The 57,671-nt window shown below is 70.9% G+C and carries 44 protein-coding genes (1 of these 44 running past the window's edge); 26 read left to right on the top strand and 18 right to left on the bottom strand.

The genetic code is table 11. From position 1 onward, the window contains the following. From VK923_03170 to VK923_03160, 3 genes are all read right to left on the bottom strand, one after another. Window positions 1-614: the 5' end (the start) of a DEDD exonuclease domain-containing protein gene (locus VK923_03170; GenBank protein ID HSJ43668.1), read on the bottom strand. Its footprint begins 1,180 nt before the window's first position; the window shows 614 of its 1,794 coding nt (coding positions 1-614); the start codon lies at window positions 612-614; its stop codon lies beyond the left edge, outside the window. 49 nt (window positions 615-663) lie between these two features. After that, window positions 664-2,406 (bottom strand): cation:proton antiporter, encoded by a 1,743-nt coding sequence (locus VK923_03165; GenBank protein HSJ43667.1) that lies wholly within the window; start codon window positions 2,404-2,406, stop codon window positions 664-666. 304 nt (window positions 2,407-2,710) lie between these two features. Continuing rightward, the gene (locus VK923_03160) at window positions 2,711-3,223 is read right to left on the bottom strand and encodes an FAD-binding domain-containing protein (protein ID HSJ43666.1); all 513 of its coding nucleotides are present in this window, start codon (window positions 3,221-3,223) and stop codon (window positions 2,711-2,713) included. A gap of 91 nt (window positions 3,224-3,314) precedes the next feature. On the opposite strand from VK923_03160, the gene VK923_03155 reads away from it, so the two are divergent. Further along, window positions 3,315-3,515, top strand: a complete 201-nt coding sequence (locus VK923_03155; GenBank protein HSJ43665.1) for a hypothetical protein — start codon at window positions 3,315-3,317, stop codon at window positions 3,513-3,515. Window positions 3,516-3,598: 83 nt separating this feature from the next. Further along, window positions 3,599-4,912: a M48 family metalloprotease gene (locus VK923_03150; protein HSJ43664.1), complete on the top strand. Its 1,314-nt coding sequence runs from the start codon at window positions 3,599-3,601 to the stop codon at window positions 4,910-4,912. A gap of 136 nt (window positions 4,913-5,048) precedes the next feature. Here VK923_03150 and VK923_03145 read toward each other — a convergent pair whose 3' ends face one another. Then, window positions 5,049-6,164 (bottom strand): glycosyltransferase family 4 protein, encoded by a 1,116-nt coding sequence (locus VK923_03145; GenBank protein HSJ43663.1) that lies wholly within the window; start codon window positions 6,162-6,164, stop codon window positions 5,049-5,051. A 147-nt stretch (window positions 6,165-6,311) separates the two neighbouring features. On the opposite strand from VK923_03145, the gene VK923_03140 reads away from it, so the two are divergent. After that, complete coding sequence (locus VK923_03140; protein HSJ43662.1) at window positions 6,312-7,274, top strand: acryloyl-CoA reductase; 963 nt, start codon at window positions 6,312-6,314, stop codon at window positions 7,272-7,274. Between the two features lie 40 nt (window positions 7,275-7,314). Here the strand turns inward: VK923_03140 and VK923_03135 are convergent, their stop codons facing one another. After that, complete coding sequence (locus VK923_03135) at window positions 7,315-8,619, bottom strand: MFS transporter (protein ID HSJ43661.1); 1,305 nt, start codon at window positions 8,617-8,619, stop codon at window positions 7,315-7,317. Between the two features lie 182 nt (window positions 8,620-8,801). Here VK923_03135 and glgX point away from each other — a divergent pair, with 182 nt between their 5' ends. From glgX to VK923_03120, 3 genes are all read left to right on the top strand, one after another. Next, the gene (glgX, locus tag VK923_03130; GenBank protein HSJ43660.1) at window positions 8,802-10,940 is read left to right on the top strand and encodes a glycogen debranching protein GlgX; all 2,139 of its coding nucleotides are present in this window, start codon (window positions 8,802-8,804) and stop codon (window positions 10,938-10,940) included. Continuing rightward, window positions 10,930-13,593, top strand: coding sequence for a malto-oligosyltrehalose synthase (gene treY / locus VK923_03125; protein HSJ43659.1), 2,664 nt, complete (start codon window positions 10,930-10,932; stop codon window positions 13,591-13,593). Before glgX ends, treY begins: the two co-directional genes overlap by 11 nt. Window positions 13,594-13,971: 378 nt before the next feature. Next, the gene (locus VK923_03120) at window positions 13,972-14,136 is read left to right on the top strand and encodes a hypothetical protein (GenBank protein ID HSJ43658.1); all 165 of its coding nucleotides are present in this window, start codon (window positions 13,972-13,974) and stop codon (window positions 14,134-14,136) included. A gap of 37 nt (window positions 14,137-14,173) precedes the next feature. Here VK923_03120 and VK923_03115 read toward each other — a convergent pair whose 3' ends face one another. The 3 genes from VK923_03115 to VK923_03105 are packed head-to-tail and all read right to left on the bottom strand — an operon-like array spanning window position 14,174 to window position 17,935. Further along, window positions 14,174-14,527, bottom strand: a complete 354-nt coding sequence (locus VK923_03115) for a metallopeptidase family protein (protein HSJ43657.1) — start codon at window positions 14,525-14,527, stop codon at window positions 14,174-14,176. Window positions 14,528-14,554: 27 nt separating this feature from the next. Beyond that, complete coding sequence (treZ, locus tag VK923_03110) at window positions 14,555-16,411, bottom strand: malto-oligosyltrehalose trehalohydrolase (GenBank protein ID HSJ43656.1); 1,857 nt, start codon at window positions 16,409-16,411, stop codon at window positions 14,555-14,557. 21 nt (window positions 16,412-16,432) lie between these two features. After that, window positions 16,433-17,935, bottom strand: coding sequence for an NADH-quinone oxidoreductase subunit M (locus VK923_03105; GenBank protein ID HSJ43655.1), 1,503 nt, complete (start codon window positions 17,933-17,935; stop codon window positions 16,433-16,435). Between the two features lie 135 nt (window positions 17,936-18,070). Here VK923_03105 and VK923_03100 point away from each other — a divergent pair, with 135 nt between their 5' ends. Beyond that, window positions 18,071-19,177 (top strand): geranylgeranyl reductase family protein, encoded by a 1,107-nt coding sequence (locus VK923_03100; GenBank protein ID HSJ43654.1) that lies wholly within the window; start codon window positions 18,071-18,073, stop codon window positions 19,175-19,177. Window positions 19,178-19,225: 48 nt separating this feature from the next. On the opposite strand, the gene glgB is transcribed toward VK923_03100, so the two are convergent. Genes glgB through VK923_03085 form a run of 3 tightly spaced genes read right to left on the bottom strand, consistent with a single transcriptional unit; the run spans window position 19,226 to window position 26,523 of the window. Next, the gene (gene glgB / locus VK923_03095) at window positions 19,226-22,870 is read right to left on the bottom strand and encodes a 1,4-alpha-glucan branching protein GlgB (GenBank protein ID HSJ43653.1); all 3,645 of its coding nucleotides are present in this window, start codon (window positions 22,868-22,870) and stop codon (window positions 19,226-19,228) included. After that, entirely contained in the window at window positions 22,867-24,531 is a 1,665-nt protein-coding gene (gene treS / locus VK923_03090) for a maltose alpha-D-glucosyltransferase (protein HSJ43652.1), read from the bottom strand. Before treS ends, glgB begins: the two co-directional genes overlap by 4 nt. 42 nt (window positions 24,532-24,573) lie before the next feature. After that, window positions 24,574-26,523 carry an alpha-1,4-glucan--maltose-1-phosphate maltosyltransferase gene (locus VK923_03085; GenBank protein HSJ43651.1) on the bottom strand — a complete coding sequence of 650 codons (1,950 nt, stop codon included), beginning with the start codon at window positions 26,521-26,523 and terminating at the stop codon, window positions 24,574-24,576. A gap of 877 nt (window positions 26,524-27,400) precedes the next feature. On the opposite strand from VK923_03085, the gene glgP (VK923_03080) reads away from it, so the two are divergent. The 4 genes from glgP (VK923_03080) (at window position 27,401) to VK923_03065 (ending at window position 31,570) form a co-directional block, all read left to right on the top strand. Continuing rightward, on the top strand, window positions 27,401-28,462 hold the full coding sequence (gene glgP / locus VK923_03080; protein HSJ43650.1) for an alpha-glucan family phosphorylase: 1,062 nt from the start codon (window positions 27,401-27,403) through the stop codon (window positions 28,460-28,462). Continuing rightward, complete coding sequence (gene glgP / locus VK923_03075; GenBank protein ID HSJ43649.1) at window positions 28,459-28,941, top strand: alpha-glucan family phosphorylase; 483 nt, start codon at window positions 28,459-28,461, stop codon at window positions 28,939-28,941. The genes glgP (VK923_03080) and glgP (VK923_03075) overlap by 4 nt, the downstream gene beginning before the upstream one ends. Next, window positions 28,833-29,555, top strand: a complete 723-nt coding sequence (locus tag VK923_03070; protein ID HSJ43648.1) for a hypothetical protein — start codon at window positions 28,833-28,835, stop codon at window positions 29,553-29,555. The genes glgP (VK923_03075) and VK923_03070 overlap by 109 nt, the downstream gene beginning before the upstream one ends. Window positions 29,556-30,016: 461 nt before the next feature. Continuing rightward, window positions 30,017-31,570, top strand: coding sequence for an aldehyde dehydrogenase family protein (locus VK923_03065; GenBank protein HSJ43647.1), 1,554 nt, complete (start codon window positions 30,017-30,019; stop codon window positions 31,568-31,570). A gap of 56 nt (window positions 31,571-31,626) precedes the next feature. Here VK923_03065 and VK923_03060 read toward each other — a convergent pair whose 3' ends face one another. Both VK923_03060 and VK923_03055 read right to left on the bottom strand, forming a co-directional pair. Next, window positions 31,627-33,795: an HDIG domain-containing protein gene (locus VK923_03060; GenBank protein HSJ43646.1), complete on the bottom strand. Its 2,169-nt coding sequence runs from the start codon at window positions 33,793-33,795 to the stop codon at window positions 31,627-31,629. 100 nt (window positions 33,796-33,895) lie between these two features. After that, window positions 33,896-34,288 (bottom strand): hypothetical protein, encoded by a 393-nt coding sequence (locus tag VK923_03055; protein HSJ43645.1) that lies wholly within the window; start codon window positions 34,286-34,288, stop codon window positions 33,896-33,898. 71 nt (window positions 34,289-34,359) lie between these two features. On the opposite strand from VK923_03055, the gene VK923_03050 reads away from it, so the two are divergent. The 5 genes from VK923_03050 (at window position 34,360) to VK923_03030 (ending at window position 44,357) form a co-directional block, all read left to right on the top strand. Continuing rightward, window positions 34,360-36,279, top strand: coding sequence for an ABC-F family ATP-binding cassette domain-containing protein (locus tag VK923_03050; protein ID HSJ43644.1), 1,920 nt, complete (start codon window positions 34,360-34,362; stop codon window positions 36,277-36,279). 342 nt (window positions 36,280-36,621) lie between these two features. Then, window positions 36,622-38,538: an ABC transporter ATP-binding protein gene (locus VK923_03045; protein HSJ43643.1), complete on the top strand. Its 1,917-nt coding sequence runs from the start codon at window positions 36,622-36,624 to the stop codon at window positions 38,536-38,538. Window positions 38,539-38,768: 230 nt separating this feature from the next. Next, window positions 38,769-43,349 (top strand): glutamate synthase-related protein, encoded by a 4,581-nt coding sequence (locus VK923_03040; protein ID HSJ43642.1) that lies wholly within the window; start codon window positions 38,769-38,771, stop codon window positions 43,347-43,349. 181 nt (window positions 43,350-43,530) lie between these two features. Beyond that, complete coding sequence (locus tag VK923_03035) at window positions 43,531-43,890, top strand: ArsC/Spx/MgsR family protein (GenBank protein HSJ43641.1); 360 nt, start codon at window positions 43,531-43,533, stop codon at window positions 43,888-43,890. A gap of 191 nt (window positions 43,891-44,081) precedes the next feature. Next, window positions 44,082-44,357 carry an HU family DNA-binding protein gene (locus VK923_03030; GenBank protein ID HSJ43640.1) on the top strand — a complete coding sequence of 92 codons (276 nt, stop codon included), beginning with the start codon at window positions 44,082-44,084 and terminating at the stop codon, window positions 44,355-44,357. Between the two features lie 187 nt (window positions 44,358-44,544). Here VK923_03030 and VK923_03025 read toward each other — a convergent pair whose 3' ends face one another. Continuing rightward, window positions 44,545-45,351, bottom strand: coding sequence for a chlorite dismutase family protein (locus tag VK923_03025; protein HSJ43639.1), 807 nt, complete (start codon window positions 45,349-45,351; stop codon window positions 44,545-44,547). Between the two features lie 155 nt (window positions 45,352-45,506). On the opposite strand from VK923_03025, the gene VK923_03020 reads away from it, so the two are divergent. After that, the gene (locus tag VK923_03020) at window positions 45,507-47,285 is read left to right on the top strand and encodes a long-chain fatty acid--CoA ligase (protein ID HSJ43638.1); all 1,779 of its coding nucleotides are present in this window, start codon (window positions 45,507-45,509) and stop codon (window positions 47,283-47,285) included. A 41-nt stretch (window positions 47,286-47,326) separates the two neighbouring features. On the opposite strand, the gene VK923_03015 is transcribed toward VK923_03020, so the two are convergent. Next, window positions 47,327-47,707: a hypothetical protein gene (locus tag VK923_03015; GenBank protein HSJ43637.1), complete on the bottom strand. Its 381-nt coding sequence runs from the start codon at window positions 47,705-47,707 to the stop codon at window positions 47,327-47,329. 247 nt (window positions 47,708-47,954) lie between these two features. On the opposite strand from VK923_03015, the gene VK923_03010 reads away from it, so the two are divergent. From VK923_03010 to VK923_02970, 9 genes are all read left to right on the top strand, one after another. Continuing rightward, a complete protein-coding gene (locus tag VK923_03010; GenBank protein ID HSJ43636.1) occupies window positions 47,955-48,584 on the top strand; it encodes a rhomboid family intramembrane serine protease in 630 nt (209 codons plus the stop codon). Window positions 48,585-48,624: 40 nt separating this feature from the next. Continuing rightward, entirely contained in the window at window positions 48,625-49,062 is a 438-nt protein-coding gene (locus VK923_03005; GenBank protein HSJ43635.1) for an SRPBCC family protein, read from the top strand. 152 nt (window positions 49,063-49,214) lie between these two features. After that, on the top strand, window positions 49,215-49,679 hold the full coding sequence (locus VK923_03000) for an ArsA-related P-loop ATPase (protein HSJ43634.1): 465 nt from the start codon (window positions 49,215-49,217) through the stop codon (window positions 49,677-49,679). A 199-nt stretch (window positions 49,680-49,878) separates the two neighbouring features. Then, window positions 49,879-50,178 carry a hypothetical protein gene (locus tag VK923_02995; protein HSJ43633.1) on the top strand — a complete coding sequence of 100 codons (300 nt, stop codon included), beginning with the start codon at window positions 49,879-49,881 and terminating at the stop codon, window positions 50,176-50,178. A gap of 91 nt (window positions 50,179-50,269) precedes the next feature. Further along, window positions 50,270-51,388, top strand: a complete 1,119-nt coding sequence (locus tag VK923_02990; protein HSJ43632.1) for a Vms1/Ankzf1 family peptidyl-tRNA hydrolase — start codon at window positions 50,270-50,272, stop codon at window positions 51,386-51,388. Between the two features lie 8 nt (window positions 51,389-51,396). Beyond that, a complete protein-coding gene (locus VK923_02985) occupies window positions 51,397-52,326 on the top strand; it encodes an ROK family protein (protein HSJ43631.1) in 930 nt (309 codons plus the stop codon). A gap of 19 nt (window positions 52,327-52,345) precedes the next feature. Continuing rightward, entirely contained in the window at window positions 52,346-53,098 is a 753-nt protein-coding gene (locus VK923_02980; protein ID HSJ43630.1) for a lysophospholipid acyltransferase family protein, read from the top strand. A gap of 85 nt (window positions 53,099-53,183) precedes the next feature. Further along, window positions 53,184-53,684, top strand: coding sequence for a hypothetical protein (locus VK923_02975; protein ID HSJ43629.1), 501 nt, complete (start codon window positions 53,184-53,186; stop codon window positions 53,682-53,684). A 55-nt stretch (window positions 53,685-53,739) separates the two neighbouring features. Next, window positions 53,740-54,282 carry a hypothetical protein gene (locus VK923_02970; GenBank protein ID HSJ43628.1) on the top strand — a complete coding sequence of 181 codons (543 nt, stop codon included), beginning with the start codon at window positions 53,740-53,742 and terminating at the stop codon, window positions 54,280-54,282. A 243-nt stretch (window positions 54,283-54,525) separates the two neighbouring features. Here VK923_02970 and dhaM read toward each other — a convergent pair whose 3' ends face one another. The 3 genes from dhaM to dhaL are packed head-to-tail and all read right to left on the bottom strand — an operon-like array spanning window position 54,526 to window position 57,493. Beyond that, window positions 54,526-55,224, bottom strand: a complete 699-nt coding sequence (gene dhaM / locus VK923_02965; protein HSJ43627.1) for a dihydroxyacetone kinase phosphoryl donor subunit DhaM — start codon at window positions 55,222-55,224, stop codon at window positions 54,526-54,528. 9 nt (window positions 55,225-55,233) lie between these two features. Then, a complete protein-coding gene (gene glpK / locus VK923_02960; GenBank protein ID HSJ43626.1) occupies window positions 55,234-56,754 on the bottom strand; it encodes a glycerol kinase GlpK in 1,521 nt (506 codons plus the stop codon). 49 nt (window positions 56,755-56,803) lie between these two features. After that, window positions 56,804-57,493: a dihydroxyacetone kinase subunit DhaL gene (gene dhaL / locus VK923_02955; GenBank protein HSJ43625.1), complete on the bottom strand. Its 690-nt coding sequence runs from the start codon at window positions 57,491-57,493 to the stop codon at window positions 56,804-56,806. Between the last annotated feature and the right edge of the window lie 178 nt (window positions 57,494-57,671).

The raw sequence follows: 57,671 nt of genomic DNA, 5'->3' as shown, positions 1-57,671 counted from the left end.
TCACGGCGCCTGCAGAGCTCGAGCAGGCCGGCGACGGTCGTCACGCCCACACCCGCCGCGCGCTCGAGCAGCGCGTGGAGGACCTCGACCGTGGCCCGCGCATCGGGAAGTGCGCGGTGGGATGGTGTGTGTCGTGTCCGGAAGTGCCGGCTCAGCGTCGCGAGCTTGCAGTTGCGGACCTCGTCGTGGACGAGCCGCCGCGCGAGCGTGGCGGTGCACACGACCGGCAGGTCGATCGGGGGGTAGCCGTGCCGCGTGAGCGCGGTGTCGAGGAACGACACGTCGAAGCGGGCGTTGTGCGCGACGAGCACCGAGCTGCGCAGCAGTTCGAGCAGCATCGGCAGGACGGCGGACATCACCGGCGCATCCGCGACGAGGTGGTCGCTGATCCCGGTCAGCGCCGTGATCGCGCGCGGAATCGCCACTCCAGGGCTGACCAGCGTCGACAGCTCGCCCTCGGGCTCGCCGCCGCGGACGCGGACCGCGCCGACTTCGGTGATCGCGCACGACGCGGGCGACCCGCCGGTCGTCTCGAGATCGACCACGGTGAACGCCACGTCCCGCAGGGGGGCCGTCTCGTCGACGGCGCCACAGTGGGGAAGTGTCGGCGGCATCGCCGTGGAGCATAGACGAACAGGCGTTCGATGCGCCAGTACCGTCGAATCACCGTGCCTCGGGAACGCCCGACCGTGTCCTGCCCCGGGGAGCCGACGTGCTCGGCCCGGACACATCGTCGCCGTCCGCGCCCAGATCGGCGGGGCGCAGGTACATGTGGGGTACCTGCTCGGGGTTGCTCGGGTCGACGGGATAGACGAGGACAGGCATCGATGCGTCGCGCACGACCCGCTGGCTGATCAGCCCCCATCTGGTCGGTTCGAGCAGTGTCGTGCGTGCCGGTTCGCCCATCACGATCAGGTCGACGGACTCGCTCTCGGCGACGTCGACGATGACGCTGGCCACAGCGTCGGACCGCCGGTGGACGGTCGTGCAGGTGATGCCACGGCTGTCAGCGACCTCGCGGAACATCGCCAGCACGTCGGGCTCGTCGCTCTCGTCGTCGATCGACGGGTAGGCGACGTGGACCACTACGACCTCGGCGCCGAGGCTGCCGACCAGGTCGAGCAGGAAGGGCATGCGCGGGACGATGACGGTGCGGTTGCCGACGGGGATCAGCACCTTCCGCAACGTCCGGGTCGCCGACAGCTCGAGCTCGGACTCCGCGCTGGCCCCCGCGTTGCCCGCGTCGCCGGCGGAGCGCAGCACGCGCCGTGCGATCAGCGGACCGGACAGCTCGAAGACCACGATCGATCCGAGGACGACCGGTGACACCTCCGACCCCAGCTCCGGTGCGAACTCGGAGACGAAGGCGGCCAGCGCGATCGCCATGCCTGCGTGGGGGAGCAGGGCCATGCCGGTGCGCATGCCCAGACGCAGCTTGTCCAGGCCCGCTGGCAGCACACCGATCGCCGAGCCGCCTACCTTGCCCACCGCGCGCGCGACGACGTACACGGTTCCGATGAGCCCGACGCTGGCGAGTTCCTCGAGGTGGATGTCGGCCCCTGCGACGATGAAGAAGATCAGGTAGATCGGCGCCTCGAGCGTGCGGATCGCGGCGAAGAAGCGGTCGGCCAGCCATGGCGTGGCGTTTGCGATGAACAGCCCCGCGACCAGGGCCGTGACGACCACCGAGCCGTCGACGGCGATCGCCGCGCCGGTCATGCCCGTGAACATGAGGACCAGAAACAGCAGCAGCTCGCCGGACGTCTCGATCGCCGCCCCGTACGTGCGCAGGATCAGTCCGGCGAGCAGGCCGATGGCGCTCGACGCGACGACGATCTGCGCGAACACCCGCAGCGTCTCGCTCATGCTGGTCGCCTCGCCGGACGCGGCGAGGATGAACGGGAAGGCGACCCCGAACAGCGCGGCAACGGCGACGTTGGTCAGCGCGACGCTCGACAGCAGCACGTCGGTCAGGCGGCCGGCGGCTCGCTCCTGCTTGATCGTGGCCGTGACGGTCAGCACGCCGGTCTCCGCGGCGATCAACCCCAGGACCGCGGCGATCTGGAGCTCGACCCCGACCGCGCGCACGCCGACGAACACCAGTAGGCCCGTCGCAACGATCTGCGCCACGTTGAGCGGCAGCAGCAGGCGCTTCATGCTACGCAGGTCGTCGATGCGCAGCCGGTCGCCCATCAGGAAGATGATCGCGGCCAGGGCGATCTCGGTGAGCAGGTCCAGAACCGGCAGGTTGCCGGCGTTGATCAGCCCGAGCGGGCCGTCGGGCCCGATCAGCACCCCGAGGGCCAGGAAGACGATGATCTCCGGCACGAAGCGTCGCACGATCTTGCTGAGGACGATCGCCAGCCCGCCGAGAGCGGCGACGATGAGCAAGCTTTGGCCCGGCACGCTCTCTCCCGCTCGAAGGGGGACCGCTCGTGGTTGTGCGGTGGACAGGGGTCGGGTGGCAGGTCGGTCTGGCCGTGCGTCGGGTCCGGCGTCCGCGGCGTCGCGGGCCGCTCACTGGGCCGGCCGGCGTCCGCCCGGTCCAGTCGTACGGCTTCGACGCGCCGTACGTCGAAGGTGCAAGCCTAACCGGTCGCCGCGCCGTCCGCGGTCACGAGCCGGTGCAGTGGGTGTCGAAATCACTCCAGCGCGCGCTGACGAGGGTCGTCGTGGACGACGATGGGGGCAGGGTAGTCCTCGCCGACCCTCATCCCGCATCCGGCCGCGACGTCCTCGGGCCTGTCCCACGGGTGGTGGATGTGCGCCTCGGGGACGTCAGCGAGCACTGGTATTGACCGGCGGCCGTACGCCCCGTCGGGATCGAAGCGCTCGCCATGTGTGACGGAGTCGAAGATGCGAAGTACGGCTCCGCATCGATGCCGGTGCCGGCCGCCCACTGCCAGCTGCCGTTGTTGCTGGCCAGGTCGCCGTCAATCAGGTCCCTGAGGAAGTGCCGCTCCCCGATGCGCCAGTCGATCAGCAGGTCCTTGCACAGGAAGCTGGCGACGATCATGCGTGCGCGGGTGTGCATGCAGCCGATGCGGCGGTTCACCCGACCTCGTTCGGCGATCGCGGGGTCCCACACGAACAGCTGCACGATCCGGGTGTCGTCGCCGGCCCCGTCGAGCGTCGCGTGCAGCGTGGGATGGTCGTCGAGCCGCAGGTCGCGGCGGAACCAGACGACGCGGGGTGTCCATGGTGTCCTCAGGTCATCGGACACGGGCCTCGTGGGGCGGGGAGAACCGTAGCCGTCGCCGCGTGGCGACGTGCTACTGTATCGAACAGATGTTCGCTCCTCGGAGGTGTGTGCCATGCGGATCGACTGTGCGGACTGCGCGATGCAGCACACCGTCGCGTGCGACGACTGCATCGTCACCGCGGTGCTCAACCGGGACGAGGACGACGCGGTCGTCCTCGACCTCGAGCAGGCTCGGGCCATCAGAGCGCTGCAGCGCGCCGGTCTGGCCCCGCGCAACCGCTTCCTGCCGCTCGATCGGTCGGTGTCCCGGTGACGGCAGACCTCTGGTCGGGATTGGTCCAGTCCGCACAACCCGCCGGCTGACACAGGTCCCACCGGCGGGCACGCTGGCGGGACATGGCCAGGAACGTGCAGTCCGCGCCCGCAGCAGACGACGCTGCGACGGTGACGCGCGACCGGTTGGCCGGCGGCATCGCGCCATGGGCCGCGGCTGTCACGTCCATCCTGGTGGCCGGCATCGTCGCGGTGATCGCCCGGCCACTCGCTCCTGACCTGGGCCCGGTGCCCGACGCACAGCTGTGGTTCGACGCCGCGCTGCTCCGGCGCATCGCGGCGTACCAGCAGCCGCTGCGCCTAGCGGGGGTGATCGGGACGGCCATCGAGCTGGTGGTGCCCGTGGTGATCGCCGTCACCCCGTGGGGTCGCGCGCTCGTGGCCCGTGTGGTCGACGTCGTCGGTTCCACGCGTGCGGCGCGTGCGGCTGCGGCCGTCGCGGTCGTGGTGGTCGTCGTCACGGCGGCGGCGGGGCTGCCGGTGGATCTGTGGGCGTACGGGCACGCCCGCGCGTTCGGCCTGTCGACCCAGTCGGTGGCCGGGTGGGCCGGCGATCGCGCCATCGAAGTGTCCGTCATGGCGCTCGGGGTCGCGCTCGTGCTCGCCGTCGGCTACGCGCTGGCCCGTCGCTGGCCGCGCCACTGGATCCTGCTCGCTGTTCCGCTCGGCGCGCTGGCGATCGCCGCCACGACGCTGGCTGCGCCGCTGGTCCTGGAGCCTCTGCGCTACGACACGACGCCGTTGCCCGATGGCCCGGTCCGCGAGGCCCTGACTGCCGTGCTCGAGGCCGACGGTGGCACGGACGCCGCGCTGTTGGTCGCCGACGCCAGCCGCAGGACGACCCGGCAGAACGCGTACGTGTCCGGACTCGCCGGGACGCGCCGGATCGTGCTGTTCGACACGCTGCTCGAGCGTCGCCCCGAAGAGATCGCGCTGATCGTCGCGCACGAGCTGGCGCACGAGCGTAACCACGACGTCCTGCGGGGCGTGCTCGCGGGTTCCGCCGGCCTGCTCGTACTGTGCCTGCTCGTCGAGCTGGTCGTGTGCCGGCGGATCCGCCTGGGGCTCCAACGTGAACGCGCCGATCCGTACGCGGCGGGCGTCGTCGTCGCCGTGCTCGTCGTTGCGTTGCTGACCTCGTCGCCGGTCATCGCGTGGACCAGCCGTCGGGCGGAGGCGGCCGCCGACCTGGGGGCGTTGCAGCTCACGGGCGCGTACCGCGACTACTGCGCCGTGCAGCGCGGGCTCGTCGAGCGCAACCTGTCGGACCCCGCCCCGCCCACCTGGGCGCGGCTGTGGTGGTGGAGCCACCCGCCTGCGGCCAGTCGTCTCGAGCTGGCGGCGCGCCTGGGCGGCGACGACGCCTGCCGCCCCTGACCACTGCATGACCCGACCCACCTCGGGGAGCGCCGTCCGTCAGGTTGACCGGGTTGACTCCTCCAAAGTGCGGGGCGGTGCCAGCTCTGTGGATCAGCCCGCCGATGTGACGTTCCGGACAGCCCGGAGCGGCGGGTCAGGCGTCGGCGGTGACCATGCGCAGGTCGTCGGCGAACCGCGCAACGATCGTGTCCCATGACCAGTCAGCCTCCACCCACGCGCGCGCCGCAGCGCCCATCCGCTTCACGGTCCCCGGCGAGCTCAGCAGCGCGATCAGCGCGTCAGCGACCTCGCCGACCTCCGTACCGTCGACCAGCAGGCCGGTCACGCCGTCGTCCAGCGCCTCGGGGCTGCCTCCGCTCCGCCCCGCCAGCACCGGCACGCCGCACGCCTGCGCCTCAAGGAACACGACCCCGAAGCCCTCCTGCTCCAGCCCGCCCCAGCGGCTGCGGTTCGGGTGGGCGAACACCGCGCCCGCGCGGTAGTGCGCCGGCAGGTCCGGCCAGCCCACCCGGCCGGCGAACGTCACCGCCCCGGGTGCATGCCGCCGGGCCAGGTGCTCCAGGCGCCGTCGGTCCCGACCCTCGCCGACGATCAGCAGGCGCACGTCACCGACGGCGTCGCGCACCTGCGGCAGGGCCTGGATCAGGCGGTCCTGGCCCTTGCGTGGCACCAGCCGGCCGACTGCGACGACGACGGGGTTCGCGCCCAGGCCGTGCCGTTCCAGCACGGCGGTCGCGTCGACGCCCGGGTGGAAGTGCGTCAGGTCCACGCCGTTGCGCACGAGGCTGACGGTCGCACCGTCGGGCCCGACAAGATCTCGCAGCACCGCGGCGGTGTATCCACTCACCGCGTGCAGCCCGTCCGCACGGCGCAGGACTGACGCGAACACCTGGCGCAGTCCCGGGACGCGCGCGGGAACCACCAGTTCGGCGCCATGGCAGCACACGACCCACGGCACGCTGGTCGACGGTCCCAGCGGGGTCAGCGGCGCCGGTGCCATGAAGATCACGACCGTCGCGCTGTGCGCGGTAACGGCTGCCTGCAGCGCCCGACGGGTCGCCGGGGTGGGCCACAGGTACCGGCGCGGACCGCGCCACACGGGATAGCCCAGTGCCGCGTCATCGGCGTCGGGGTGGGCCGGCGCGAACACGCCGACGCCGTCGAGGTGCGCCGCGATCTGCGCTACGTACTGCTGGATCCCCCCGACGTCGGGCAGGAAGTCGTTGGTGACCAGCAGCGGGCGCAGCACGGGCGTGGGACCTTCCGGATGAGGTGACAGCGCGTAAGGCTACCGCCGGTTGTCGCGCGCACCCGGCGGGCAGGGTGGTCCGTGACGCGTGGAGCGGAGCAGGGAGCAGGACGGATGTCGGGCATGCCGGAACGATTCGTGGCTTTCGTGGCCACCAGAGACGACGACGAGGTGCGTCGCGATGTGCGCCAGGTCGACAGCGCCGACCTTGCGGACGGCGACGTGGTGATCCGGGTCGCGTGGTCGAGCGTCAACTTCAAGGACGCCCTCGCGACGATCCCCAACGGTCGGGTCGCGCGCATCTCGCCATTGATCCCCGGCATCGACATGGCGGGCACGGTGGTGGAGTCGTCCACGGCCGACCACGCCGTGGGCGACACGGTGCTCGCGCACGGCTACGCACTCGGGGTGTCCCACCATGGTGGGTACGCGCAGTACGCGCGGGTACCCGCCGGGTGGATCGTGCCGCTGGAGGGTCTCTCGGCGAAGGAGGCCATGACGATCGGCACAGCTGGCTTCACCGCCGCCATGTCGGTCCAGCGCATCCAGGAGCACGGCATCACCCCGGATGACGGCCCGGTGCTGGTCACCGGCGCCAGTGGCGGCGTCGGCAGCGTGGGCGTCGATCTGCTGGCCGGCCAGGGCTACGAGGTGGTGGCCAGCACCGGTGACGCCGAGGCGCACGAATGGCTGCGCGACCGCGGTGCCGCGGAGATCATCGACCGGCTCGAGACCGACGACATCCGGCCGCTGGACAAGCAGCGCTGGGCGGCCGCGGTCGACAGCGTGGGCGGCGCAACGCTGGCGGCGATCCTGTCGCAGCTGGCGAACGGTGGGCTCGTCGCGGCCAGCGGCAACACTGCGGGCCTGAAGCTCGAGACAACCGTCGCACCCTTCATCCTGCGTGGCGTCACACTGGCGGGCATCGACTCGGCCAACCACCCGATCGAAGATCGGCGGGCGCTGTGGGCTCGGTTGGCCGACGACCTGCGTCCGCGCCAACTGGACGCCAGCCGGGAGGTCGGCCTCGACGAGCTCGAGGCCACGCTCGACGCGATCCTGCAGGGCGCCATCCGCGGACGCGTGCTCGTCCGCGTCGACCACAGCTGACGGGACCCGCCGACGCGACCGTGCCGTGTGAGCATGTCGATCAGCCGTCGACCACGGGCTGAGCGTCGTCGATCTCCGGTGCGCTCTCCTCGAGCTCGAGCCCAACGGTCTCCGGGAACCACCGGTAGCCCACCGCCGTGACCGCCCCCGTGATGCACACCATCAGCGCGGCCATGGTGAACGAACCCGTGACGTCGCTCAGCGCCCCGAACAGCAGCAGCCCGGTGACCGCCCCCAGCACCCCGGACGCCGCCACCCAGCCCTGCGTGGTCGCGCGGATGCTGGTCGGGAACACCTCCGTCGACAGCGCGCCGAACGCCGGTCCGTACGCCCCCTGGGCGAGGATCCCCGTCCAGAAACCGACGACGAGCCCCACGACCGCGCCGCTGTACGTCACGACCGCCGCGACGGCCATCAGCAGGTGGAACGTGACGCAGGCGACGCGCCTGCCCAGGCGGTCCGATGCCCAGCGGCCGACCAGCAGTCCGACCAGGCCCAGGACGCCCGAGACGATGACCACCCCGGCCATGGTCGCCGGGCTGACGCCGAGCCGCCCCTCCCCGTAGAAGAACAGGTAGGTGTTGTTCGGCCCGGTCACCATGTTGAAGGTGAACGCGAGCGCGGTCAGGAGCAGCAGGCGGCCGCGCAGCCTCGGGTTCACGGTGGACAGGGCGCGCAGCCGTGGCCGCGGGCCGGTGGCGCGCCGCTCTCTCAGCGCGACGAAGCGGTCCGGTTCGCCGAGCATCGGCGCGAGCAGGGGAAGCGTGAGCAGCAGCGGCAGCGCGCACGCGAACACGCCACGGAAGCCGACGCCGAGCAGCTCATTGAGTGGTACGCGCACGATCGACGCGACGCCCGTGCCGATGCCGTAGCCAGCGGCGGCGAGCGCCACTGCGCTGGTCCGGTGCTCGCTGCTGGTCTCCTCGCTGGCGACCACGGAGCCCACAGCGGTCGTGGCGGAGAACAGCGGGCGGCTGGCTCCGACGATGACCACGAACGTCCAGAACGATGGGCTGAGGGCGGCGGTCGCGGTGAGCAGCAGCCCGATGCCGACGCACCACAGCATGACCTGCCGCCGCCCGATCCGGTCCGCCAGGCTGGCGATCGGCAGCGCGGCCAGGCTGGCGGACCGGATGACGGCCAGACCCAGCCCGACCGTCGTCGCCGACAATCCGACCTGCTCGGCCGCGGTCCCGTTGGCTCCGAAGGTCATCGCGACGTCCGACAGCGACGCGGTCGGTGCGAACTGCGCGAACCCGGTCACGGCACCCAGCAGCGCGATGGCCACGATCGTGGGGTGGCGCCACCCGTGCAGGCGCAGGCGTGGCGCGGGCCGTGATCGCATCAGGCTGATCCGAGGGTCGCAGCGGAGCGGTGCCGTGGGTCCCCGGCGGGTACCGGTGGCACTCGATAGGTTGGACCGGTCCGATACTCTATGCATCCGCATGGAGCCAGACGTGTACGCACCGGCCGACGATCGTCAGGTGCTCCTGCCCGGATGACGCGGGCCCGCCAGGGAGCCAGGGTATGACAGGAGCGTGGCAGTCCATGAACTTCTGGCCGGGCAGGCCCTACCCGCTGGGTGCGCACTGGGACGGCACAGGCACGAACTTCGCGCTGTTCAGTGAACACGCGGAGGCGGTGCAGCTGTGCCTGTACGACCGTGACGGCCACGAGTCCTGCATCGAGCTCTCCGAGCCGACGGCGTTCATCTGGCACGGCTACCTGCCCGGCATCGGTCCCGGACAGCGCTACGGGTTCCGCGTCCATGGACCCTACGACCCCGCGAATGGCCACCGCTTCAACGCCAAGAAGCTGCTTGTCGACCCCTACGCCAAGGCGATCGAGGGACGTGTCGACTGGCATCCGTCGGTCTTCGGCTATGACATGGACGCCGATGACACGGTGCCCGACGACCGCGACTCGGCGCCGCACGTGCCCAAGGGCGTGGTGACCAACCCGTTCTTCGACTGGGGCGACGACCGGCACCCCAACACGCCGTGGTTCGAGACGATGATCTACGAGACCCACGTGCGTGGGCTCACGATGCGCCATCCCGACGTGCCGCCGGAGCTGCGCGGCACCTATGCGGGTCTGGGTTCGCCGGTGATCGTGGACTACCTCACGAGCCTCGGGGTCACCGCCGTCGAGCTGCAGCCGGTCCACCGGTTCATCCACGACCACTTCCTCGTGCAGAAGGGCCTGCGCAACTACTGGGGCTACAACTCGATCGGCTTCCTCGCGCCGCACGACGAGTACGCGGCGCGCAGCGGCGACAGCCGCAGCATCTACGAGTTCAAGAGCATGGTGAAGTCGCTGCACGAGGCGGGCCTCGAGGTGATCCTCGACGTCGTCTACAATCACACCGCCGAGGGCAACCACCTCGGTCCGACGTTGTCGCTTCGCGGGATCGACAACGCCTCGTACTACCGGCTGGTCGATGACGACCGCCGCTACTACATGGACTACACCGGCACCGGCAACTCGCTGAACGCCCGGCACCCTCACGTGCTGCAGCTGATCATGGACTCGCTGCGCTACTGGGTCCTCGAGATGCACGTCGACGGGTTCCGCTTCGACCTGGCCTCGACGCTGGCGCGTGAGCTGCACGACGTCGACCGGCTGAGCGCGTTCTTCGACATCATCCAACAGGACCCGGTGATCAGCCAGGTCAAACTGATCGCCGAGCCGTGGGACGTCGGCGAGGGTGGCTACCAGGTCGGCAACTTCCCGACGCTGTGGACCGAGTGGAACGGCACGTACCGCGACGCCGTCCGCGACTTCTGGCGGGGGGAGAGCGACGGGGTCGGCGAGCTCGCGTCACGCATGGCCGGCTCCAGCGACCTGTACGCCCACAACGGTCGGCGGCCGTACGCGTCAATCAACTTCGTCACCGCGCACGACGGCTTCACGCTGCGCGACCTTGTCTCCTACAGCGAGAAGCACAACGACGCCAACCTCGACGACAACGGGTCGGGGGAGGACCACAACCGCTCGTGGAACCACGGGGAGGAGGGCCCGACCGACGACCCCGCGATCGCCGAGCTGCGCCTGCGCCAGCAGCGCAACTTCCTGACCACGCTGTTCATCTCGCAGGGCGTACCGATGCTGCTGGGCGGCGACGAGCTGGGCCGCACGCAGCAGGGCAACAACAACACCTACTGTCAGGACAACGAGCTGGCCTGGTACGACTGGGACGTCGACGAGGAGCAGCGCGATCTGCTGCCGTTCGTCCGACGGCTCATCCGAGTGCGGGCCGACCATCCGGTCTTCCGGCGCCAGCAGTTCTTCCGTGGGGTCACCGAGGGCACCGTCGACCTCGACTGGCTGCGACCCGACGGTGCGGACATGACTGCCGACGACTGGGCGGCCGCCGACCAGCGATCGATCATGTTCTTCCTCAACGGTCAGATGATCCCGACCCCCGACGCGCGGGGCCAGCAGATCCTCGACGACAGCTTCCTCGTGCTGCTCAACGGTGCCGCCGACCAGGTGAAGTTCACGCTGCCCGGAGAGCCGTACGGCCGCCTGTGGGAGCTGGTGATCGACACGGCCGGCCCGGACCGGCGGGGTTCCGCCCACCAGGTGCGGGCGACCGAGCGTCTCGTGCTCGCCGCGCGTTCGATACAGATCCTCCGACGGATGGACGATGCCCGTGAGCGTTGACACCCCTGAGTCGCAGGCGTGGGACGCCCAGGCGTCCCGTGACCGGCGGCGATCCGAGCCGGGTGCCACGTACCGCGTGCAGCTGACCGGCGAACTCGGGTTCGACCAGGTCGCCGAGCACCTCGACTACTTCGCGGCGCTCGGGGTCACTGACCTGTACCTGTCGCCGATCATGCGCGCCCGGTCCGGCAGCATGCACGGCTACGACGTAGTGGACCCCACCCAGGTGTCACCCGCGCTCGGTGGTGAGGCCGCACTGCGGGCGCTGTCCGACGCCGCTGCCACCCGTGGCATCAGGCTGCTCGCCGACATCGTCCCGAACCACCTCGCGACGTCCGACGAGAACCCCATGTGGGAGCAGCTGCTGGCCGAGGGGATGTCGGGTCCGAGCGGGTCACTGTTCGACGTCGACTGGCGCCCGCCCCTGCCGACGGCCGAGGGCAAGGTGATCCTGCCGGTTCTCGGTGACACGTACGGCCAGGTCCTGGTCGCAGGGGAGCTCGAGCTCGTGCGCATCGACGGGGTGTACCGGATGCGCTACCACGACCGGACGTTCCCCCTCCGCCAGGAGACGCTGGAGCTGATCGATGCCCGCGGTGGGAGCCGGGCGTTCTCGGGCATCGCCGGCGTGCTTAACAGCTGGCAGCCGCTGCACAGCCTCCTCGAGCGCCAGCACTACCGGCTGGTCCACTGGCGGATCGGCGACGCCGTCGTCAACTACCGCCGGTTCTTCACGATCAACGACCTCGCCGCGGTCCGCGTCGAGGTCCCGGAGGTGTTCGAACGGACCCACAGCGGGGTCCTCGATCTCGTCCTCGACGGCGTGATCTCGGGTCTGCGGATCGACCACCCTGACGGCCTGCGCGATCCCGAGCGCTACCTGCAGCAACTCCGCAACCGGACGGGCGTGTGGATCGTGGTCGAGAAGGTCCTCTACCCGGGTGAGCGCCTGCCGGGGTGGGGCGTCGCGGGGACCACGGGCTACGACTTCTGCAACGACGTGCTCGGGCTCTACATCGACGCCGACGCACTGCCGGAGCTGCGCGAGATCGACGGGCGGCTCGGTGGCGGACGCCCGTACACCGAGCTCGCGGTCGAGGGCAAGACCGCCGTCCTCGAAGCGGGCCTGCGGGCCGACCTCGACCGCGTGGCACACGGGCTGTGGCGCGTCACACAGCAGCATCCGCAGGTGCGCGACGTGACGCTGGACTGGTGCCGTGCGTTGCTGGCCGGGACGCTCGCGCAGTTCGCCGTGTACCGGTCCTACGTCGACCCCGAGACCGGGGCAGCGCACGAGCGCGACCGCACCCAGATCGCCGGCGCGATCGAACGGGCCCGTGCATCCGACGGTGCGGTGCCCGCAGTGCTGTGGGACTTCGTCGAGGAGCTATTGGCGGGCGAGGTCGGCACGGGTCAGGCGTTGCTGGACGTCATCGCCCGGTTCCAGCAGCTGTGTGCGGCCGTGACCGCGAAGGGCACCGAGGACACCGCGTTCTACCGCTACCGGACCCTGCTCGCGGCCTGCGAGGTCGGCGCGGATCCGTCGCGTCCCGGGCGCACGGTCGAGCAGTTCCAGCAGGCGAACGCCGACCGCGCGGAGCGTGCGCCGCAGACGATGCTGACGACGGCGACACAGGACACCAAGCGCGGCGAGGACCTGCGCCTGCGCATGGCTGCGGTGTCCGAGCTCATCGACCTCTGGCGTGCCGCGGTCGACGCGTGCGAGGAGGTCGACGAGGCCAACGCGTTGCCGGCGCAGTCCCGGTACCTGATCTACCAGACCGTGGTCGGGCTGTGGCCGCTGGAGGGCGATCCCACCGACGAGCACCGCGACCGGCTCGCGGCGTACGTGGTCAAGGGCGAGCGCGAGGCCGGCCTGTACACCAGTTGGACTGATCCCGACGAGACGTTCGAGGACCGGTTGCAGGCGTTCGCGCGCACCCTGCTGGCTGCCGACACGGCCCCGGAGGCACTGCGCACGGTCATCACCCGGGCGGGCGAGATCGGCATGGTGTCGGGCCTCGGCCAGGTCGTGTTGCGCACGCTGTCCCCCGGCGTGCCCGACTGCTACCAGGGCACCGAGACCTGGGACGACTCCCTCGTCGACCCGGACAACCGCCGAACGGTACCGTTCGACGCGCGTCGCGAGCTGCTCGACGGCCTGGCAGACGTCCCGGTCGACGACCTGGTCGCCACGCGGCGCGATGGTCGGATCAAGGCCCTCGTGCTTCACCGTGCCCTGCGCGCCCGTGCGGAGCACCCGACGTGCGTCGGTGTCGGCAGCGGCTACCTCGCCTTGGATGTCAGCGGGGCCTGGGCCGACCACGTCGTCGCGTTCGCGCGGGTGTCATCCGACGCCTCCGACGCGCTGCTGGTCGTCGCGCCACGACTGCCGGGGGCGGTCATGGGCGACACCGACGAGCCACCGGTCGGCGACGTGTGGGGCGACACGACCGTGCGGGTGCCCGGGTTCCTGCAGGGCACCTACCGCGACGCGTTCTCGACCGGATCCGGTGAGATCGGCGACGAGATCGAGGTGTCGTCGTTGCTGGGCAACATGCCCGTCGCCGTGCTCCAGCGGACCGCCGACGACCTCGGCGGATCCGCACCCGGCGACGACGTCGGCGGATCCGCACCCGCCAACGGCGACTGAGCCATGCCACGCGGCGTCGGCCGAACGACTCCGGTCGCCTGCCGCAGCGAATCCTTGCGCTGGCGGCGCTCGCCGCCCTGGTCGCGGCGTGCGCGGGCGCCGCGTCATCGTCGTCTGCCACCGTCGAGCGCACGCCGACCGCGGGTGTCGAACTGTGGGGTAGGCGGGCGACACCCGCCGGACGGGCGCCCGCCGCGTCGTCGATGACGGCCTCCGACGTGCCGCTGCGGGTGCTCGGCGTATCCGACGCCGTCGTGCGCGTGCGGGTGAGCGAACAGGTCGCCGCCGATGAGATCGGCACGCTCGGTCGGGCTCCCGAGGTCGTCCGCCCTGGGCCGGATGGGACGCCAAGGTGGTTTGGATCGGTGGGGGTGCGTTGTGACGCCGACCTTCGTCGTGGACGTCGTCGACGAGCGGCAGCTCGTCCGGGTGCCGGTCGACGACGGTGGCGACGGCCGACCATGCGAGGGCACGGGCATCGGTCGCGCGTTCGATCTGCGACTGGCCGACACCGTCGCCGGCTACGCGGTGGAAGCGGCTTGATCGGGCGCGTGCCCTTCAGCGTGGAGTAGCGGTTGCCTCAGCTCCACCCCAGCTCGTGCAGGCGGTCGTCGTCGATGCCGAAGTGGTGGGCGATCTCGTGCACGACGGTGACGGTCACCTGGTGGCGCACGTCGTCGGCAGTGTCGCAGTGGCGCATGATCGGGCCGCGGAAGATCGTGATGCGATCCGGCAGGCTGCCAGCCGCCCACCACTCGTCGCGCTCGGTCAGCGGCACCCCGATGTAGAGACCGAACAGCTCGGGCTCGTCAGGTGGGCTCTCGTCGTCGATGACGATGGCAACGTTGCTCATGGCCGCGGCGAGCTCGTCCGGCACCGCGTCAAGGCCGTCGGCGACGGCCCGTTCGAACTCCTCGGGTGACATCGCGATCATGCGACGTAGTGTGCCGCCTCGGGCCTCCTACGCGTCGGCAGACGTGAGCAACGCGACCGAACACCGTGGCAGGGCGCAGGCCACGGCGCCGTCCCGGTGCTCCAGCGTCGCCGACGCGTCCGCCCCGCCGTAGGCGGACGCGGTGCTCGACCAGCGCAGCTCCCAGGTACCTTCGACCGGCAGGGTGAGGGTCACCTCCAGGTCGGCGGCGTTCGCCACAACGATGACCGCGGGAGCGCCGTCGGGTCCGTCGCGCAGGACCGCGAGGCGGGTCGGCGTAACGTGCACGGGCCGCACGAGCCGGCGGTCGCCGGTCGCCAACGCCGGCTCGGTCCGACGCAGCGCGAGCAGATCGGACCACAGCTGCCGGCGCGCCCGTCCGTCCTGCGTGGCGGCGACGGTCCGGTCCAGGGTGCTGGACGCGAAGGTCTCAATCACCTGCGGGTCGGGCACCTCGGTGCCGCTGAACGCGCTGAACGCGGCGAACTCCTCGCGCCGGCCCGCCCGGACCGCCTCGGCCAGCCAGTCCTCGCGATGGCTGGAGAAGTACAGGAACGGCCGCGTCTCGCCGTACTCCTCGCCCATGAAGAGCATCGGCACGGTCGGCGACAGGCACAGCAGCGCGATGGCGCAGCGGACCCGGTCGGCATCGACCAGCGTGGTCAGCCGGTCGCCTCGGGCGCGGTTGCCGATCTGGTCGTGGTTCTGGATGCACGCGACGAACCGCCTGCCCGACACGTCGGTCGGCACCCGCGCTCCCACGGTGCGCTGCCGGTACGGCGACCATCGCCCGCCGTACACGAACGCGTCGGTCCACGCCGTCGCGACGTCGGGCAGGCCGGCGTAGTCGGCGTAGTAGCCGTCGTGCTCGTCGGTCACGGTCACGTGCAGCGCGTGGTGCAGGTCGTCGAGCCACTGCGCGGTGAGCCCCCGGCCCCCGCCCGCCCGTGGCGCGACGGTCCGCGGATCCTGCAGGTCCGACTCGGCGATGAGCGCCAGAGGACGGCCCACCTGCTCGGCGAGCCGGTCCACGGACGCCGAGAGCTGCTCCAGGATGTGGGTCGCCGAACCGTCGTGGAGAGCGTGCACGGCGTCGAGCCGCAGCGCGTCGACGTGGAAGTCGGCCAGCCACATGCGCGCGCTGTCGACGATGAACGCACGCACGGCGTCGGCGCCGGCCTCGTCGAGGTTGATCGCCGACCCCCACGGTGTCGAGTGCGCCTCGGTCAGGTACGGGCCGAACTCGGCGTGGTAGCTGCCGCTCGGGCCGAAGTGGTTGTAGACGACGTCGAGGATGACCGCCAGGCCATGGCGGTGGCAGGCGTCGACGAAGGCGGCGAACGCCGCCGGACCGCCGTACGCCTCGTGCACGGCGTACCAGCACACCCCGTCGTAGCCCCATCCGCGCGGCCCGTTGAACGCGGCGACGGGCATGACCTCCACGTGTGTGATGCCCACGGCGGCGAGGTCTGGCAGGTGCTCGGCGGCCGCGGCGAACGTTCCGGCGTCGGTGAACGTGCCGACGTGCAGCTCGTAGACGACGGCGCTGGCCAACGGCGTCGGCTGCCAGTCGTCCTCCGCGGCGGACCAGTCGAACGCACGGTTCACGATCGCCGATGCGGCGTGGACGCCGTCGGGCTGGCGCTGTGATGCGGGGTCGGGTCGCCGGTCACCTCCGTCCAGGCTGAAGGCGTAGCGCCCGTCTCCCGGAGCCGGCAGCCGGCGCGCGAACCAGCCGTGATCACCGCCGGTCAACGCCTCGCGCCGTCCGTCGAGGACGACCTCGACCCGGTCGGCGCGGGGCGCCCAGACGCGGAAGGTAACGGTGCCGTCGTCGTGCACGACCGGACCATGGCGCAGCGGGAGCACGCCGAGATCGGTCACGGGAGCCTCGCGATTCCGTCGCTAGTTTGCGGGCTCCGCGGCACTGGCCGCGCCTGGCGCGTCGACCTCGGCCAGGATCGCGTCGACCGTCGGGGTCACACGCTCGTACAACGGCTTGGGGTACAGGCCGATGCCGACGATCACGACGATCAGCGGCACCATCACGACCTTCTCGCGCACGGTCAGGTCGGTCATGCCGACGGCGCGCCCCTCGACTGGACCGTGGAACATGCGCTGGTAGGCCCACAACAGGTAGAGGGCGGCGAAGATCACGCCGAACGCGGCGAGCACCGCCGCCCACGGTGTGGTCTGGAACGCACCGATCAGGATCGGGAACTCTCCGACGAACCCGTTGAGGCCGGGCAGCGCGAGTGACGAGAGTGCGACGACCAGGAACAGCCCGCCGAACACGGGCGTGGCCTTGGCCAGTCCCGAGTAGTCGGCGATCCTGCGGGAGTGGGTTCGCTCGTACATGAACCCGATCAGGATGAACAGCGCACCTGTCGACAGCCCGTGGTTGACCATCTGCACGACGCTGCCCGACGTGCTTTGCGCATTCAGCGCGAACACGCCCAGCACGACGAAGCCCATGTGTGCGACCGACGAGTAGGCGACCAGCTTCTTGATGTCGGGCTGGACCATGGCGACCAGCGCGCCGTACAGCACGCCGACGACGGCCAGACCCATGATCGTCGGCGCCAGGCTCTGCGTGGCGTCGGGGAAGTACGGGAGCGAGAAGCGGATGATCCCGTACCCGCCGATCTTCAGCAGGATCGCCGCCAGGTCGACAGAGCCGATCGTCGGCGCCTCGGTGTGGGCGTCAGGGAGCCACGTGTGGAACGGGAACAGTGGCACCTTGATCGCGAACGCGATGAAGAATGCCAGGAACAGCCAGATCTGCTCGGTGTCGGTGAGCGCGAGCCCGCGCAGCGCCTGGTAGTCGAACGTGCTGGCGCCGCCCTTGAAGTACAGGTACAGGATCGCGACAAGCATCAGCAGCCCGCCGATCAGCGTGTACAGGAAGAACTTGACCGCCGCGTACCGGCGGTTCTCACCGCCCCACACGCCGATCAGCGCGTACATCGGCACCAACATGGCCTCGAAGAACACGTAGAACAGGATCAGGTCCAGCGCGGTGAACACGCCGATCACGGCGGTCTCCAGCGCCAGCACCGCGATGTAGAAGGCCTTGGTGCGCTCGCTGACGTGTCCCCAGGTGGCCAGCACGGCCACCGGGATGATGAACGTCGACAGCATGACCAGCGGCCAGGTGATGCCGTCGACGCCGACCTGGTAGTTGACACCCCACGCGGGGATCCACGGGACCTTCTCCACCAGCTGGAAGCCCGGCTCGCCCACCTCGAAGGCGGGGAACAGGGCGAGCGACAGCACGAAGACGATGACCGTTGCCGCCAACGTGACGATGCGGATGGCCTCGGCACGGTGCGCGGGGATCACCGCCACCACGAGCGCGGCCACCGCGGGCAGCCAGATCAGCGTCGAGAGCAACGGAAGGTCAGCCAAGACCAGCTCCAGGCAGAGTCATGAGCGTGCGTCAGCACGATATCGCCCGAAGGCGGTGACCGCGAAGCAGCCAGCGCGACGCGGGCGTCGCGCTGTCGTCGGGCGCATGTGAGACTCTCGGGTGTGCACGACCTCGTGATCGTCGGTGCAGGGCCCGCGGGGTCGGCTGCTGCGCTGGCGGCCAGGGCGGCGCGACCCGACAGCTCCGTCCTGCTGCTCGACCGCGCCCGTTTCCCCCGCGACAAGGCATGCGGCGACGCGGTCGGCCCGCACGCGGTCCGGGTGCTCGATGCCCTCGGCGCGACGTCCGCGCTGGCCGGCTACCCACGGGTGTCGCGGTTCGAGCTGTCGGACGGCCAGGTCGTCGTCCGCGCGGTGCTGCATGATGCCACGCACACCGTGCCACGGCGGGTGTTCGACGACCGCCTCCGCTCCGCGGCGGTCACCGCTGGTGCGTGCGTCTCGCGCCACCACGTCCGACGGCTGGAACGGCGCGGTGGGCACGTGGTCCTGGACGGCACGTTCGCTGCGCGTGCGGTCGTCGCCGCGGACGGCGCGAACTCGCGGATCCGCCGCCTGCTGGGGCACGGCCGCAATCCCGAGCGGGCGGTCGCGGTCGCGATGCGCGGCTACGCGGCGGTCGGCGGCGCGCTCGATCAGCGGATCGTGATCGACGACGCGCATTGGCCCGCGTACGGGTGGTCGTTCGCGATCGGCGACGGGACGGCCAACGTCGGATGGGGAACGACGGTCGCCGCATTGCGCCGGTCGCCGTCCGATGGGCCTCTGCGCAGGACGCTCGAGCGGCGCGTGGCGGCCGTTGCCGGCGGTCCGGTCCGCGACCTCCGGGCCCATCACCTCGCGCTCTCGACGTGGCGGCCGCCGCTCTTCGACGGGCGTGTGCTGCTGGCCGGCGACGCTGCGTCGTTGATCAACCCCTTGTCCGGTGAGGGCATCTTCTACGCCCTGCTGTCCGGCGCGCTCGCCGGACGCGCCGCCGTCGCGGCCGCGGCCCCCGGTCCCAGCTACGCGCGGCAGCTCGGGCGCCGGCTGGGATGGCACCTGCGGCACACACGGGTGGCGTCGGCGCTGCTCGACGTTCGGGCGGTGCGCCGCGCGGGGGTGCGCGCTGCCGCCGCGTCCCGGGCGTTCAACGACCTGACCGAGCTGGCGCTCGGCGACGGCCGCATCACCCCGACCCTCGTTGGTGCGCTTGCCGCCGAGCTCGTGCGTCGGCGGTGACGGTCGACACAGCGACCAGGGTGGTGTGGCGAACGTCGGGTGGGGAGGTCAGGTGGCGTCGTCGGGGACCAGCCACAGGGTGGTCAGCGGCGGGACGAACACCTGCGCGGACGCCGTCATCCCATGCCACGGCTCGTCGGTGGCCTCGATGACGCCCATGTTGCCGAGGTTGCCGCCGCCGTAGCTCTCGGCGTCGGTGTTGAGACGCTCACGCCACCGCCCGGCCTGTGGCATGCCGAACCGCTGGTCGTCGCGGGGGACCGGTGACAGGTTCACGATGCACACCAGCGACTGCCCGTCAGCGCTGTAGCGCACGAACGACAGCAGGTTGGCGTCGGCGTTGTTGGCGTCGATCCAGCGGAACCCCTCGGGATCGTGGTCGCGCTCCCACAGCGACGGCAGCTCCCGGTAAGCGTGGTTCAGATCGCCGACGAGGTGGCGCAGCCCACGGTGATCGGCCTCTGCAAGCAGGTCCCAGTCGAGTGGCCGGTCCTCGCTCCACTCCCGCCACTGGCCGAACTCACCGCCCATGAACAGCAGCTGCTTGCCGGGGTGGGCCCACATGTAGCCGTACAGCGCCCGCAGGTTCGCGAACTGCTGCCAACGGTCGCCCGGCATCTTGTCGAGCAGGCTGCGCTTGCCGTGCACGACCTCGTCGTGCGACAGCGGCAGCACGTAGTTCTCGCTCCAGGCGTACAGCAGGCCGAACGTCAGCTCGTTGTGGTGGAAGCGCCGGTGGATCGGGTCGCGGGAGAAGTACGACAGGGTGTCGTGCATCCACCCCATGTTCCACTTGAAGCCGAAGCCCAGGCCGCCGAGGTGCACCGGGCGCGACACGCCCGGCCACGCGGTCGACTCCTCGGCGATCAGCAGTGCGCCGGGGTTGCGGCCGTAGACCGTGGTCGCGGTCTGCTTGAGGAATTCGATCGCCTCGAGGTTCTCGTTGCCTCCGTACGCGTTGGGGACCCACTCGCCCTCCTCGCGCGAGTAGTCCAGGTACAGCATCGACGCGACCGCGTCGACCCGCAGGCCGTCGACGTGCAGCTCCTCGAGCCAGTACAGCGCGCTGGCCAGCAGGAAGTTGCGGACCTCGTTGCGACCGAAGTTGTAGACCAGCGTGCCCCAGTCGGGATGCTCGCCCTGGCGTGGGTCGGCGTGCTCGTACAGAGCGGTGCCGTCGAAGCGGGCCAGCGCCCACTCGTCTTTGGGGAAGTGCGCGGGGACCCAGTCCACGATCACCCCGACGCCCCGCTGGTGCAGGTGGTTGATGAGGTAGCGGAAGTCGTCGGGGGAGCCGAAGCGCGACGTCGGCGCGAACTGCCCGGTGACCTGGTAGCCCCACGAACCTGCGAACGGGTGCTCGGCGACGGGGAGCATCTCGACGTGGGTGAAGCCAAGCTCGTCGGCGTGGTCCGCCAGCTGGTGGGCCAGCTCGCGGTACGTCAGTGGCCGGCCGTCGTCGTGGCGCCACGAGCCGAGGTGCACCTCGTAGATCGACAGCGGCTGCTCGTGCCACTGCTGCTCGGGTCGGCTGGTCATCCAGTCGCCGTCCTGCCACTCGTGGGTTGACACGAAGACGCGGCTGGCGTTGTCCGGCGGCGTCTGGGTGTGGAAGGCGAACGGGTCGGCGTGCAGCGTCAGGTCCCCGTCGGCGCGCAGGACCTCGTACTTGTAGATCGTGCCGTCACCCACGTCGGGGACGAACAGCTCCCAGATCCCGGTGCCGAGCACGCGCATTGGGTGCCGCCGGCCGTCCCAGTCGTTGAAGTTCCCGACCACGCGCACTGACTGCGCGTTGGGTGCCCATACGGCGAACGCCGTGCCCTCGACGCCGTCGATCGTCGCGACCTGCGCGCCGAGCCGGCGCCACAGCTCCTCGTGCCGGCCCTCACCGGCCAGGTGCAGATCGGTGTCGCCGAGCGTCGGCCAGAACGCGTACGGGTCCCGTGCCATGAACTCGACGCCCTCGTGACTGCGCATGCGCAGCCGGTAGCCGTCGGCGGTCAGCTTGGCGGGCACGAGCGCCTCGAACAGGCCGCCGTCGGCGGTCCGTTTGGCCGTGACGGACCGCTCGGTCCCGGCCTCCCGCTGGCCGTCGCCCGTCGTCGCGCCCTCGCCCCAGACCACCTCGACCTCGGCGACGTCCGGGCGCAGGACACGCACGACGGTGCCGTCGCGGTGCTCGTGCAGGCCGAGCACGCGGTGCGGGTTCGTGTGGGTGCCCCGGAGCAGCGCGTCGACGTCATCACGTCCGGCGTGCCATGCGGTGGATGCCATCTGTCGTCCTCTCGTCGGACTGACCGTTCCCTGCGCGTCGGGGATCACACGGTCCAGGATCCGCTGGACACCTCCGGCCGGGATGGCGAGCCAGTCGGGCCGGTAGGCCCGTTCGTAGGCGATCTCGTAGACCGCCTTGTGCAGTTCGAACAGTGCGAGCATGGCCGGGTCGACCCGTGTCGCGGCGGCGGCCTCATATCCCGCCAGGTAGCTGTCGCGTGCGGCGTCCCGCCACGCCTCGAGCGGCGCCGGCAGCCCGGCGGTACCGGGTGCGTCGGACGCCGCGTCCTGTGTCGCAGACACCGGTGCCGCGAATTCTCCCGCCGCCGCGGCGTAGTCGAACGAGCGCAGCATCCCGGCGATGTCCCTCGCCGGTGGGCCAGGGGCGCGGCGCTGCTCGACGGGCGCGGCGGGCTCACCTTCGAAGTCGAGCAGCTTCCAGCCGTCCGGGCTGGCGAGCACCTGGCCCAGGTGCAGATCACCGTGGATGCGCGACACCACACCGGCGTCGTCGATCTGATCGGCGGCGGCGTCGACCGCGCCGTGCAGGGCTGCTGTGTCGACGCCCTCGATCGGCCGCTCCCCGAGGACCCAGTCGACCTGCTGGTGGACCTCGGCAACCCAGCCCTCCACATCGTCGCGGGTCGCGGCTCGGCTGGGCAGTGCGCGCGCGAGGTCGGCGTGGACGCGCGAGGTCGCGGCGCCGAGCTCGCCGAGCGCACGGATCAGGTCGCGGTCGCCGGGTGGCGTGGCGTCGTAGACCAGTGCCTCCGAGGCATCGGCGACCGCGAGGCGCCAGGCGTCCCGACCGCGCGCGACGAACGTGCTGACGACGCCCAGCGGTGTGTCATCGGCTTCGCGGCGCAGTGTCAGCGCCCCGATCTGCGCGGGGACGTCGGCGCTGTCGACCCTGGTCAGGGCGGCGGTCAGCTCGATGTCGGGGTTGACTCCGGTGTCGAGCCGCCGGAACAGCTTGAGCACGGCGCTGCCGCCGAACACGACGCTGGTGTTGGACTGCTCGACCCCGAGGGGCCGGCCGTCAGCCGGCACATGGGTCGCGGCGCACGGCAGCCCCTCGATCACCCCGCCGCGCTCGGTTGGGATCCGGCCGCCGCCCGCGGCGAGGCGAGCGAGCTCGCCGAGCACGACGGGGTCCGCGGTCGCGTCGGTCCATGCGCTCCCCTCCACTGTCACCGTTGGTGTTCCGGCGTGCGCGGCGTCGTCGGTGTCGACGAGCACCAGCTGGTACAGCTCCGGCGCATCCCGCTCGTAGCGCACCTCGGCCAGCAGCCAGCGCGCCAGCGACAGCAGGGTCGCGCTGTCGACGACCGTGACCGTGTCGACGGTGCGGTCCTTGCCCTGGAACCAGCGCTGGCCCTGCAGCCACGCTGCCAGCGGTTGCGCGCCGGCCGTCACCGCGCGTCGCTCCAGGACGGATGCTGGTCCGGGGCGATGCGGAACCAGTAGAAGCCGTGCGGCCCGAGCGTCAGCAGGTAGGGCAGCTCACCGATCCGGGGGAACCAGGTTCCGCCGAGCATCTCGACTGGGTTGTGGCCGGCGAAGCGCGACAGGTCCAGCTCGACATACTGCGCGTTGCCCGACATGTTGGCAACCACGAGCACGGTATCGTCGAAGGTCGAGCGCAGGAACGCGAGCACCCGGGCGTTCGAAGGGTGCAGCGCTTCGAAGTCGCCAGCGCCGAACACCGGGTGCCGCTTGCGGATGTGGATCATCGAGCGCACCCACTGCAGCAGCGAGTTCGGGTCGCGCCGCTGTGCCTCGACGTTGAGCGCCTGATAGCTGTAGACCTGGTCCATGACCGGCGGCAGGTACAGCTCGGCGAACTCCGCCCGCGAGAACCCCGCGTTGCGGTCGATGCTCCACTGCATCGGGGTGCGCACGCCGTCACGGTCACCCAGGAAGATGTTGTCGCCCATGCCGAGCTCGTCGCCGTAGTACATCACCGGTGAGCCCGGCAGGCTGAAGAGCAGCGCGTGGAACAGCTCGATCAGGCGGCGGTCGTTCTCGAGCAGCGTCGCCAGGCGGCGGCGGATCCCGGTGTTGGACACCATCCTGGGATCGGTCGCATACTCGGCGTACAAGTAGTCGCGTTCCTCGTCGGTGACCATCTCGAGCGTCAGCTCGTCGTGGTTGCGCAGGAAGATGCCCCACTGGCAGTTGTCGGGGATCTCTGGTGTCGCCTCCAGGATCTCGACGATCGGCAGCGCCTCCTCCTTGCGCGCGGCCATGAACATGCGCGGCATCACCGGGAAGTGGAACGCCATGTGGCACTCGTCACCGTCACCGAAGTAGTCCACGACGTCGTCGGGCCACTGGTTGGCCTCGGCCAGCAGCAGGCGGTTGTCGTACTCGTCGTCGACCACCTTGCGCACCCGCCGCAGGAACTCGTGGGTCTCGGGCAGGTTCTCGCAGTCGGTGCCGTCACGCTCGAACAGGTAGGGGACCGCGTCCATGCGGTAGCCGTCGAGGCCCCGGTCCATCCAGAAGCGCACGACGTCGAGCATCGCGTCGGCGACCTCGGGGTTGGCGTAGTTCAGGTCGGGCTGGTGATTGAAGAAGCGGTGCCAGTAGTACTGGCCAGCGACAGGATCCCAGGTCCAGTTCGTTGTCTCGGTGTCGTGGAAGATGATGCGGGCGTCCGGGTACCGCTCGTTGTCGTCGCTCCACACGTACCAGTCGCGCTTGGCCGAACCCGGCTGGCGCGACTCGACGAACCACGGGTGCCGGTCCGACGTGTGGTTCATGACCAGGTCCGCGATGACGCGCATGCCTTGCGCGTGGGCGCCCTCAATGACGGCTTCGAGGTCCTCGACCGTGCCGTACTCCGGCAGGACCGTGTAGAAGTCTGAGATGTCGTAGCCGCCGTCGCGCAGCGGGGACTCGAAGAACGGCAGCAGCCAGATGCAGTCCACGCCGAGCCATTGCACGTAGTCGAGCTTCTCCAGCAGCCCCCGCAGGTCCCCGGTGCCGTTGTTGTCCGAGTCGTGGAATCCGCGGATCAGCACCTCGTAGAAGATCGCGTGCTTGAACCACTGACGATCGTCGGTCAGGACCACGGATTGCGCCCCTTCTCTCGCGGCCTGTGGGGTCGGGTGGGGCTACAGCGCACGCAGCGCGAACACGTGCGCAGGTTCGTGAGACGGGTCTAGACGGACGTAGTTCGCGGGTCCGTGCCAGATGTGTGATGTCTCGGTCAGCAGGTCGTAGGCCTCGAACGGTCCGGCGTGCTCGAGCCCCAGCTGCCACATGTCGAGCCAGGTCGTCGCGTCCCGCGGCTCGAACGGGTTGAGGTTGACGACGACGAGCACCGCGTCGCTGCGGTCGGCTCCGACCTTGGAGTAGCACAGCATCTCATCGTTGTCGATGTGATGGAACCACACGTTGCGCAGCCGCCGGAACGCGACGAACGACCGCCGGATCGAGTTGATCCGCGTGATGTAGGGCGCGAGGCTGTGCGGCTGGTCCCAGTCCCGGGGACGGTAGGCGTACTTCTCGGACCGCAGGTATTCCTCGCTGCCCTCCTGCAGCGGGGTGTTCTCGACGAGCTCGTACCCCGAGTACATCCCCCATGACGGCGACAGCAGCGCCGCCAGCACCACGCGGACCTTGAACGCGGGCCGACCGCCGTGCTGCAGGTACTCGTGCAGGATGTCGGGTGTGTTCGGCCAGAAGTTCGGCCGGTAATAGTCGGCCATCTCGCCGTGTGCGAGCTCGGTGACGTAGTCGATCAGCTCGTGCTTGTAGTTGCGCCACGTGAAGTACGTGTAGCTCTGGCTGAAGCCGAGCTTGGCCAGCGTCTGCATCATCTTCGGTCGCGTGAACGCCTCGGCGAGGAACAGCACGTCGGCGTGTTCGGCGTGGATCTCGGCGATCAACCACTCCCAGAACGGCAGCGCCTTGGTGTGCGGGTTGTCGACGCGGAAGATCTTGACGTCGTGGCCGATCCAGAACTCGACCACGCGCTTGAGCTCCGCGGTCAGTCCGTCGATGTCGGGCGTGTCGAAGTCGATCGGATAGATGTCGTGGTACTTCTTGGGCGGGTTCTCGGCGTAGGCGATCGACCCGTCGGCGCGGTGGCGGAACCAGTCCGGGTGCTCGGTGACCCACGGGTGGTCCGGTGAGCACTGGATCGCGAAGTCAAGCGCGACCTCCATGCCGTTGGCGCGCGTCTCGGCCACGAAGGCGTCGAAGTCCTCGATGGTGCCCAGATCGGGGTGCACCGACATGTGCCCACCATCGGCGTTGCCGATCGCCCACGGCACCCCTGGCGCGTCGGGGCTGGGATCCAGGTCGTGCGGGCCGCCCGTGCCCTTGCGGTTGGTGGTGCCGATGGGGTGGATCGGCGGGAGGTAGACGACGTCGAAGCCCATTCCCGCGATCGCCGGCAGGCGCTTGGCGGCGTCGGCGAAGGTGCCGCTGGTCGTCTCGGTCGCGCCGTACGAGCGGGGGAACAGCTCGTACCAGGTGCTGAACCTGCCGCGCTCGCGATCAACCCACAGCGGGAGGTCGGGCCTGGAGATCGTCCGGTCCAGCCGCTCCGGATGGCGGTCCAGCAGCGCCAGCAGGTCCTCGTCGGCTGCCGCCGCCAGCTTGCGGGCCGGCCCGACGTCGCCACGCATGACCTCGATGGCCTCTGTCAGCACCTCCTTCGCGGCGCGCGGCAGCCGCTCCAGCCGTCGCTCCAGCAGGAGGGCGCCGTCGGCGAACCCGAGCTCGACGTCGCTGGTCTCGGCTTCGACCTTCCGGCGGATCCCACGCAGCCACGACCGGTAGTGGTCGGTCCACGCCATGACGGCGTACCGCCACGGCCCGACGGCGTCAACCGGGAACGCCCCGTACCAGCGGTCGTTGACGTCCTCCCGCATCGGAGCCTCGCGCCAGCGCGTGTCGTCGGGGCCGCGGAAGCGGATGCACGCGGCCAGGAGGTCGTGAGCCTCGCGGAGGATGTCGGCGCGGACGATGACGTCGTCTCCGAGGACGGCCTTGACGGCGTAGCGGCCTGCATCGACCGTGGGCGTGATGCTCGAGATGACGACTCGGTTCTTCACTGGTCCTCCACGTGGGCTACGTCATCGCGTGTCGGGCTCCGCGCTCCGTTCGGCCAGGGACGAAGGCCGCCAGCGAGCAGCACCCTGTCAGTGGTGTTACCCGATCCGGCGGGCAGCCTACGCGCGCTCGCCGCCGGATTTCTTCGTGGGGCCTGGTTCCACGAACGACTGGTGGACCGGCTTCGCCGGACTGGGATCGTGGGGCCTGGTTCCACGAACGACTGGTGGACCGGCTTCGCCGGACTGGGATCGTGGGGCCTGTTTCCGGAGCCGGGTCGTTTGGCTGGCGTTCGAGTCGCAGGGTGCTGGAGAGATGCGGATGCAGGAGCGGAGCCGGCCGACCGCGGCGGCTAGGCTGCGACGTCGCCACGTCGCACCCGGACCCCGTCGGCGGGCGCCCGGTGCGGCGTGGACCCTCGATCACCACATGATGAAGGCAACGGCCCGTGATCGAAGCGTTGCGCACGTTCCAGGTGCGACCGTCCCTGCCAGCCGAGCTGCAGCCGTTGCACCAGCTCGCGACGAACCTGCGCTGGGTATGGGACCACCAGACCCGGGAGCTCGTCCGCTGGGCCGATCCGACGCTGTGGGAGGCGACCGGCAACCCTGTGGCCCTGCTGGGCGCGCTGGAGCCGGCGCGCATCTCGGGGCTGGCCGCCGACCGCGCGTTCGTCGCCGCGCTCATGCGTCAGCACAGCGACCTCGCGGCGTATCTGCAGGGTCCGCGGTGGGCCACCAGCGACGACCGGACGCTGCCGGTCGTGGCCTACTTCTCGCCCGAGTTCGGGCTGACCCACGTGCTGCTGACCTACTCGGGTGGCCTCGGCGTCCTGGCGGGTGACCACCTCAAGGCGGCGAGCGACGCCCCGGACTCCCAATGGTCGCCGTCGGCCTGCTGTACCGCCATGGCTACTTCAACCAGTATCTCGACGCCGACGGCTGGCAACGTGAGCGCTATCCGGATCTCAACCCGCACTCCCTGCCGCTGCGCCGCCTCGAGATCGACGGCGAGCCGGCGACCGTGTCGGTGGACCTCGCCGGCGCGCAGGTCGCGTGCCAGATCTGGAAGGCCGACGTCGGTCGCGTGCCGCTGCTGCTGCTCGACACGGACCACCCGCGCAACGCGCAGGCCGACCGCGAGGTCACGGATCGGCTCTACGGCGGCGACACCGAACACCGCCTGCGCCAGGAGCTGGTGCTGGGCATCGGCGGGGTGCGGGCGCTGCGCCCGGCGATCGCGATGGGCGAGGTGCCGGCCACGCCCGAGCTGTTCCACTCCAACGAGGGCCACGCGGGGTTCCTGCAGTTGGAACGTGTCCGGAGCCTGATCAACGATGACGGGCTGTCGTTCGACGAGGCGGTCGAGGCCGCCCGCGCCGGCGTGCTGTTCACCACCCACACGCCGGTGCCGGCGGGCATCGACAAGTTTCCGGCCGACCTGATGCGCCGGTACCTGCCGGACGTCGCGGCGTCGTGCGGCGTAAGTCGACCGCGTCCTCGCCCTGGGCCAGCACACGCCCGGCCCGCACGAGCCGTTCAACGTGGCCGTGCTCGGCCTGCGGCTGTCAGCGCTTGCCAACGGCGTGTCCCAGCTGCACGCGCGGGTCTCGCGCCGGACGTTCTCCGCGCTGTGGCCCGACCTGCCCGAGGAGGAGACTCCGATCACGTCGGTGACCAACGGTGTCCACGCCTTGACGTGGATCGGTCTCGAGATGGCCGACCTGTACGAGCGCCACCTCGCGCCGGACTGGCCGGACAACCCGCTGGCCTGGGACCGCGTCGACGAGATCACCGACGACGCTTGTGGCGGGCTCGCGAGCGGGCCCGCGAGCGCATGCTCGGACGTGTGCGCAGCGCCGTGCGCGCCCAGGTGCAGCGGCGTGGCGAGCGGGCGACCGCGCTCGAGTGGACCGATGACATCGGCGACCCGGCGCGCTGACGATCGGCTTCGCCCGCCGATTCGCGGAGTACAAGCGCGGCGCCCTGCTGCTGCGCCACCCCGAGCGTCTGCGCCGGCTACTGCTCGCGACTGACCGTCCAGTGCAGTTCTTCGTGTTCGCCGGCAAGGCCCATCCCCGGGACGACCTCGGCAAGGACCTGATCCGCCAGCTCATCCACTTCAGCGCCGACCCGGACCTGCGCACACGCCTGGTGTTCGTCGAGGACTACGACATCGGCATCGCGCGTTCCCTGTACTCCGGCGTGGACGTGTGGCTCAACACGCCGCGCCGCCCCCACGAGGCGTATGGCACGTCGGGTCAGAAAGCCGTGCTCAACGGCGCGCTGCATTGCCCGACGCTGGACGGCCGGTGGGCGAGATGTACGACGGCGACAACGGCTTCGCCATCGGCAGCGACGACGACCTCGGAGACGTCGGCCAGCAGGACGCGGCCGACGTGCAGTCCCTGTTCGACGTGATCGAGCACGTCATGGTCCCGATGTTCTACGACCGTTCGACCGGTCCGCTGCCGCGCCGGTGGCTGGCACGGGTGCGCCGGTCGCTGCGGACGCTCGGGCCGCGGGTGCTGGCGTCGCGGATGGTGCGCGAGTACGTGACCGACCTGTACGTACCGCTCGCCGACCGGGCACGCGCGCTGGCTGCCGACGACCATGCCCGCGCAAGGGCGCTGTCGGCGTGGCGGGAGCGCATCGACGGGTCCTGGTCGGGTGTCCGCGTCGTCAGCGTAACCGCCGATGACTCCGTGACGGCGGTCGGCGCGAGGCGTGACGTACGGGCCGAGGTTGACCTCGGGGCGTTGCGCGCCGATGACGTGCGTGTCGAGGTCGTGCACGGGGCGGTCGACGCCGACGGCCGGATCACCGGTGTGCTGATCGAGCCCATGACACTCGACGGCGGGCACAGCGGAGCCGCCCGCTACCACGCACGCTTCCGCTGCGCCCGGTCGGGGGAGTTCGGCTTCACGGTGCGCATCGTGCCGTTGCACGCTGACCTGTTGTCGGTGGCCGACACCGGCCGCGCGGTGTGGCCGACGACCGACGCCGCCACCGTGGAGCACCAGCCCCCCTCCTGACCCCGACGGTGCGCTACCTCCGTGCCAACTCGCACGCCGAACTCCGCTCACCAACCCGAGGTTCGCTGTACGACCTTCGGGGTGCGGACTGCGGGGCGGGGGCGGGTTCGGCGTATGCGCGATGTTTGGGCCACGTTCGACGTGTTGCCCCCCCGACGTGTCGCCCACACCGCGGGTCCGCCGTGGCGTCGCGCACACGCAGAAGCGCACCGCCGCGGCGGGCCCGAGCCGAAGAGCCCGCCGCGGTCGGTGCGATGGTGCTGACCGCGGTACGTGGCGCATGCGCCACGGCGAGGGTGGGCGACCAGCACGGAGGCAACACTAGAAGTGCTTCGTGGCTCCCACGTTTGCAGCCGATTTCCGGCACGTTAACGCTTGCCGGGTGGATGCGGACCATCCGCTGGACGCACACGCCGCCAGACGGCATCGTGTGCAGCAGCGACGCCGTCGGAGAGGTGACCATGGTCAAGCACGTCAGTTCGATCGTCGCGGGTGCGCGCCACGGCTCCACGAGCACCTTGCGCACGAACGTCAACCCGGCCCGACTCGAGGAGGTCGTCGCGGAGGTCGACCTGGGTGATGCCGACACGTTGGTGGCCGCGTGCGAGGCGGCGCGCGCGGCCCAGCTCGACTGGGCCGCGACCCCGGCGCCGCGCCGCGGGCGGGTGGTCCAGCAGATCGGCCGGATCGTCGAGGCCAACAAGGAGGAGCTGGCCCGTCTGGTGACCGACGAGATAGGCAAGCCCTACGCGGAGGCGCTGGGCGAGGTCCAGGAGATCATCGACACCTGCGACTTCTTCCTGGGCGAGGGTCGCCGTCCGTACGGGCAGACCGTGCCCAGCGAGATGCGTGACAAGCAGCTGTTCACGTACCGCATGCCGGTTGGTGTCGCCGCCATCATCACGGCCGGCAACTTCCCCGTCGCAGTGCCCTCGTGGTACCTGGTCCCGGCGCTGCTGTGCGGCAACACCGTCGTCTGGAAGCCGGCCGAGTACGCCGCCGCCGCCGGGCACGCGCTGTTCGAGCTGTTCTCCCACGGCGGCCTGCCCGACGGCGTGCTGAACCTGGTGCTGGCCGAGGGCAAGGACACGTTCGCCGGCCTCGAGCGGGCCCTGGACACGGGCCTGGTCGACAAGGTCGGGTTCACCGGGTCAACCGAGGTGGGCCGTGAGATCGGCGCGCTGTGCGGGCGCCACCTCCAACAGCCGTGCCTCGAGCTGGGTGGCAAGAACCCGATGGTCGTGCTCGCCGACGCCGACATGGACCTGGCCGTCGAGGGCGCGCTGTTCAGCGGGTTCGGCACGGCCGGCCAGCGCTGCACGTCGCTGGGCACCGCGATCGTCGCGTCGGAGGCCCACGACCAGTTCGTCGAGCGGTTCACCGCGGCGACCGCGCGGGCCGTGATCGGCGATCCGCGTGAGGATGTGCTGTACGGTCCGATGCTCGATGCCCGGTTCGCGGAGCGCTTTGAGGGCTGGCTCGACCTGATCCGTGATCACCACGAGGTCAGCGGGTCCACCGGCGTCGGCCGCATCACGGCCGACAACCCCCGTGAGGGCTTCCTCGGCGACGCGGACGGCGGCATCTTCTACCACCCGACCATCGTCACGGGCGTGCGACCCGATGACGAGTTGTACCGCTTCGAGACGTTCGGTCCGCTGGTCGGCGTGATGCCGTGCGACGGGCTCGATGAGGCCATCGAGCTTTCGAACGGGCACGGCTACGGATTGTCGAGCGCGATCTACACGACCGATCCCCGCAGCGTGTTCCGCTTCCGCGAGAGCGTCTCGGCCGGCATGCTCAGCGTCAACAACTCGACGTCGGGCGCCGAAGCGCATCTTCCCTTCGGCGGCAACGGAAGGTCGGGCAACGGCAGCCGCCTGTCAGGTCAGTGGGTGCTCGACCAGTTCACCCGGTGGCAGTCGGTCAACTGGGACTACGCCGGCAAGCTGCAGAAAGCGCAGATGGACATCGAGGACGTCCCGGCCGACCTCGGCTTCCGTCTGGAGCGCTGAGCGGCGGGCTCCGGGGATCCGCGACCGGGAGCGGGGCCGCCGCACACGTCGGCGTGTCACTGCGACGCGGCGGAGTCCCCGACCCGGTCGCGGGTGACGCCGTTGCCCGCGCCGTTGGTGGGAGCGTTCTGCGTGCCGACCGTCGTCGACCGCGGGCGCAGCTCCGGGTACGTGATCCGCGGGTGGTACACGTAGCACAACGACTCGATGAACGACTCCCGGACCGTCCGCAGCTCGCGGAACGTGATGTTGGCCTCCTCGAGCTGACCGTCCTCGACGCGGTCGTCGATCAGGCCGGTGACGATGCCCGCGATCGCTTCGCGGGTCAGGTTGCGGTCCGCCAACGCCGCCGCGCGCGTCGCGCCCTCGCAGCAGTCAGCCAGCATCAGGATCGCCATCTCCTTGGACGCCGGCTTCTTGCCGTCGTAGCGGTAGGGGCGCTCGTCGACGGTGGTGCCCTCCGGTGCGGCGTTTGCGGCCTTGCGGAAGAAGTAGCCGACCAGCGTCGTGCCGTGGTGGGTGCGGACGCCCTCGACGATCTCGGCGGGCATGCGGTAGCTGCGGGCGATCTGGATGCCGTCGGTGACGTGCTCCTTGATGATGCGCGCCGACACCTCAGGCTCGAGGTTCTCGTGCGGGTTGTCGATGCCGAACTGGTTCTCGACGAAGAAGTAGGGCCGCTGGACCTTGCCGATGTCGTGGTAGAGCGCGGCGACGCTCACCAGGAGGCTGTCAGCATCGACGGCGCGGGCGGCGCGCTCGGTCATCTTCGACACCTCGACCGAGTGGTTGTAGCTGCCGAGCGCCTTCTGCTCCAGCTCGCGCAGCAGGGGGTGGTTGCGATCGGCGAGGTCCAACAGGCTCGTCGCCGTGAGCACGCCGAACACCGATTCGAGGAACGGCAGAGTGGCGTTGACGATGACCGCCGACAGGATCCCGGCGCCCAGGCCGGCGAGCGTCGCGTAGCCGACCTCGACGGGCTCGTCGAACACCGCGGCCAGCACACCGGCGAACGCGCCGTAGGCCAGCGTGGAATGCCAGGCGGCCCGGCGCAGGGCGCCCCGGGCGGACAGCCGTGAGACCAGCGGGACGCTGGCCAGGCAGCTCAACGCCGCGAACGCCGTCAGGCCCGGCCGCGCCGGCGCCATGAACGACACGATCGTGGTGATCGGGATCGTCATCAGGACGCCGACCGGTGGGTCGAACAGGATCGTCGTCAGCATCACGAACGCACCCGCCGGCAGTAGGTAGACGAGTGGCCCGGTGCCGGACGTCAGCAGCACGACCGCCTGCAGGGTGAGTGCGAACAGCGTGACCAGCACCGCCAGCAGCAGCACCAGGCGGGCCGTCGCCCACGTCTCCCGCCGGTACGCACGAAGGTAGAACCCGAGGCTGCCGGCGATCGCCGCGGTCAGCGCCAGGGCGCGTCCGGCGGTCAGCCACGGATCGGCGCCCTCGAGCCCGCGGGCCTGCAGCGCGGACATCTGGACCTCGGTGACGATGTCGCCGACCTGCACGACCGGGGCACCCGGAGCGAAGCTCTTCTCCAGCGGGGCGACCGCCGCCGCCGCCGCCTCGCGCTGCGCCGCCGTCGCCTCCTCGTCCACACGGACCGTGGGCTCCAGCGCTTCGACGAGGATCGGCTTCACCGCGGTCTGCCCGACGTCGTCCGGGAAGCTACGGACCGCGAGCAGGCTGTCGATCCGGTCGACGGTCTGCTCGATCTCACCTTCGGTGAAGTCACGCTGTGCGAGGTCCTGGGCCAGCTCGACGGCCTGGGCGCGAGCGATGACCAGCTCCTCGTCGTCGAGCTCGACCAGCGCGCGGATGGGCGACGGGCCGAGCTCCAGCTGCTCGACGAGGCTGGCGACCTGCTCGTCTGCGCTCAGGACCTGCTTGTCGTCGCCGCTGCCGGGCTCCCGCGCCTTCTCGATCCTCGCGAAGGTGTCGTCGACGTTCTGGACGATGGCGGCCCGCGCCTCGTTGTCGGGCACCAGGACGGGTTCAACGCTCTCCGCCGCGTTGCGGCGCTCACGCTCCGTGGTCTCGGGGTCCTGCACGCGGATCGGGTCCGGTGCGAGCACCGTGCGTGGGGACCGCTCGCCGACCCGGATGGGTGCCTCCTGCCAGAACGCCGAGATCGACAGGATCGCCGGGATGCCGATGAACACGAGCACCGCCGCGAGTGCCCGTTGTGCCCAGTCGGATCCGGCTAATGGTGCCACTGGCACGTACCCTTCGTCGCGATCGCGATGATCGCACCGTCCGTGCGAGTCTTGTAGATGTCCGCTGCCCAGTCTGCCTCATCGGCATCCGAGTTGTTCGTCAACCGATCCCGAGTCCGACCATCATCGCGCGTGCCGTCAGGCCGAAGATCACGAGCCCGCCGACTCCGAACACCACGTGCGGATGGTACCGGCCCTCGCGCGCCCACTTGTGGGCGAAGAACAGGGTCAGTAGTGGGAACACGATCCCGTAGAGCGGGTGGAAGACGTAGTTGAACAGCGACCCGTCGCCGGGCCGTCCGCCGAGGACCAGCAACACGAGACCGATGACGAGCTGGACGACCAGCAGCACCTGCGCGACCGACACGGCGCGCCAGAACGTGGGCGTCTCGTCATACCGCAGCATGCGCAGAGCGAACGACCAGCCGCTGACGATCGCCCACACCGAGACGAGGGCGAAGCCCATCCAGAAGTGGGGTGTCGTCAGATCCATGGGCCAGCAGCCTATAGTCGCGCGTGCCGGCCGCGTGCTCGGGTGACGACGCATCTGACTAGGCTGCTCACGTGCTCGCTGCCAATCGACTGACCAGAGCGCACGGCTCCCACGTCGTGCTCCGCGACCTGGACCTCCAGGTGATCCCTGGCATGCGCGTGGGCGTCATCGGAGCCAACGGGTCGGGCAAGACGACCCTGCTCGAGCTGCTCGCCGGCGACGAGGCGCCCGACGCCGGGACGGTCACACGCGCCGGTGGCGTGACCGTCGGCCACGCGCGGCAGGACGTCACGGTCATTCGTGACCGTCGCGTGCTCGACGCGGTCCTCGATGCCGCGGCCGATGTCGTCGAGGGGGAGCGCGACCTGCGCGACCTCGAGCACCGCATCGCCGCATCGGCGGACGACGAGCGGGAGGTGCTGCTGCGGCGCTACGGCACACTGCAGGACCGGTTCGCCATCGCGGCCGGCTACAGCGTCGAGGCCCGCGCCCGCAAGGTGCTCGCGGGGCTCGGCTTCGAAGACGATGCGATGTCGGCCGACATCGCCACGCTGTCGGGCGGGTGGATGATGCGCGTGGCGCTGGCACGACTGCTGCTGCGAACCCCCGACGTGCTGCTCCTCGACGAGCCCACCAACCACCTCGACTTCGCGGCCGCCGACTGGCTCGCCGGGTACGTCGCCGGCTACCGCGGTGCCGTGGTCGCCGTCAGCCACGACCGCTGGTTCCTCGACGAGATCGCCACGCACATCCTTGAGCTCGACGGCGCCGGTGGGTGGCGGTTCCGAAGCGGCATGTACAGCATCTGGGTGGAGGAGCGCGACGCCGAGCGCTCCAGGATCGAGGCGGCCGCTGCGACGCAGGCCAGGCAGATCGCCCAGACCGAGGCGTTCATCGAACGGTTCCGTGCGAAGGCCACGAAGGCGCGGCAGGTACAGAGCCGTGTCAAGGCGCTGGAGAAGCTCGAGCGGGTGGAGGTCAGGCGACCGACCGGACTGCGCGTGAAGCTGTCGCTGCCGACGCCGCCCAGGTCCGGGCGTGACGTCGTTGTGCTCGACGGCGTCCGCAAGGCCTACAGCGACACGACGGTGTTCGACGGGCTCGACCTGGTCGTGGAACGGGGGCGGACGATCGCGGTCCTCGGGCCCAACGGTGCCGGAAAGTCCACGCTGTTGCGCATCGTCGCCGGCGTCGAGGATCCGGACGGCGGCACGTGCCGGCTAGGTCACAACGTCACGGCCGCATACGTCGCGCAGCACCACGCCGACGCGCTGGACCTCGACCGCACCGTCCTGGCCGAGCTCGACTCGGTGTTGCACGACCGCGCGACCAACCCGCGTTCGGTGCTCGGCGCGTTCGGCTTCCCCGGCGACGCGGTCGAGAAGCGAGTCGGCCAGTGCAGCGGCGGAGAACGTGCGCGTCTGGCGCTCGCGAAGCTCGTGGTCGGGCCGGCGAACCTGCTGTGCCTCGACGAGCCCACCAACCACCTCGACCTGGCAAGCCGGGAGCTGCTGACCTCCGCCCTCGACGCCTACGCCGGGACGGTGCTGCTCGTCACCCACGATCGGGCGCTGATCCGGGAGGTCGCCGACGGCATCTGCGCCGTCGGCGGCGGCACGGCGGCGCTGTCCGAGGACGACCTCGACGCCCACCTCGCGGGGCAGCGCGACGACGGCGCCGACGACACGACAGTCGCGCCGTCGGCCTCGGAGCGCCGTCCGGTCGACCGTAGGCAGCAGCGCCGCGACGCGGCGGAGCAGCGGCGGCGTACCCAGGGGCTGCGCGACGAGCTGGCCCGCGCCGAGGCGGAGCTCGAGCAGGTCGAGCAGCGGCTCGCCGAGCTCGAGGCCGCGCTCTCCGACCCGACGACTTACGAGGACCCCGAGGCGGGTCGGGAGCTGACCATGGAGCACGCCGTCGTCTCCGACCGTGTCGCGGGCGCGGAGCGCCGCTGGGAGAATCTCGTCGTGCAGGTCGACGACGCCTCGTGACCCGATCGCTCTGGGGACGTTGCGGCGGCTCGGTGTTGGGGCGCGTCCCCAGATGGTGGGCGTGTCGTGGTGTGGGGACGTTGCGGCGGCTCGGTGTTGGGGCGCGTCCCCAGATGGTGGGCGTGTCGTGGTGTGGGGACGTTGCGGCGGCTCGGTGTTGGGGCGCGTCTCCAGATGGTGGGCGTGTCGTGGTGTGGGACGTTGCGGCGGCTCGGTGTTGGGGCGCGTCCCCAGGAGCGGTGGGTGCGGTGCTCCGCCGGGGACCGGCGCGGCTAGCGTTGACCGTGACGTGAGCACCAGATCACACGCGGTCCCAGCGGTCGGCGCCCGGGAGGCGCCAGCGTGAGCGCGCGCCTCGGCGGTGGCCGGGGGCTGATGCCCAACACCGGCCTCGTGCGCCGGGGGCTGGACGGCCAGCTCGACCGTAAGCTTCCGAAGGGCCTCGTCGGGCGGGTCTGGCGCGAGTTTGCGCGGCCGCACCGCGACAAGCTCGTGGCCCTGATTCTCACCATCGTCATCGCCTCGGCGCTCGTCGTCGCCCCGCCATGGCTGATCAAGCAGATCGTCGACGCGTTGAGCCAGGTGCAGGGTGGGGTGGTGCCGCCAGGCGCGGCCCGCACGGTGACGCTCAACGCGCTCGGCCTGGTGGCGCTGGCGCTACTGACGGTCGCATTCTCGATCGCCCAGCGCTACTACTCGGCGTGGCTGGGGGAGCAGCTGATCGCCGACATGCGCAAGCGTGCCTACGAGCACGTGCAGCGGATGCCTGTGGCGTTCTTCACGCGGACCCAGACCGGCGCGCTGATCAGCCGGCTCAACAACGACGTGATCGGCGCGCAGCGCGCGCTGACGGGCACGTTCGGCACGCTGACGGCCAATGCGGTGCAGGTCGCCGTGGCGCTGACCTCGATGTTCGTGCTCGAGTGGCGCCTGACGCTGCTGGTCCTGTCGGTGCTGCCGGTGTTCGTGTTCGCCGCCCGGTTCGCGGGTCGGAGGCTTCAGGCGCTGACTCGCGAGTCGATGCAGCTCAACGCCGACATGAACACGCTCATGACCGAGCGCTTCAACGTCGCCGGCGCGACGCTGGTCAAGCTGTTCGGGCGGTACGACCGCGAGAGCGAGCGCTTCGGCGACAGCGCGGTCCGGGTCGCTGACGTTGGTGTGCGCAGCGCTGTCGTCGGACGGCTGTTCTTCGCGACCATGTCGCTTGTCGGTGCGCTGGGCACCGCAGCGGTCTACCTGGTCGGTGGCCGGTTCGTGCTGTCCGGCAGCATGTCGGTCGGCGACGTGGTCGCCTTCGCCGCCCTGGTGGTCACCGCCTACTCGCCGCTGGCGGCGCTGAGCAACGCGCCGGTCGACGTACTGACGGCGCTTATCAGCTTCGACCGCGTCTTCGAGATCCTCGACCTGCCGCATCCGATCGCCGACCGGCCCGACGCCGTGGACCTGCGCGACCCCCGAGGTGCGGTGACCTTCGACCACGTCCGGTTCGCCTACCCGTCCGCCGCCGACAGCTCGCTCGCCTCGCTGGAGGCGGGCTGGGGCCAGGTGCTCGACACCGAGCCCGGCCCCGAGGTGCTCCACGACGTGAGTTTCACCGCCCGGCCGGGGCAGACGGTCGCGCTCGTCGGTCCGTCGGGCGCGGGCAAGACCACGCTGACGGCGCTCGTACCGCGGCTGTACGACGTGACCGGCGGGGTGGTCCGCATCGACGGCCACGACGTGCGCGACCTGACGTTGTCTTCGCTGCGGGCCGCCGTCGGGGTCGTCAGCCAGGACCCACACCTGTTCCATGACTCCGTCCGCGTCAACCTGCGCTACGCCGCCCCGGACGCCACCGATGCCGAGATCGAGGCCGCGTGCCGGGCCGCGCAGATCCACGACGTGATCGCCGCCCTGCCCGACGGCTACGAGACGGTCGTCGGTGAGCGCGGCTACCGCCTGTCGGGCGGCGAGAAGCAGCGGGTGTCGATCGCGCGCGTGCTGCTCAAGGACCCGGCGGTCATCGTGCTCGACGAGGCCACGGCGCACCTCGACAGTGAGTCGGAGGCCGCAGTCCAGAAGGCGTTGCGCACGGCCCTTGCCGGGCGGACGTCCCTCGTGATCGCCCACCGGCTCTCGACGATCATCAGCGCGGACCTGATCCTCGTGGTCGGCAACGGGCGGGTCATCCAGCAGGGCACACACGCCGAGCTCGTGCGGACCGAGGGCCTGTACGCCGACCTGTACCGCACGCAGTTCGCGGGCGCGGACGCGTAGCTGCGGGCGCCGGTGAGGCGTCCCACGTCGGGAAGGTCCCGCATCGGCAGGGAGGTCGGTCGCGCTCCGGCGGCACCGCGCGCTCACGCATCTCCAGGTCGGGCGCGCTGTCGAGGTCGGAGTCGATACACTGCGTGCTCGAGCGACGGTGCCGGCGTGCGACGCGAACAGCAGCGCATGAGCACCGTCGCTTTGCTTTCGGACGCTGGACGGGCCGGGACAGGGGAACCATGATCTTTGACAGCGTTGGCCGCGGAACCGATGCGGCCGGACTGCGCTACGACCCGAAGGCCGAGCGCGATGCCTGCGGCATCGGCTTCGTCGCCGACGCCGAGGGACGCGCGTCGCGTGCGATCGTCGATGCTGCGCTCGACGGGCTCTGTGGCGTGCGGCACCGCGGTGCGGTGGCGTCCGACAGCCGCACCGGCGACGGCGCCGGCGTGCTGCTGCCCGTGCCCCGGGCGTTCATGGCGGCGCAGGCGGCCAGCCTGGGAGCGGCGGTCGACCCTGCCGCCGTCGGCGTGGCCATGTGCTTCCTCGATGGACACGACCACCAACGGGGCAGCGACGCACGCCGCCAGGCGCGCGGGGCGGTCGAGGAGGCACTCGCCGCCTACGGCCTCGCCTTCCTGGCCTGGCGCACCGTGCCGACGGCGCCGGAGGCGCTGGGCGACAAGGCCCGTGCAGCGATGCCCGCCATCGAGCAGGCGCTGTTCGCCGCCGGCGGCGCCGCCGACGCTGAACGCGCGGCCTACGTGGCCCGCCGCCGCGCCGAGCGCCGGTGCGCTGCGGCGGGCGTGTCGGCCTACTTCGCGTCGTTCGGCTTCGCGACGGTCACCTACAAGGCGCTCAGCGCCGCGGACCAGCTCGCCGCGTTCTACCCGGACCTCGTTGACGACGCGTTCCTCGCGCCGTACGTCATGTTCCACCAGCGCTACTCGACCAACACGCTGCCCACCTGGGACCGTGCGCAGCCGTTCCGCCTGCTGTGCCACAACGGCGAGATCAACACGATCGACGGCAACGTCAACCTGATGCGCGCTCGCACCGGCAACCTCGGCGCCGACTGGCCGGAGCTCGGTGCGCAGGGCGAGGCGGCGCTCGAGCCGCTGATCGACGAGTCCGCCTCCGACTCGGCCAAGCTCGACTCGGCGCTGGAGCTTCTGCTGCGTGGCGGCCGCTCGGTCGACCACGCCATGGCGATGCTGGCGCCGCAGGTCTGGGAGGGCAGCAGCGACCTGCCGCCCGCCGTCCGCGACTTCTACCGCTACCACGCGGCCCTGGTCGAGCCCTGGGACGGACCGGCGGGCGTGGTCTTCGCCGACGGTGCGCGGGTCGGAGCGTCGCTCGACCGCAACGGGCTGCGGCCGCTGCGGTACCTGCTGTGTGACGACGGCCTCATCGTGTGTGGCAGCGAAGTCGGCGCCGTGCGCACCGCCGGCCGTGGTGGGGTGCGGCGCGAGCGGCTCGGGCCTGGCGAGATGGTGCTGTTCGACCCGGAGGTCGGCGTCATCGAGAACGCCGCGCTCAAGCGCCGCCTCGCTGCACGCCGCCCGTACGGCGACTGGCTGCGCGAGCACCAGGTGAGCATCGACGGCGGTCAGCCCGTCGACCACGCGCCGGAGGACCTGCTGGCCCGTCAGGTGCAGGCGGGCTTCACCAAGGAGGAGCAGACCGCCGTGCTGCGCCCGCTGGCCAACGACGGCAAGGAACCGGTGTCATCGATGGGCGACGACACGCCGCTGGCCGTGCTCAGCGACCAGGCGCGGACGGTCTACCACTACCTCAAGCAGCGCTTCGCCCAGGTCACGAACCCGCCGATCGACCACCTGCGCGAGTGGAAGGTCATGAGCCTACGCACTCAGCTCGGGCCACGCGTGCCGATCCTGACCGAGGACCCGACCGCGGTCCGGCTGCTCGAGCTCGACGGGTTCGTGCTGTACCCGGACGGCCTGCGCCGCCTGCTGATGGAGCCGGACCTGCCGTTCGGCGTGGCGGGCCTCGACGCGACGTTCGCCGTCGCCGAGGGCGCCGACGGCCTGGCGGCGCGCCTCGACGCGCTGGCGGCCGAGGCCGTGTCGGCCGTCCGCTCGGGCGCTGCGCTGCTGGTCTGCAGCGACCGCAAGGCCGGACCGGAGCGAGCTGCGGTCCCGGCTCTGCTGGCGATCGGCGCCGTCCACCACGCGCTGGTCGACGCGCGCCTGCGCACGCACGCCAGCATCATCTGCGAGACCGACGACACCCGGGAGACCCACACGTTCGCGACGCTGCTGGGCTATGGCGCCGACGCGATCTGCCCGAGGCTGGCGCTCGAGACGATCACCGAGCTCGCCGATGCCGGCCGGCTCGGCCGGGACTCCGCGTCGGCGGGCGAGGCCCAGGAGGCCTACGTCAGTGCCATCTCCGACGGCGTGCTCAAGATCATGTCGAAGATGGGCATCTCGACGCTGGACTCGTACCGGTCGGCCCAGATCTTCGAGGCCGTCGGCCTGGGCCCCGACGTCATCGACCGCTGCCTGCGGGGCACGCCGTCGCAGGTCGGTGGCATCGGTCTGCGCGAGCTCGGCGAGGACGTCGTGGCCCGTCACGAGTTCGCCCACGCGCCGCGCGCGGCGCTTGCCAGCCCGGGCTTCTACAAGTTCAAGCGCGGCGGGGAGTACCACGCCAACAACCCGCAGATCATCGACGCGCTGCACCGGTCGATCGGCCTGGTGACGGACGACGGCGAGCCCGATCGGCCGCCCCGGGCCGACGCCGACACCGCCGAGCAGCGTGCGGCACACCTGCTGGCGGTGGCGGCGAACACGGGCCGCACGGCGCTGTACGACATGTACGCACGGATGGTCAACGATCGCCCGCCGACCGAGCCACGCGACCTCCTCGAGCCGGTCCCGGCCGAGACGCCGGTGGCGGTCGACGAGGTCGAGCCGGCCACCAGCATCGTCCAGCGGTTCTTCACCGGGGCCATGTCGCTCGGTGCGTTGTCGCCGGAGTCGCACGAGACGCTGGCGATCGCCATGAACCTCCTGGGCGCGTCGTCGAACACCGGTGAGGGTGGCGAGGATCCGCGGCGCTTCGACACACGTAGTGCTGCCCGCGACGCAAACTCGCGGGCGAAGCAGGTCGCATCCGGCCGGTTCGGCGTGACGCCCCGCTACCTGGCGTACGCCGACGAGCTCCAGATCAAGATGGCGCAGGGGTCGAAGCCGGGTGAGGGCGGCCACCTGCCGGGCCACAAGGTCTCCGATCTGATCGCCAGGCTGCGGCACACCCAGCCGGGTGTCAGCCTGATCTCGCCGCCGCCGCACCACGACATCTACTCGATCGAGGACCTCGCGCAACTGATCTTCGATCTCAAGCAGGTCAACCCCTTCGCCAGCGTCAGCGTCAAGCTGGTCGCGTCCAGCGGTGTCGGAGTCGTCGCGGCGGGGGTCGTCAAGGGCCTGGCCGACGCCGTCCAGATCGCCGGCAGCGACGGTGGCACGGGCGCCTCGCCGTTGTCGTCGATCAAGCATGCGGGGCTGCCTTGGGAGCTCGGCCTGGCCGAGACCCAGCAGACGCTCGTCGCCAATGGGCTGCGTGGCCGGGTTCGGGTGCAGGTCGACGGCGGCTTCAGGACCGGCCGTGACGTGGTGATCGCCGCGCTGCTGGGCGCCGACGAGTACGGCTTCGGCACGGCGGTGCTGCTGGCGGAGGGCTGCATCATGGCGCGCGCCTGCCATCGCGACACGTGCCCGGTCGGCGTCGCGACCCAGCGACGCGACCTGCGCGACAAGTACGTGGGCGCGCCCGAGACGGTCGCGACCTACCTGTTGTTCGTGGCCGAGGAGGTCAGGGCGGGGCTCGCCGCGCTCGGCGGGCGCTCGATCGACGAGGTCATCGGACGGACCGACCTGCTGCGCCCACGTGTGCTGGACCACGAGCGCGCGCGTACGCTCGACCTCGGTCCACTGCTGACACCGCCCGCACCCGGACCTCGTCACTACGAGGCGAGCCTGCCGATCCAGGCACCCCGCGACCGGCTCGGCGACGAGGTGTTCGACGCCGCGTTCCGCGCGCTGTGGTCGGGCACCGGTGAGGCGTTCGACTTCGAGATCCGCAACACCGACCGTGCTGTCGGTGCCCGCCTGGGCGGTGCGATCGGGCTCGAGTTCGGTGACCGGATGCCCGAGCAGCCGGTCACCGTGCGCTTCACCGGCGAGGCCGGCCAGAGCTTCGGCGCGTTCCTGGCACAGGGCGTCGAATTCGACCTGACCGGCGAGGCCAACGACTACGTCGGCAAGGGCATGGCAGGCGGCCGGATCGTCGTGCGCTCTCCCGGCGACGACCACGGCGACCCGGTGCTGGTCGGCAACACGGTGCTGTACGGCGCCACCGGAGGCGAGCTGTTCGTGGCCGGCCGTGCCGGCGAACGGTTCGCGGTGCGCAACTCAGGGGCGAACGCGATCGTCGAGGGTACCGGCGAGCACGCCTGCGAGTACATGACGGGCGGGGTGGTCGTGGTGCTCGGCGCCACGGGGTTCAACCTCGGTGCCGGTATGACCGGCGGCGTGTGCTACGTCCACGACCCGGCCGCGACGATCCTGGCGCGCATCAACACCCAGCTGGTCGAGGCGCGACGGCTCGAGGGCGGTGACCTCGACGACGTGCTGGCGCTGGTCACGACCCACGCCGACGTCACCGGATCACGGCGCGCACGTGCGCTGCTCGCTGACTGGGACCGGACCTCGCAGGGCTTCTGGCGCATCGCTCCCCGTGGCCGGCTGTCGCGGTTCGAGCGGAGCGACCGGGGTGTCGGGACGTCGGTGTAGGCCGCGACCGCCGATCGTGCGAGCGGTACTGCGCTCGCGGTGAACCGCGCCCGCGGGGCGGTCCGGTGCCCCGCGCGCTGTGGTCCGCGACGCGTGTGCGCCCGGTCCGGCCGAGGGCGCATGACCGCCGATCACCGGTCACCGTGGCTGCGGTCGCCGCCTTGCTACGCTCCGGGCCCTGATGCAACCACAGCTGCTGGGACACCCCAAGAGCAGGACGACGCGCAAGGCGCAGCGCTACTTCGCCGAGCGCGGCGTCAAGGTCGCCTACAACGACCTGCGCAAGCGCGCTCCCAGCCCCGGTGAACTGCGGAAATGGGTCGAGCGGTTCGGCGTCGACGGCGTGATCGACCGCGAGTCGGCGGCGTACCGTGACGCTGGTCTGGGATACCTGTCCGCGGGCATCGACACCTGGCTGGACCAGTTCGCGGAGCAGCCGCTGCTGCTCCGCCTGCCGCTCGTTCGGTGTGGCAGCGACCTGTCCGTGGGCGACGATCCGGCGGCATGGCAGCGCTTCGTCGACCAGGTCAAGGGCCGGTGAGTGGCGGGTGCCGGCCGGGTCACCACGGCGACAACCTGAGGCGGATGCTTGCACATCGGGCTCAGACGGGGCAGGTTGGGGCCGCGAAGGCGGGTCGCGGTGCGATGCTGTACGCGTCATGTCGCCCGTTCATGCGACGAACGGGCCTCCGCACCCCCTGAGGTTGTCAAACATCACACGAGGAGTCAACGTTGAACAAGGCAGAGCTGATCGACGCAGCTGCCGATCGCGCCGACATCGCAAAGAACAGCATGTCCGAGGCACTGGACGCGGTGCTCGAGACCATTACCGAGACCGTCGCCCGCGGCGACAAGGTCACCCTGACCGGCTTCGGGACCTTCGAGCGGCGGCACCGGGAGGCACGCACTGGCCGCAACCCCCAGACCGGCGATGAGATGCACATCCCGGCGCAGGACAGCCCCGCGTTCAAGGCGGGCAAGGCGTTCAAGGACGCCGTCAACGGCTGACCCCGACCCGGTCGACGACGCCACGGCATCGCGGTCGTGGCGTCGAGACCAGGGCCTCGCGGGCGCGGCCTCAGGTCGCGCACCGGGCCTGCAGCGTCCCGGCCAGGCCGGGGCGCTTCTTCTTTCCCATGGCGTCCGGCGAGGTCCTCCGCCCCCGACGCGTGGCGGGCCCGGACCTGCGATCGCGTCAGCCGGTGAGCCGCAGGTGGTGCATCAGGTCCATCGGTGACATCACGAGCCCGGTCACGAACGGGCCGAATTCGGCGTAGTGTGCGCTGACCTCGTCGAAGCGCATGTCGTAGACGATCCGCTTGATCGCAGCCGGGTCGTCGGCCAACAGCGTCACACCCCACTCCCAGTCGTCCAGGCCGACCGATCCGGTGATGAGCTGCAGGACGCGCCCGCGGTAGCTGCGTCCGACGTCGGCGTGACCGACCATCAGCGCCTTGCGGGCGGCGAAGTCCAGCGCGTACCAGTTGGCGTCGGGGTCGCGTCGCTTGCTCATCGGGTAGAAGCTGATGACTCTCCGGTGGGGCAGCTGCGGAGTGAGCTTGTGGCGTGCGTAGGTGGCCATCCGCTCGCGGAACGCGGCCAGTGCCGTCTCGTACGCCTCGGAGCCCGCCACGAGCCCCTCCTCCTCGACGAGGCGGGCGGCCTCGTCGTCCTCGGTCGACGTGTACTCGCTGGTCTCGGTCAGCGACAGGTAGGACGCCGCCGGCACGAGCACCTGGCCGAGCGGCGAGCTCGCAAGGTCGACCGAGAAGCGGTCGAGCTCGGTGAGGTCGGGGCCGAGGGCCATCAGCCCGATGTCGGCCTTCTGGCCCAGCACGCTGAACGCCAGCACCTGGCAGCCCTCGCGCTGGTCGAAGGCGTCGACGCGAGCGGCGAAGTCCCGTGCTGCGCCTCCGGCGCCGTCGGTCAGCTCGTGACGCACGTGGAAAAACAGGTGCAGGACGGCACGTCCCTCGGACGGGATCACGGGCTCGGTCGCCACTGACGGTTCCTTCTGTCGCGTCGGCCCTGAAGCTTAATCACGCGGCGGACGTCCGTGGATCGTGGTTGGTCCTCGCGGCGCTCCGACGGGTAGACCATAATCGTCTCGGAGGATCTCACCGTCAGACTGCCATCGATGGAGCAGAAAGCGAGCCGATGACGCGGACACACAGCAAGGGACGCACCCCCTTGGAGGTACCGGCCGACCACCACCTGACGACGCGGCTGTGGCAGCACGCCGAGCGGTCGGCGGGCCAGGAGGCACTGCGCTACTGGGCCGACGGTGCGTGGCACCCGCTGGCGTGGGGCGAGCTCGCCGACCGCGTGCGTGGGATCGCCGCCGGGCTGATCGCGCTCGGCGTCGGTGCGGGCGACCGCGTCGCGCTGATGAGCCCGACGCGTGCCGAGTGGACGATCGCCGACCTGGCCATCCTCGCCGCGGGCGCTGTCACCGTCCCGATCTACGAGACGAGCGCCGCGGACCAGTGTGCGTGGATCCTGTCGGACTCCGGTGCGAAGGTCGCGATCTGCGCGGACGCCGGGCACGCCGGGACGCTCGAGGCGGTGCGGGACCGCGCCGACGCACTGACGGAGGTCTTCGTCATCGACGACGGGGGACTGGACGCGCTGGCGGCGCGTGGCGCCGACGAGCTGTCGACGGTCGACGAGCGGGTGGCCGGCGTCACCGGCGATTCCGTCGCGTCGATCATCTACACGTCCGGGACGACGGGTAACCCCAAGGGCTGCGTCCTGACCCATGCCAACCTCCTGGTGACCGCCCGGCAGGCGCAGCTCGCCCTGAGCAGCCTGCTGTTGCCGGACGACGCGTCGACGTTGCTGTTCATCCCGCTCGCACACATCTTCGCCCGTGTGATCCAGTTCGCTCTGCTCGACGCCGGCACCGTCCTCGGCTTCGCGCGTTCGGTCCGGACGCTTTCCGACGACCTGAAGTCCTTCAGGCCGACATTCCTCCTGGCCGTGCCGCGCATCTTCGAGAAGGTGTTCAACGCTGCGCAGGCCAAGGCCCAGGGGCCGAGGGCGAGGATCTTCGACGCCGCCGTCGCGACGGCCATCGAGTGGTCCGAGTCCGACGATCCCGGCCTGGTCACCAACGTCAAGCGGGCGGTGTTCGACCGTCTCGTCTACGCCAAGCTCCGTGGGGCGCTCGGCGGCCGCATCCGCCACTGCATCTCGGGTGGTGCCCCGCTCGCGCCGCACCTCGCGCACTTCTTCCAAGCCGTCGGGGTGGACATCCTCGAGGGGTACGGCCTGACCGAGACCACGGCGGCGTCGGCGGTCAACCCACCCGAGTGGAACAAGATCGGCACCGTTGGCCAGCCGTGGCCGGGCACCGAGTTCCGCGTGGCCGCCGACGGTGAGCTGCTCATCCGCGGTCCCGGCGTGTTCCAGGGCTACTGGCAGAACGACGCGGCCACCGCCGAGGTCCTCGACGACGACGGCTGGTTCCACACGGGCGACCTCGGCGCCATCAACGACGACGGGTTCGTCACGATCACGGGACGCAAGAAGGAGGTCATCGTCACTGCGGGAGGCAAGAACGTCGCGCCGGCGATCCTCGAGGAGCGGCTCAAGGCCCATCGGTTGATCTCGCAGGTCATGGTCGTCGGCGACCAGAAGCCGTTCGTCGGTGCGCTGATCACGCTGGATCCCGACGAGCTCGAGACCTTCGCCCGCGAGCAGGGGCTGGGCGATGCGAAGGAGGCGGCGCAGTCCGAGCAGGTGCGCGGCGAGGTCGACCGGGCGGTGGCCGAGGCGAACACGGTCGTGTCGCGCGCCGAGTCGATACGCAGGACCGCGATCCTCGAGCGTGACTTCACGATCGAGGACGGCGAGCTGACGCCGACACTGAAGGTGCGGCGCATGATCGTCGCCGACCACTTCGCGGCGACGATCGACGAGCTGTACTCCCGCTGACCCCGCCCGTGGCGGGGAGTCCGACCGGTGCTCCCGATGGGTCAATCGGCCAGGATGCGGGCTGCCCAGACGCTGACAGCGGCGGAACCACCGGCAACGAGGACCGTCAGGCCACGGCGGCGTGAGGCAGCGGGACCGCCGCGGAGGATGGCCAGGGCGTCGACGCCGTCGGCGAGCGCGCCGGCCTCGACCCAGCCCCGCAGACCGCTTGAGCCGTGGCGCGCGGCGAGCAGCGCGCCGAGCCCGAGTGCGAGGTCCCGGGCGCCGAGCATGCGCACCGTGATCGTCTGCGCGGGGGACGTCGTGCCGAACTGCAGCCGAGAGACCAGGCGTGGTGACAGCGTCGCGCCGACGCCGATCGCGACGCGGGCCACTGCGATCCCTCGGACCGCGAGGTCCGCGAGCGCGCCGTCATTGTCCATGGCTGCCTCCAACGGTCGCTGTTTCGGCGTCCGAGGCTACCGTGTGGGCATGGCTGCAGACCCGACCGTGCCACGGTGCGCGTTGCACCGTGACACCGGCGCCAGGCGGCGGTGTGCACGCTGCCAGCGTCCGGTCTGCGACACGTGCCTGCAGGACGGGGACGGTGAGGCGCTCTGCCCGGCCTGTCGGCGCGAGATCGCAGGGACGTCGCGCCGACCGCAGCCGCGCGGATGGCGGACGGCGCCGGTGACCTACGGGCTGCTGGCGGCCTATGTGGCGGTCTTCGTCGCCGGGGCGATCAGCGGCGGGCGAGCGTCGCCGATCGTCCTGCTCGGTGCCCAGATCAACGACGCGGTGCTCGCCGGGCAGTGGTGGCGGGTGCTGACCGCGACGCTGCTCCACGACGGCCTGACCCACCTCGCGTTCAACGGCTACGCCCTGTACGTGCTCGGACCCCAGCTCGAGCGGGGGGTGGGCAGCGCCGCCTTCGCCACGCTGTACCTCGCGGCGGGGCTGGCCGGCGGGATCGCGTTCCTGGTCGGCGCGCCGGGTCCGGTCGCCGTCGGCGCGTCCGGCGCCATCTTCGGGTTGTTCGGCGCCTACCTCGCCGCTGCCTGGGCCAACCGTGACACCCCTGCAGGAAGGGCGGGGCTCACGCAGCTCGGCGTGCTGCTCGCCATCAACCTCGCCCTGCCGCTGCTCATCCCGAGGATCGCCTGGCAGGCCCATCTCGGTGGCCTCCTCGTCGGCGTCGTCGTCGGGCTGGCGTGGGCGGCGCGCATGCGTCGCACCGATTCCGGCGCGGCCGGAGGTCGGGTACTGCCACCGGCCGTGCTCGCCGCCGTGCTCCTGGCGGGCCTGCTCTGGTACACCTAGGCTGCAGCGATCGCGTGGTCGCCGGCACTGGAGCACCCGGATGAGCGAATCGGTAACGGAGCGCCGGACGATTGCTGCACCACCGGCGACGATCCTCGACGCGATCATCAACGTCGACGTGTACCCCGAGTGGCAGCGCGACGTTCAGTCGGTCGAGGTGGTCGACCGCGACGACGAGGGCCGACCCGCACGGGCGCGCTTCGTCGTCGACGCCCGCCTGTTCACCGCCACCTACACCCTGGACTACACGTACACCGACGACGCGGTCCGCTGGGAGCTCGTCGCGAGCGACCAACTGCGTGAGCTCGACGGCGGCTACACAGTCACCGACGGAGGTGACGGCACGTCCGCCGTGACCTACGAGCTCCGGGTCGACCCCACGATCAGCGTGCCGCGCTTCATGCGACGGGCAGCGGCCGAGAAGATCGTCCGTAGCGCCCTGGACAACCTCCGGCAGCACGTCGAGTCCGCTCCGTGACGACCGCCGGCGACGTCGCGCGCGTCCTGATCCACACCGGCAAGGGGCGGTTTCGGCAAGAACACCGTCGCGGCCGCCACCGCGGTCCGACTGGCGCGTGATGTCACCGGACCCTCGTCACGTGGACCGACGTACCGCACTCGCTCGGTGACGTGCTGGACCGGCCACTGGGGGACCGGCCTGCTGCTCGACCCTGTGCACACGTCGGTCCGGATGGTCGTCACACCCGACCGGGTGGTGCTCGCCGAGGCCCGTCGGGTGCTCACGTCGCTCGGGCTGTCGGCCACCCGATCGACGCCGTGCTGGTCAACCGCGTGGTCCCGGCGGACGTCACCGACCCCTTCCTCGCCGGCTGGCGCGCGCGTCAGCAACAGGTCGCAGCCGAGCTCGATGCGACGATCGGAGAGGTGCCGCGGCTGCGGGTCGACCTGGCGGCCCGAGAGCGCGTCGGCGTCGCGGCGCTCGGCGATCTCGCCGACGAGCTGTACGGCACGGCGGTCGCGGCGACCGTGCTGCACAAGGGACCGCGTCCCGAGGTCGTCGACCGGCGACGGGCATGCGCTGCGCCTGCCGCTGCCCGACAGCGCGCCCGACGACGTGGAGCTGACGAGCTGTAGTCAACGTCGGCGGCTAACCCGCAACCTGGTCCTGCCGACCGCGCTGCGCGCACGCCGGGTCACGTCGGCCAGGGTCACCAGCGGATGGCTGTCGATCGGCTTCGACCCTCCTGGCCGCACGTCCGCCGGCCGAGACGCCAGCGCCTGACCGGCTCCGGCCGCGACGCCACGCGGACCGCGCCCCCGTTAGACTGCGCGCATGGGTGACTCCGCGGCGGGCGACCACGCCGACCAGTGCCAGTCGTGTCCCGTGTGCCTCCTGCTGCGTGCCTTCGACGACCTGCCTCACCAGGTCAGAGCCCATCTCGCGGCCGCCGGGCGCGAGCTCCTGCTGGCGCTGCGGGCCGCGGTCGACGACGTCGGCACGGCGGCCCGGCCGGGCGACGACGTGTGGATTGACGAGCGATGCGGTACGTCACCTGACACGTCACCACCTGATGACCGTGCGCATCACCACCCTGCACCCGCGGCACCGTTGCGCCGCATCGCAGTGCAGTGAACGGCAGCGACAGCGCTGTCAGCGACGCACCCACCACACACCGACCCACCCACCACACACCGACCCACCCACCACACACAAGGAGCAGCCGTTGGAGGTCACCGCCACCGCAATCCGGACGCTGCTGAACCGGCAACCGTCGTCCCTGCCCGTCACGTCGGTCTACCTCAACACCGACGGATCGCGGTACCCGCGTCCCGCCGACTACGAGGCCAGGCTCGACAACCTGCTGCGCGACGTGCGGCGTCACGCGGCGTCGTTGGACCACGACGCGGCAGAGGCGGTCAAGACCGACGCCGAGCGGATCAGCCGCTGGGTGCGGACCACCTTCGACCGCAGCGGCGTCAAGGGCGTGGGACTGTTCGCCAGCGGTGGGGAGATCTTCGAGCACCTCGAGGTCGCGATGGGCGTCCGCAACATCGCGCGCGTGTCGGACCGGCCCTACGTCGTGCCGCTGCAGGCGCTGCTCGGCCGGCACCACCACATCGCGTTGGCGATCGTCGAACGCGACCGTGCGCGCATCTTCCGCTACGAGCTCGGGCAGATCCTAGAGCACGTCGACGTCACCTCCGACGTCCACGGCCAGCACGAGCAGGGCGGCTGGTCCCAGGCGCGGTTCCAGCGTGGGATCGAGCACGACGTGCTGCTGCACATGAAGGACGTCAGCGACATCCTGCTACGCCTGCACGAACAGGAGCCGCTGGACTGCCTGGTCGTCGCGGGTCCCACAGCGGAGGCGTCCGAGTTCGTGCGCAAGCTGCACCCGTACCTGACGAAGGTCCTCCATGGGGACCTGATCAGCATGCCGTTGGACGCTGACGCGGATCACCTGCGCTCGGTCCTGCGCGACGCCGAGCAGGAGCTGGTGTCGGGCCGTCGTCGGGAGCTCCTGGCGCGGCTCGAGGCGGGCAAGGGCTCGGCGGAGCGGGACGCCCGCGGTGTCCGCCACGTCGTCGAGGCGGTCAACGCGAAGCGGGTCGACGTGCTGTTCGTCGTGGAGGGTGCAGGCGAGCCGGGGTGGAAGAGCGCCTCCGGAGCCCTGGCGCTGCACGAGCACGAGGCGGCCGCCTACGGCACTCCCGTCGAACCAGTCGACGACCTGATCGACGAGATCATCGAGCAGGCGGTGCTCAGCGGCGCCGACATCGAGTTGTTCCGTGACGGGACACGCCTCGACGGTCACTCCGTCGCGGCGCTGCTGCGATTCTAGGGACCGTGATGCGCGCCGTCGGGGTCGATGTCGGCGGGACCAAGGTCCGCGCGGGCCTGGTCGACGGCGCAGGGACGATCATCGACCAGGAACGGACTGCCACGCCCGAGGACTGTGCGCAACGGCTGAAGGCGATCGTCGACCTGGTGACCGAGGTCGTCGCACGCACCGGTGCATCCGGCGTGCCGGTCGGCGTCGGCGCCGCCGGGTTGGTCGATCTGGCCGGTGTGGTCCGCTACGCACCCAACCTGGACTGGCGTGACGCGCCGCTGCAGGACGACCTGGCCGACGCGCTCGGCGTCGCCGTGCGCGTCGAGAACGACGCGGCGGCCGCCGCGTGGGGCGAGTACCGCGTCGGTGCCGCACAGCACGCGTCCGGCGGCGCGCTGATGCTTACGGTGGGCACCGGCGTCGGAGGCGGCCTGATCATGGACGACCGGCTCGTCCGCGGCGCGACCGGGGTCGGTGGCGAGTTCGGGCACATCATCGTGGCCGAGGGCGGTCCGCGTTGTCCCTGCGGCAACCGGGGCTGCCTCGAAGCGCTGGCAAGCGGTTCGGCGATCGGCCGGATGGCGCGGACCGCCGTCGCTGATCGGGAGGCGCCCGACTCGGCGCTGTACGACGTCGGCGAGGTGACGGGAACCGCCGTCACGCGTGCTGCGCAGGAGGGCGACGTGCTGGCCGGGCGGATCCTCGCGCGCGCCGGCACGTGGTTGGGCGTCGGCATCGCGTCCCTGGTCAACGGCCTGGACCCGGAGGTGGTGCTGATCGGTGGCGGGGTGCTCGCGGCGGGCGTGCTCCTGCTCGATCCGGCGGTCGAGGCGTACCATGCCCGCGTGGTGGCGCGCGGGCACCGCACCGTCCCGCCGGTGCTGCGTGCAGAGCTCGGGGACGACGCGGGGCTGATCGGTGCTGCGCTGCTCGCCGGCGCCGCCTGATGAACCGGGAGGTGGGCGCATGGGCACACCGACCGATCCGACCCGTGCGCCACCGCTGTACGTGGCGATACGGGCCGTCCTGCGACCCATCGTGCTCGGTGCGCTGCACCCAACGGTGGAGGGCCTGGCCAACGTGCCCGACGAGGGACCGGCGATCCTGTGCTCGAACCACCTGTCGATGCTCGACCCTATCCTGGTCCCGCTGCTGCTCGACCGCCCGATCGTGTTCCTGGCCAAGAGCGAGTACTTCCACGCCGGACCATTCCGCTGGCTGTTCGACGCCCTCGGCGTCGTGCCGGTCGCTCGTGCAGGAGGGTCTGCGGCGCGCGCCGGCCTGGATCGCGGCACCGACGTGCTCCGCGCCGGTGGTCTGCTGTGCCTGTTCCCCGAGGGCACCCGGTCGCCGGACGGTCGGCTGTACCGTGGCAAGACCGGCCCGATCCGGCTCGCGCGGCGCAGCGGCGCGCCGATCGTGCCGGTCGGGCTGATCGGCACGCGGGAGGTCATCCCGCCGCACACGTTCGTGCCCCGTCTCGGTGCCGCGGTCACGGTGCGCTTCGGTGCACAACTGCTGGTTGGCGACCGGGCCGATCTCCGCTCCGAGGCCGACCGCCTCATGGGGGTGATCCGGACGTTGACCGGTCAGACCTACGTCGACGCCTATGCCCGGCCCGTGCAACGGGCGCGCGTGTCACGCGACGCGCTCGACGCGTTCGGTGAACGGCACGACGCGCAGTCGGGACCGGGCGCGAACCACGACGACCGTCGATGAGGTCGGCAGGTGTGCGGGGTTGCACGTGGCCCGGCGGGTGGGTACAAGTCGAGACTGCACGTCAGCAGTCGATCGGGAGGTTCGTGTGACCCAGCCGCACCACGGACCGTCCCGGACCGAGGTCAGCGACCTTCGAAACATCGTCGACCGGCTCGACCTGCTGATGGGCGGACCGGGTCCGAGGTCGGGTCACGGTGGCACGTCGGCGCGGGACGAGGCGGTCGCGGCGCTGGAGGAGCGGGTCGAGGCCCTCGAGAGCGAGGTCGAGGAGCTGCGCACGCTCGTCAACCACCTCATGACGATCGCGACCTGGCAGGCGAAGGTCACGGCGACCCTGGTTGACGACCGCGCCGACGACGTCGATGACGACCTAGACCTCACCCGCTCGGAACCGGCGCCGCAGCCGCAGTACGGCGGCGCAGGGCAGCCGTCCGGTGATGAGCCCCACCGTGATGGTGGGGACGCCCCGGTGGCCCACAGGTCCTCGGCGCCCGCGACCGCCCTCGACGACGACATCGACGAGATCCTGGGCTCCGACCGCGGCGGTTCGCACCACGATCCCCCGCCACCCGACTTCGGCATCTGACGCGTGACCGGACCCACGCGACCCCGTCACGAGCCGAGGGGGCAGGGAGGTGACCGTGACCCTCGCAGACGCGCAGCACCCACCGGCCGGACCGAGGGGCGGTCGCCATGCCGCTGCGGCCCGTGACCTCGCACACCTGCACCGGCTGATCGGCGTCATGCACCGCCACACGTCACACGAGCTCGCTGACGAACGTGAGCTGGCGCTGCTCGCCGGCGCGGTGTCTGCGTCGACCGCCGAGCAGCACCTGCGGGCGATCGGTGCTCTCCTCGCGACGCTCGACACGTACGTGCGTTGCCGTCGTCGGCACGACGAGCCTGCGCACACGCCCGCGTCGGAGGGCGACGCGGCGCGGGTGTCCGCTCCGCCGACGGCACCGGACACGGTGCTGGCGGCGGCGGCGGCGCGGTATATCGCCCGCGACCTCGCGGCCCGGCGCCTGTCTGAGTTCACGTCAGCGGAGGGCTACCGCCTGGCCCGGTGGCTCGCCAGGATCGGTGACGTCGAGGCGCCCGTCGAACGGCTGCTCGCGGAGGCGAGCACGATCAGGCTGCACCCAGCTCCGCTGACCGACGCGGTGTCGCACAGCGCCGGATGAGCGGCGGCGGTCCCGGCGTCAAGCGATCCACCTCGGTCGGTGCGTGGGAGTGGTGCACCCGGGAGTGGGGCCTCGATGGCGGGCGTGCCATCGTGGCTGATCTACGAGCTACCTACCGAATGCGACAGGACGGTGGCCGGAACGGGCTGGCCGTCGTATCACATCGCATCAGCTGAGATGCGCCGGCCGGCGGACGGTCCCAGCGCGGTTGAGAGGCGCTGTCCGACGTCGTCGGGCGGACGCTCACAGCTCGGCGGCCGGCTCGTCGAAGCGGTCGGCGATCAGCTCGCGCACACGCGCGAGCGCCTGCTGACCGTCCGGGCCGCCCGCCCGGACGATGATGGTGGTTCCCGCGCCGGCGCCCAGCGCGACGAGGCTCAGTGTGCTGGCGGCGTTGGCGTCCTCGCCTGTGTCGGCCCGCTCGACACGGACCTGCGCGTCGAGCCCGCGCACGGCCCGGCTGATCTGGCCGGCCGGACGGGCGTGCAACCCGCCGACGTTGGTCAGCTCGAGCTCGACCGACTGCCCGAGCTCAGCGGTGTCCTCCTCCTCGGCCGGCTCGGCGGGGCCGCACACCCGTGCGGCGGCGGCCGCGACCTGACCAAGGTTCGCGCCGCCGCCCGCGGTGCTCGCCGCGGCGATCGCGCCTTCGACGAGCGGTGCGTCGACGACGAGCACGCGCTCGCGCTGGTCGTAATCCAGGAACTCCAGCGCCGACTCGGCGGTCATCTCGGCGCTGCCGAGGTCGTACAGGATGACCGCGCCGTCGCCAGAATCGGCGTCGTCGATCGCCGCCATCACCAGTTCGAGGCTGGTGCCCAGCTCACCGTCGTCGGTCCCGCCCGCCAGCGCGAACGGGACCTCTGGCTCCATCTGTGCGACCAGGTCCCGCAGCCCTTCGACCAGGCGGTCCGAGTGGCTGACGAGCACCAGGCCGACCATGCGGCGTCGTCAGCCCGAGACGTCAACCCAGTCGCGGGTGCGTTCGACCGCCTTCTTCCAGCGGGCGTAGCCCTCCTCGCGCTGGTCGTCGCTCCACTGCGGCTCCCAGCGCTTGTCCTCGAGCCAGTTCTCGCGCATCTCGTCGGTGTTGTTCCAGAAGCCGACGGCCAGGCCTGCGGCGTACGCGGCTCCCAGCGCGGTCGTCTCGGCCACGACCGGCCTGGACACCGGCACGCCGAGCACGTCGGCCTGCAGCTGCATCAACGTGTCGTTGACGGTCATCCCGCCGTCGACCTTGAGCACCTCGAGGTCGACGCCCGAGTCGGCGTTCATCGCGTCGGCCACGTCGCGGGACTGGTAGCAGACCGCCTCGAGTGTGGCGCGGACCAGGTGCTCCTTGGTGTTGAACCGTGAGAGCCCGAGGATGGCCCCACGCGCGGAGCTGTCCCAGTACGGTGCGAACAGCCCCGAGAAGGCCGGTACGAACACGACGCCGCCGTTGTCCTCCACGCTGTTGGCCAGGCGCTCGGACTCTGCCGCGTTGGCGATGATGCCCAGCTGGTCACGCAGCCACTGCACGGCGGAGCCGGTGACGGCGATCGAGCCCTCCAGGCAGTACACGGCATCGTCGTCGCCGAACTTGTATCCCAGCGTGGTCAGCAGGCCGTTCTCGCTGTGCACCGGGTCGGTGCCGGTGTTGAGCAGGAGGAAGTTGCCGGTGCCGTAGGTGTTCTTGCCATCACCGACGTCGTAGCAGACCTGCCCGACGGTCGCCGCCTGCTGGTCGCCGAGGTCGCCGCACAACGGGATCTCCCGCCCGAACGGCCCGCCCTGGCGGGTCGTGCCGTAGTAGTTGGGATCCGACGAGGGCCGGATCTCGGGCAACATCGCCCGTGGTACCCCGAAGATCTCGAGCAGCTCGTCGTCCCAGTCGAGTGTCTCGAGGTTCATCAGCATGGTCCGGCTGGCGTTGGTCACGTCGGTGACGTGCACACCGCCGTCTGTGCCGCCCGTCAGGTTCCACAACACCCAGGTGTCGGTGTTGCCGAACAGGGCCTCGCCGTTCTCTGCCTTCTCACGCAGGCCGTCGACGTTCTCGAACAGCCACTGCAGCTTGCCGCCCGAGAAGTACGTCGCGATCGGCAGGCCGGCCTTCTGTCTCACGGTCTCCTCGTGGCCCTCGTTCTGGTGGCGGGTGACCAGGCGGTCGTTGCGCGTGTCCTGCCACACGATCGCGTTGTGGTACGGCTTGCCTGTCTTCGGATCCCACACCACGGTCGTCTCGCGCTGGTTGGTGACGCCCACGGCGGCCAGGTCGCTGGCCGACAGGTTCGCCCCGCCCAGTCCCTGCTCCACGGCGCTGCGCACCGACTGCCAGATGTGCAGTGGGTCGTGCTCGACCCAGCCGGCCTGCGGCAGGATCTGCTCGAACTCGAGCTGCGACTTGCCCACCTCGGCGCCCGCGTGGTCAAAGACCATGAAGCGGCTCGATGTGGTGCCCTGGTCGATAGCTCCGACGTAGTCAGCCATAGCTGTCCCTCGCCTTTCCAGGTCGGTCTGCACCGACCTCGTTGCGGTGTCAGGCGTCGTCGACGCCCGGTCCCTCCTCTGGCTTCTTGTCCGAGGCGTCCTCGGCCGCGGTGTGGACGAGCTCGTCGTCACTGGTCATGCAGGCGATCAGGATCGCCGTCGACGTCGCCCCGGGGTCCTGGTGCCCGATGCTGCGTTCGCCCAGGTAGCTGGCCCTGCCGCGCTGCGCCAGCAGTGGCACCGTGGCGCGCTTGCCCTCGTCGGCCGCCTCGGCTGCGGATCGCAGCGCCTCGCCGATGTCCCGGCCGTCGTCGACGGCCGCGCGCAGGGCATCCACCGCCGGACCCAGCGCGTCCAGCATCGTCTTCTGGCCGCGCTCGGACTTGCCGCGCTGGGCGACGCCCTCGAACGCGGCATCGAGCGCTGCAACCAGGTCGGCGCCGTCGAGATCGTCCTTTCCCTCGACGGCCTTCGAGGCGCGCAGGAACCCCGTGCCGTACAGCGGCCCCGCCGCGCCACCCACCTTGGAGATCAGCGCCATCGCGACGGACTTGAGCAGCGCGGCGGGTTCCTCGCCATCTAGCCTGTCGAGCGCGGCCTTCATTCCGCGGTTGAGGTTCTCGCCGTGGTCGGCGTCGCCGATCGCGCTATCGAGCCTGGTCAGCAGGCGGCGGTACTCGGACACCGCCGCCGCGAACCGCTCGATGAACCCTGCAACCTGCTCCGTGCTGACGCTCATGCTGTTCGTGCCCATCGCCGTCTGCCGCGATCGGTACAGATCCGTGCCGTTCGCCGCTGTACTACATTCCCTTACGCAGGGCCGGGGTATGCACGGGTGCGTCCCAGAGTTCGACCATCTCGTCATCCAGGCGGAGCACGGTGAGCGACGTGCCGGCCATCTCCAGCGAGGTTCTCCA

It is taken from the genome of Euzebyales bacterium, assembly GCA_035461305.1.
In the GTDB taxonomy this organism is placed as follows: Bacteria; Actinomycetota; Nitriliruptoria; order Euzebyales; family JAHELV01; genus JAHELV01.
The sequence above is the reverse complement of the archived record's forward strand: the minus strand, read 5'-3'. Positions and strand labels throughout refer to the sequence as shown.

Bases quoted from the DNA above. Each gene is read 5' to 3' on its own strand.
- dhaM (HSJ43627.1), bottom strand. From the start codon at position 55,224: ATGGTCGGCCTGGTGCTCGTCAGCCACTCGGACCGCCTGGTCGAAGGG.
- VK923_03150 (HSJ43664.1), top strand. From the start codon at position 3,599: ATGGCCAGGAACGTGCAGTCCGCGCCCGCAGCAGACGACGCTGCGACG.
- VK923_03065 (HSJ43647.1), top strand. From the start codon at position 30,017: ATGGTCAAGCACGTCAGTTCGATCGTCGCGGGTGCGCGCCACGGCTCC.
- VK923_02985 (HSJ43631.1), top strand. From the start codon at position 51,397: ATGCGCGCCGTCGGGGTCGATGTCGGCGGGACCAAGGTCCGCGCGGGC.
- VK923_03020 (HSJ43638.1), top strand. From the start codon at position 45,507: ATGACGCGGACACACAGCAAGGGACGCACCCCCTTGGAGGTACCGGCC.
- glgP (HSJ43650.1), top strand. From the start codon at position 27,401: ATGGTCGCCGTCGGCCTGCTGTACCGCCATGGCTACTTCAACCAGTAT.
- VK923_03135 (HSJ43661.1), bottom strand. From the start codon at position 8,619: ATGCGATCACGGCCCGCGCCACGCCTGCGCCTGCACGGGTGGCGCCAC.
- VK923_03055 (HSJ43645.1), bottom strand. From the start codon at position 34,288: ATGGATCTGACGACACCCCACTTCTGGATGGGCTTCGCCCTCGTCTCG.
- VK923_03005 (HSJ43635.1), top strand. From the start codon at position 48,625: ATGAGCGAATCGGTAACGGAGCGCCGGACGATTGCTGCACCACCGGCG.
- VK923_03040 (HSJ43642.1), top strand. From the start codon at position 38,769: ATGATCTTTGACAGCGTTGGCCGCGGAACCGATGCGGCCGGACTGCGC.
- VK923_02980 (HSJ43630.1), top strand. From the start codon at position 52,346: ATGGGCACACCGACCGATCCGACCCGTGCGCCACCGCTGTACGTGGCG.
- VK923_03015 (HSJ43637.1), bottom strand. From the start codon at position 47,707: ATGGACAATGACGGCGCGCTCGCGGACCTCGCGGTCCGAGGGATCGCA.
- VK923_03115 (HSJ43657.1), bottom strand. From the start codon at position 14,527: ATGATCGCGATGTCACCCGAGGAGTTCGAACGGGCCGTCGCCGACGGC.
- VK923_03035 (HSJ43641.1), top strand. From the start codon at position 43,531: ATGCAACCACAGCTGCTGGGACACCCCAAGAGCAGGACGACGCGCAAG.
- VK923_03155 (HSJ43665.1), top strand. From the start codon at position 3,315: ATGCGGATCGACTGTGCGGACTGCGCGATGCAGCACACCGTCGCGTGC.
- glpK (HSJ43626.1), bottom strand. From the start codon at position 56,754: ATGGCTGACTACGTCGGAGCTATCGACCAGGGCACCACATCGAGCCGC.
- dhaL (HSJ43625.1), bottom strand. From the start codon at position 57,493: ATGAGCGTCAGCACGGAGCAGGTTGCAGGGTTCATCGAGCGGTTCGCG.
- VK923_02995 (HSJ43633.1), top strand. From the start codon at position 49,879: ATGGGTGACTCCGCGGCGGGCGACCACGCCGACCAGTGCCAGTCGTGT.
- glgX (HSJ43660.1), top strand. From the start codon at position 8,802: ATGACAGGAGCGTGGCAGTCCATGAACTTCTGGCCGGGCAGGCCCTAC.